This is a genomic window from Micromonospora sp. NPDC049903 (genome assembly GCF_044460945.1).
Lineage (GTDB): Bacteria > Actinomycetota > Actinomycetes > Mycobacteriales > Micromonosporaceae > Micromonospora.
This window is the reverse complement of record NZ_JBITKL010000009.1, coordinates 181,631-239,301: the sequence shown is the minus strand read 5'-3', so window position 1 is coordinate 239,301 and position 57,671 is coordinate 181,631. Positions and strand designations below refer to the sequence as shown.

The following is a 57,671-nucleotide window of genomic DNA, read 5'->3' as shown; positions in this document are numbered from 1 at the left end:
TGACGAGCCGCGACGGTACGCCCGCCGCCCGCGCCGCGACCATGTGCGCGGCCTCGTGGATCGCGACCCCGACCAGGGTGAGGATGAACGTCGCCCAGGTCAGCGCCGCGAAGTGGATCGGGAACAGCAGCGTCTCGCCGGGCGTCGGCAGCAGGTCGGGATCGTCCGCGGCGAGGTACACGCCACCCGCGATGATCAGGACGCAGAGCAGCAGCACGGGGAGGCTGACCATGCGGCGGGCCACCGTCGGGCTGAGCCAGTTCAGGCTCCAGCTGCGCCGGGGGCGGGACGTCGCGGCCGGGGCGGGGGCCGGGGCGGGGCCGGGTGTGGCGGCCTCGCCGTCGACCTCGACGAAGCCCTCGTCGCCCAGGGCGTCGAGGAAGTCGGTGATGTCGGGCGTCTCGGAGTACTTCTGTTCGTACTGGCGGACCGCCTCGCCCACCGAGTTGCCGGCGGCCAGCGAGTGGAGCAGATCCAGCCCTTCGGCGGGAATCGACAGGAACACCTGTCGCTCGACGTCGCCGATGATGACGGTGTCGCCCTCCGCTCGGTGGTCGAACGGGCGCACTCGGACAAGTGTGTCTGGTGGGTAGCCGGCCATGGTCAGTCGTCCTTTTCGCTCATCTCATCCGGGTCGTTGAAGGCCGGCACCCGGAGTTGCCGTCCGGGTGCCGGCCTTCAGGTGTGTCACCGTCAGGAGACGACACACGCAGCGGCGACAGCGCTGGTCTTCACCGACTCCAGCCGGCGAACCGTGAGCTTCTTCATGAGAATCACCTCCCTCGCGACATCGGGCAGCACTACGGTGCCGGTCGCGGGAGAGATCGTCTGCTCACTTATGTGCATACGCCGATAGCGTGTGTGTGGCATTGAGGGAGTCGAACCGAACATACTTCACAAGCGACGCCGATCCGGTGGCGTCCTGGTCGTGCCGACCCGCGAGCTACGCGTCGGCCCAGCCGGCCGGATTCATGCACGACTCCCGGCTGATCCCCGAGCCGGTGTCCGGCCAGTCGCCGAACCGCTCGTGATGCAGGTGGGAGAAGAGGTAGCAGAAGCCCTCGCAGCCGGCGTCGGGCACCGCCGTCACCGGATTCGCCTTGACCGCCTCATAGAACTCCCGACCCAGCGCCACGATGTACCCACGCGCGTACAGGAAGCCGTCGTCGGAACCGTCGGTGATCTCGTGGATGTCGGCGCGGTCGATGTCGTACAGCTTGCGCTCCACGACCCGGTCGAGGGCGACCAGCTCGGTGCGGGACAGGTCGGCGGAGAGTCGGCGCAGCTCGGCGACGAACGGGTCGAGCCACCGGTCGATGGCGTACCCGTCGTCGTGCGCGGGGTCGCGGCCGACCAGGGCGCGGCGTAGGGCCGCCGGCTCCGGCCCCAGCGCGGCCCACGCCTGCTCCACCAGCGCCCAGAAACGGTCCTCCTCCTCGGCCGTCGGCAGCGTCGGGGGAACCTCAAGATCACTATTCGTCATGGCCGGACGATAGCCCCGAGCACCGACATCGGGAGCGGACGTGACGCACGGCGTGCGAGCCGTCGCACATTGACAGCGACGGTGGGGGTCGACAGACTGGCCCGACAATTCCACATCCGCGGTCACGTGTGGGGGAAGTCCGGTCGAAGTCCGGCGCTGGCCCGCAACGGTAGGCCGCCGGGGGATACCCCGGTGGCGAGCCCGAATACCCGACGTGCCCGCGAGTCCCTGCTCCTCACCCGTCGTGGCCCACGGGTCGGAGGCCGGCCAGCCACGTTCTGACGGGCGGGCCGGGTTCCTGACGACCGCCGGGCCGGAAAGGCGCGCCCCGATGGTCGTCCGCCTGAGCCGGTACCGCCTGCTCACCCTCCTCTGCGGCGTACTCGCCGCCCTCACCCTCACCCTGACACTCACCGGCCCGGCGATCGCCGCCCCCGCCCAGGTGGGCAGCGTCCGCTCCGACGCGGCCGCCGGTTGGCTGGCCCGCCAACTGGTCGACGGGGAACGATTCGAGACCGTCTTCGACGGCGTCGCGTACCCGGACCAGGGGTTGACCCTCGACGCGGTCTTCGCCTTCGCCGCCGCCGGTGTCGCCGACGACTTCGGCGCGTCGGCGCTGGCCTGGGTCACCCGGCCGGACGTCCGCGACGGCTACGTCGGCAACGGCACCACCGAGGCGTACGCGGGCGCGACCGCCAAGCTCGCCCTCGCCGTCGCGGTACGCGGCGGCGACCCGACCGACGTCGGCGGGGTGGACCTGGTCGCCCGGCTGCGCGGGTTGCAGGCGCCCGACGGCCGGTTCACCGACCGGTCGGCGTGGGGCGACTACAGCAACACGTTCAGCCAGTCCTTCGCGATTCTCGCGTTGCGTCGGACCGCAGCGGGGGTGCCGCCGTCGGCCGCCGGGTGGCTGGCCGGCACCCGGTGCCCGGACGGTGGTTACCCGGTGCTGCCGGCGCAGTCGGTCTGTAGCTCCGACGTGGACGCCACCGCCCTCACGGCGCAGGCGTTGCGGGCCGCCGGTCGGCACTCCGATGCCGCCGGGGCACTGCGCTGGCTGGTGTCGGTGCAGCGGGTCGACGGCGGGTTCGCCAACGCCGACGGGATCGCCAACGCCAACAGCACCGGCCTGGCGGCGCAGGCGCTGCGCGACGGCGGTCGGCCGGTGGCCTGGCTGCGGGCCCGGGTCTTCCTGACCGGGTTGCAGGTCGGCTGCGCCGGGCCGGCGGCCGACCGGGGTGCCGTGGACTTCGACGGCGGCGTCTTCGACCCGGGCACCGCCACCCGCGCCACCGCCCAGGCCGTCCTCGGTATCACCGGCACCGGGTACGCGCGGCTCTCCGCCGCCACCGCCGACCCCGGCGCACCCACCCTGCCCTGCCGTTGATCCGCACACCGATCCCCGTTCCCCGAGCCGAAGGAGTGCCCATGTCCCATGTCCAGAGTCCCGTCCGCCGGTGGTTCGCCGGCCTGTTGGCAGCGGCCGTCGTCGCGCTCGGCCTGATCGCCGTCGAACCGTCGCCGCGCGCCGCCCACGCCGCCGCCTGCACCGGCACGACGGGGGTCACCGTCGTGGTCGACTACGGACCGCTCGGCGGCGGCGTCCAGGTGGCGTGCGCGCTCGGCGACCCGGCCACCGGGCTGGCCGCCCTCCAGGGCGCGGGCTTCGCGGTGACCGGCACCCAACGATGGGGCCTGGCGTTCATCTGCCGGATCAACGGCCAGCCGACCGCCGCCACCGAGCCCTGCGTGAACACCCCGCCGGCCAGCGCGTACTGGTCCTACTGGCACGCCTCCGGCAGCGGTGCGGCCTGGACCTACAGCACGCTGGGCGCGACCAGCTACAACCCGGCACCGGGAACGGTCGAGGGATGGTCCTTCGGCACCGGCACGGCACCCAGCATCACCGCCCCCTGACCTGCGGATAGCCTGACGGGTCGCGCGCCCGCCGGGTGTCGACGCCGTCTGGCGCCGTAGGGCGACCGGGCGGTACGGTGTCGACACCCGGCGTGCCGGGCCACAACTGAATGCGTCCCGTTCGGGGGGAAGCCGGTCGAAGCCGGCGCTGACCCGCAACCGTGAGCGAGCTCTGTCTCGCGAGCCGGAATGCCCCGAATCGGACGAGCGGCTTCCACTGTCGAGGTCTACAGGGTGGAGTCCGGCCAGCCGACTTTCGGCACCTCGTCGCGACCACGCGTACGGGATGCCGCCGGTGCCTTCCGGAGCTTTCACCGACCGCTCTGCGAAAGGCACCCCTCATGCTCTCCTGCTCGCTCCGGCGCGTCGGCGCCGGACTCGGCGCCGCCACCGCCACCGCGCTCGCCGTCGTCGTCGCCACACCGCTGGGCGGGGTGGCCGCACCGACCGCGCCCCACACCGCCGCCGCCGGGGACGCCGCGCGCTGGCTCGCCGGTGAGTACGCCGACGGTGTCCTGCCCGGGCCGTTCGGCGGCGCCGACTGGGGCCTCACCGTCGACGGCGTGCTCGCCCTCGCCGCCACCGGCGTCGACCCGTCGACCCGGCAGGCGGCGACCGCACAGATCGCCGCGAACGTGCGCTCCTACAACAGCTACGACGACTGGGGCATCGAGGGCTTCACCGACGGCGGGGCCACCGCCAAGCTGCTCTACGCCGCCTCCGCCGCCGGTGGCGACCCGACCGACTTCGGCGGCTGGAACCTGCGCGCGGAGGCCCTGTCGCTGGTCTCCGGCGCGGACACCGGCCACCAGCACGGCCGGATCACCAGCCGCACCACCGAGGCGTCCGGTCAGGACCCGTCCAACACCTTCGACCAGAGCTTCGCCGTCCTCGGGCTGGCCCGCAGCGGCGGCGCACCGCAGGAGACGGTCGACTTCCTGGTCCGCCAGCAGTGCGCGGCCGGCGGCTTCCGGCTCTATCCCGACGCGGACGGCGCACCGTCGGCGAGCTGCGACGCGCAGAGCAACGCCACGCTCGACGTCGACTCCACCTCGATGGCCGTCCAGGCGCTGCTGGCCAGCGGGGCCGACGGCGCGGACGACGCCGCCCAGCGCGGAGCCCAGTGGCTGGCGGCACAGCAACGCGCCGACGGGTCGTTCGGCGGCTCGGGGCCGACCAGCGGCGCCAACTCCAACAGCACCGGCCTCGCCGGGCAGGCCCTGGCCGCAGCGGGTCGGGACAGCGAGGCGACCCGGGCCGCCGAGGCGTTGGCGGCACTCCAGATCACCTCCGGCAACGGCGGTGCCGCCGCGACCGAGGCCGGTGCCATCGCCTACAACACCGACGCGCTGACCGAGGCGGTCGACGCGGGCATCACCGACAACCTCCGGGACCAGTGGCGTCGCGCCACCGCCCAGGCGCTGCTCGGCCTGGCCCAGGTGCCGCTCGGCCGGATCGGTCTCGATCCGCCGCCCACCGGAGGCCCCACCCCGTCGGCCAGCGCGTCGCCCACGCCCACCGGCTCGCCCACACCGACCGCGTCACCGACGCCGAGCACGCCATCGACGCCGACCGACCCGCCGACCGTCGACCCGAGCGCCTCCCCGAGTGACACGCCGTCCACGCCGGTCGCCACGCCGACCGTGAGCACCAGCCCGGTCGCGGGCGGGCCGGGACGCCTGCCCACCACCGGCGTGGCCATCGGCGGGTACGTGCTCACCGCGCTGCTGCTCGTCGGCGGGGGAGCGGTGCTGCTGGTGCTGGGCCGTCGGCGGGCCACATGAGCGGCCGGACGGTCCGCGCGGCACTGGTGCTCGCGGTGACCGCCGCGAGCACGGCCCTCGGCGCGGCTCCCGCACAGGCCGCCGGTCGCGCCGGCCACTGCCCGGACGCCAACGGCGTGACCGTGGTGGTCGACTTCAAGGAACTCGGCGGTGGGGTGGTGGTCCGCTGCGCCCCGGGCGACCAGGCCACCGGTCTGGCCGCGTTGAAGAACGCCGGGTTCCAGATCGCCGGCACCCTGCGCTGGGGCGAGGGCTTCATCTGCCGGATCGAGGGCAAACCCTCGACCGCCACGGAGAAGTGCGTCGACACGCCACCGGCCAGCGCCTACTGGTCGTACTGGCACGCGCCGGACGGCGGTTCGTGGACGTACAGCGACCGGGGCGTGCTCAACCGCAAGCCACCGGCGGGCAGCTTCGACGGCTGGTCGTTCTCGCTGAACCGCAGCGCCGACAACGCGCCCCGGCCTGCGGTGGCACCGAACCGGCCGGCACCACCGCCGCGCACCACACCACCGGCACCGCCGCCGCCCCGCACCTCGGCACCGGCACCGCCGCCACCCGCACCCGCCCCGCCACCGCCGGGTGCCCCGCCGCCCGCCGCCCCGCCGCCGGCCGCAGGCGCACCCGTGGCGCCCGGCGTCGGCGTCCCGACCGGTGCGGCCGGTACGCCCGCCGCCTCGGCCCCGGTCGCGCCGACCGGGGACGCGTCCGCTCCGCCGCCGGAGGTGCCGCCGTCGGCGAGCGCCGTCCCGCCCCTGGGTGCCGCGCCCGCGCCGCCGACCGACCCGACGGGATCGCTCCCGCCGGTCGAGGTCACCGGAGCCCGGGACGGCGACGGTCTGCCGCTGGGCACCCTGGCCGGGCTGTTCCTGCTGGTCGCACTGGTCGGCGGTGGTGTCCTCGCGGCGCGTCGTCGGCGTACCGCCGCACCGGATGAGTGACCGGGCCGTCGTCGACAGCGGCCCGTCCGCTCGGCTGTCGGTGCGGTCCGGGGCTCGGACCGCCGGGACCTCTCGGCTGCCGCGCGGCCTGCATCCGGGCGCCTGGTGGTGTTGGGCGCTCGGGCTGGCGACGGCGGCCAGCCACACCACGAACCCGCTGCCGCTGGCGCTGATCGTCGCCGCGGCGGCGCTGGTGGTGGTCCGTCGTCGCGGCGACGCACCCTGGGCGTTGGCGTTCCGGATGTACCTGGTGCTCGGTGCGGTGATCGTGGCGATGCGGGTGCTGTTCCGCCTGGTCTTCGGCGGTGGCCAGGGCGACCATGTCCTGTTCCACCTGCCGGAGATCCCGTTGCCCGCCTGGGCGGCCGGTATCCGGCTGTTCGGGCCGGTCGCCGCCGAACAGCTCCTCGGTGGCTTCTACGACGGGCTGCGGCTGGCCACGATGCTGATCTGTCTCGGTGCCGCCAACGCCCTGGCCAACCCGAAGCGGCTGCTCAAGGCCGTGCCGGGCGCCCTCTACGCGGTCAGCACGGCGGTGGTGGTCGCCCTGTCGGTCGCCCCGCAACTGGTCGAGAGCGTGCTGCGGGTACGCCGTGCCCGCCGACTGCGCGGTGCGCCCGGGCACGGCCTGCGCGCCCTGCGCGGCATCGCCCTGCCGGTGCTGGCCGACGCCCTGGACCGGTCCCTCGCCCTGGCGGCGGCGATGGACTCGCGGGGTTACGGGCGCACCGCCGCCGTACCGGCCGGTCGGCGTGCTCTCACCGGTGCCCTGGTGCTCACCGGGCTGGTCGGTGTCTGCGTCGGCACGTACGGTCTGCTCGACGCGACCGTGCCCGGCTATCTCGGTCTGCCGATGCTGCTCGCCGGGCTGGCCACGGCGGTGGCCGGAATGCTGCTGGCCGGGCGTCAGGTGCGGCGTAGTCGCTACCGCCCCGACCGGTGGCGGCTGGCCGAGCTGGCCGTCGCCGGGTGCGGCCTGGCCACCGCCGCGGTGATGATGCTGGCCGGCACGGTGGACCCGGAGCGGCTCTACCCGCCGGTCAGCCCGCTCACCTGGCCGGAGTTGACGCCCCTGGTGGTGCTCGCGGTGCTGGTGGCCGTGGCGCCGGGCTGGCTGGCCCCACCGGCGCCGACGGCGAACCCCGCCCCGCGACCGCTGCCCGTGCCACCGTCGGCGACCGGTCGCACCGACCACACGTCGCGCCGCGACACCGCCCAGCCGGAGGCGCACCGATGATCGACTTCGACCGGGTCACCGTCCGGTACGCCGAGAGCCGCGAGCCGATGCTGCGCGACGTCCGCCTGCACATCCCGGAGGGCGAGCTGTGCCTGGTCGCCGGCCGCACCGGAGCCGGCAAGTCGACGCTGCTGCGGGCGATCAACGGGCTGGTGCCGCACTTCACCGGCGGCACCCTGTACGGCACCGTCACCGTGCACGGCCGGGACACCCGGGCACATCCGCCGCGCGATCTCGCCGACGTCGTCGGCGTGGTCGGTCAGGACCCGCTCGCCGGCTTCGTGACCGACACCGTCGAGGAGGAACTCGCCTACGGCATGGAGCAACTCGCGCTGTCCGCGCCGGTCATGCGCAAGCGCGTCGAGGAGACCCTCGACCTGCTCGGCATCGCCGAGCTGCGGGACCGCCCGCTGCGGACACTCTCCGGCGGGCAGCAGCAGCGGGTCGCCATCGGCGCGGTCCTCACCAGCCATCCGCAGGTGCTGGTGCTCGACGAACCGACCTCGGCGCTGGACCCGACGGCCGCCGAGGACGTGCTGGCCGCCGTCACCCGCCTGGTCCACGACCTCGGCGTCACCGTGGTGGTGGCCGAGCACCGGCTCGAACGCGTCGTGCAGTACGCCGACCGGCTGCTCTATCTGCCCGGTGACGGCACCGTCGTCGACGGGCCACCGGACGCCGTGCTCGCCGGCATCGAGCTGGCCCCGCCGTTGATCGAGTTGGGCCGCGTCGCCGGCTGGACACCCCTGCCGCTCTCCGTCCGCGACGCCCGGCGTCGTGCGGGCGACCTCCGGCAGCGGCTCGCCGACGCGTCGCCCCCACCGGCGGCACCGGCACCGGAGGGCGTCCCGGCGCTGACCGCGCGGGCCGTCGTGGTGCGGTACCCGGGCACGGTGGCGGTGCGCGGCGTCGACCTCGACCTGCATCCGGGCCAGGTCGTCGCGCTGATGGGCCGCAACGGCTCCGGGAAGTCGAGCCTGCTCTGGGCGGTGCAGGGCAGCGGCCCACGCCAGGGCGGCACGGTGACCGTGCCCGGCCCGGACGGCGACACCGATCCGAAGGCCCTGTCCGCCGCGCGGGCCCGCCGCCGGGTCGGTCTGGTCCCGCAGACCCCGGGCGACCTGCTCTATCTGGAGACGGTGGCCGCCGAGTGCGCCCAGGCCGACCGGGAGTCCGAGGTGCCCGAGGGGACCTGCCGGGAGTTGCTGGACCACCTCACCCCGGGGCTGCCGGACGACCGGCACCCACGGGACCTGTCGGAGGGGCAGCGGCTGGCCCTCGCGCTCGCGGTCCAGCTCACCGCCGCTCCGCCGGTGGTCCTGCTCGACGAGCCCACCCGGGGGCTGGACTACCGGGCCAAGCGGCAGTTCGCCACCGTGGTCCGCCGACTGGCCGCGCAGGGCCGGGCGGTCGTGGTCGCCACCCACGACGTGGAACTCGTCGCCACCCTCGCCGACCGGGTGGTGGTGATGGCCCAGGGCGAGATCGTCGCCGACGGCACCGCCGCCGAGGTCATGCTCGCCTCACCGGCGTTCGCGCCCCAGGTCGCCAAGGTCCTGGCCCCGCAGCCCTGGCTGACGGTGGACCAGGTCACCTCGGCACTGGCCCGTGCTGAAGTGACGCGATGAGCGTGCTGCGGGTCGCTCCGCGTACGGCTGTCATCCTGACCCTCGCCTCGGTCGCCGCGTTCGCCACCTTCACCTGGCCGTTCTTCGTGCCCGCCCAGCCGGAGGCGACGGCGCGGACCACCGAGGCGCCGCTGGTCTTCATCGTCGTCCTGCCGGTCCTGCTCGCCCTCGTCCTGGCCGAACTCAGCTCGGGCGGCATCGACAGCAAGGCGCTGGCGATGCTCGGCGTGCTCGCCGCCGTCAACGCCGCGTTACGCCCGCTGGGCGCCGGCACCGCCGGGATCGAGACGGTGTTCTTCCTGCTGGTGCTGGCCGGTCGGGTGTTCGGGCCCGGTTTCGGCTTCCTGCTGGGTGCCATCTCGCTGTTCGCCTCCGCGCTGCTCACCGCCGGGGTCGGACCCTGGCTGCCGTTCCAGATGCTGGCCGCCGCCTGGCTGGGGCTCGGCGCGGGTCTGCTGCCGTCCCGGTTGCGGGGCCGGGCCGAGATCGCCGTGCTGGCCGGGTACGGCGCGGTCGCCGCCTACGCGTACGGGCTGCTGATGAACCTCTGGTTCTGGCCGTTCAGCGTCGGCGCGGACACCCAGCTCTCGTACGTCGCCGGTGCGCCGGTGCTGGAGAACCTGCACCGCTTCGCGGTCTTCACCGCCGTCACCTCCACCTTCGGCTGGGACACCGGCCGGGCGGTCACCACCGCCGTCGCGATCGTCCTGGTCGGTCCGGCGGTCCTGGCCGCGTTGCGCCGGGCCGCCCGCCGGGCCGCGTTCGACGCCCCGGTGACCTTCGCCCCGCCGGCTGCGCCGACGGCCGGCCTCGGGTCGGGTACGCCCACCGGTGCGCCTATCGACGGGCCGGACGCGGTGCCGACCGCCCCGCCGGGACGAACCGGGGACGGTACGCCACCCGAACGATGAGCGGGTGTGTCCGGACGGTGTGGGGGTGTGCCCGGACGCGTTCTGGGACTGGCGGCCCGGCGTCCGCACCGTCCTGACGCCTCGTCGCCGTGCGGACGACGACGGCCGCTGGCACGCGTGGTGCCCGCGACGTCGCTCTGCGTGGCGGCGGGTGGTGGGCGTCCGCCCGGATCGGGGTATCCGCAGGTGGGCGCGGGTTACAAGGTCGTAAATCGTGATCTGAGGGCGGCTCCGAACCGTTGACGTGGCCTCGCTCACGCTCCTATGGTGAACCACCAGTTCACTGAGTGATCCGATCCGGGCGGGGGAAGCCGGCGGATCCCACGCCAGACGACGCTTCCGAGGGATTCGGAGAGTGCCTGCATGACCGTGACAAGAACGACCACCGCCGCGGTGGCCGCCCAGGGCGGACCTGCCGGTCAGGTGGACCCGCCGACACCACGCCGCCGAAACGCCCGACTGGCCGCCGCGAGCAGGAGCGGTCGCAACGCGGCCGGAGCCGTCCTGGTGGTGGCGGCGCTCGCCGGCCTCTGGGAGGGCTACAAGGCGTTGGGCCGGGCCGTCGGCGACGTCGTGCCCGGCACCCGGATCGCCTTCCCCGTCGCCACCGACGACCTGTCGATGCCGCACGTGTGGACGATCCTCGGCGCACTCGTCGAACCGGCCCGGCGCGGCGACGCGACCACACTCGGCGTCTATCTGCTCGGCGAGACCAGCGTGACGTTGCGCGAGGCGTTCTACGGCCTGGTGGCCGGCGCGTCGCTCGGACTGCTGCTCGCCGTCCTCTTCCTGAACGTGGTGCCGCTGAGCAAGGGGCTGATGCCCTGGCTGGTGGCGTCGCAGACGGTCCCCCTGGTGGCCATCGCACCGATGATCGTGATCTGGGGCGGCAAGGCCGGCGCACCGCCCTGGGTGGCGGTCACCGGTATCGCCGCCTACCTCGCGTTCTTTCCGGTCACCATCAACACCCTGCGCGGTCTCAAGTCGCCGCCGAAGGTCCAACTGGAGTTCATGCGCAGCGTCGGTGCCGGCCGGTGGCAGGTACTCGGGTGGCTGCGGATGCCCGCGGCGCTGCCCTTCGTCTTCGCCGGCCTGCGCCTCGCGGCGACGGCGAGCGTGGTGGGCGCGATCGTCGGCGAACTCTCCGCCGGCACCGGCCGGGGCATCGGCCGGGCCATCCTCACCTTCGCCTACTACTACTCCAACGGCCCCGAGAAGTTGTACGCCGCCGTCCTGGTCGCGGCGGCGGCCGGCATCGTCTTCGTGCAGTCCCTGGCACTCATCGAGCGCGTCGCGCTCCGGAACCGGCAGACCCGGTGACCACCCCTTCCGCCTCCACAACACCTGGAGAGACGCTGATGTCTGAGGCCGCGATCATTTCCGTGCGAGGAGTCACCAAGCAGTTCACCGGCGGAGACCGTACGGTGACGGCGCTTGAGGACATCGACCTGTCGATCGAGCGGGGCGAGTTCGTGTCCCTGCTGGGGCCCAGCGGCTGCGGCAAGAGCACCCTGCTGCGGATCCTGGCGGACCTCACCGAGCCGACCGACGGCACGGTGTCGCTCAACGGCAAGACGCCGGCCGCGTCCCGGTTGGACCGGGACTACGGCATGGTCTTCCAGCAGGCCGGCCTCTTCGAGTGGCGGACCGTGCAGCGCAACGTCGAACTGCCGTTGCAGGTGGCCGGAGTGGACAAGGCGACCCGGCGGGCCAAGGCCCACGAGATGCTGGACCTGGTCCGCCTCTCCGACTTCTCCCGCCACTTCCCCTGGCAGCTCTCCGGCGGCATGCAGCAGCGGGTGGCGATCGCCCGCGCGCTGTCGGCGGACCCGGAGATCCTGTTCATGGACGAGCCGCTGGGCGCGCTCGACGAGATGAACCGTGAACGCCTACAGGGCGAGTTGCTGCGGATCTGGTCGGACACCCGGACCACCGTCGTCTTCGTCACGCACAGCATCTCCGAGGCGGTCTTCCTCTCCTCCCGGATCGTCGTGATGTCCGCCCGTCCCGGTCGGATCGCCGCCAGCATCGACGTCGACCTGCCGTACCCGCGCACCGCGGCGACCCGGACCACCGACGCGTTCTTCGCCAAGGTCACCGAGGTGCGCGCGGCGCTGCACGGCGTCCCGTCCGAGCAGGCGGCCCGATGAGCACCACGCCGCTGACCCGGACCGCCCCGTCCGCCGCCGGGCTCCGGACGGCCGTCGGCCGGTTCCTGCCGGTCGTGCTCACCGCCGTGGTGATCCTCGGCTCGTGGCAACTGGTCGTCACGATCTTCGACGTCCCGTCGTTCATCGTGCCGGCGCCGGTGGAGATCTCGTCCGCGTTCCGCTCCGAGTTCGGCACGATCATGTCGGCCTCGGTGATCACCGTGCGGGCGGTGCTCCTCGGCCTGCTCCTGGGCGCGGTCGCCGGGGTCTCGGTGGCCCTGGCGCTCAGCCGCTTCCCGGGCGTGTCCGGCCCGGTGCTGACCGCCGCCGTCATCATCAACTGCGCCCCGATCGTGGCTCTCGCCCCGATCTTCAACAACTGGTTCGGGGTCACCAACCCGATGTCCAAAGCGGGTGTGGCCGCGGTGATGGTCTTCTTCCCGGTCCTGGTCAACACCACCAGAGGTCTCCTCCAGGTCTCACCCCTGCACCTGGAGATCATGCAGTCGCTCGCGGCACAGCCTCGACAGGTGGCGCTCATGCTGCGGCTGCCCAACGCGTTGCCGTACCTGTTCAACGCGCTCAAACTCGGCAGCACGCTCGCCGTGATCGGCGTGATCGTGACCGAGTACTTCGGTGGACCGAGCAACGCGCTCGGGGTGTACATCGCCTACCAGGCGGCCCTGCCCCGCTTCGAGTACGCCTGGGCCGGGATCGCCGTGGCCAGTGCCCTCGGTCTGCTGCTGTTCGGTGCCACGTCCCTCTTGGAACGCCTCCTGATGCCCTGGCACGAGTCCCTGCACGACAGCGACTCCTAAAGCCCGGATCCCCCACGAAATGTTGGAGTCAGATATGGCCCTGCACCTACGGCGGACCTCGCGGAGGAACCGCCCGATCACGATCGCCGCCAGCCTCACCGCCGTCCTGCTCGCCGCCTCGGCCTGCGGCGGCATGTCCGACGGCCCGAGCGAGTCCGCGGCCGAGGCCGCCAAGAACTGCGAGTCGACCACCAAGGTCCGGGTGGTGCTCCAGTGGGTCGCCCAGGCCCAGTTCGCCGGCTACTACGCGGCGAAGGAGAAGGGGTACTACGCCGAGGAGTGCCTCGACGTGACCATCCAGGAGGGTGGCGTCAACATCGTCCCCCAGCAGGTGCTCTCCGCCGGCAACGCCGAGTTCGCGGTCAGCCACGTCACCAAGACGATGGTCACCCGGGAACAGGGCGCGGACCTGGTCAACATCGGCCAGGTGTTCCAGCGCGGCGCGTACCTCCAGGTCGCCTGGGCCGACTCCGGCATCAAGGAGCTGACCGACCTCAAGGGCAAGAAGGTCGGGAGCTGGGGTTACGGCAACGAACTCGTGCTGTTCGCCGCGATGAAGGACGCCGGTGTCGACCCGACCAAGGATGCCGAGATCATCCAGCAGCCGTTCGACATGTCGCTGCTGCTGCGCAAGGAGGTCGACGCCGCCCAGGCCAAGACCTACAACGAGTACGCCCAGTTGCTGGAGACCAAGAACCCGGACACCGGTGAGCTCTACCAGCCGTCGGACTTCTCCGTGATCAACCTTCAGGACGCCGGCTACACCAGCCTCGAGGACGGCGTCTACGCCCGGGGTGACTGGCTCAACGAGCAGGCCAACCAGGACACGGCGGTGAAGTTCCTGAAGGCGTCCTACCGGGGCTGGGGCTTCTGCCGCGACGAGCTGGACGACTGTGTGGACATCGTGCTCAACGCCGGCAGCGCGCTGGGCAAGGGACACCAGACCTGGATGCTCAACGAGATCAACAAGCTGATCTGGCCGGCCGCCAACGGCGTCGGGATGATGGACCAGGCGGCCTGGGACCAGACCATCAAGATCGCGATGGGCGGCGGCGTGCTCAAGGGCGTGCCGGACTCCGACGCGTTCCGCACCGACCTGTCCAAGCGCGCCAACGACGAACTCTCGGCCGACGGCTTCGACGCCAACGGGAACTCCTACACACCGGAGACCGTGACGATCACGGAAGGCGGTAGGTAGGCGGGCGGGGGGGGGGGGGGGGGGGGCCGCCCCCCCCCCCCCCCCCCCCCCCCCCGCAGCCGATGGCTTCTGCCAAGATGTGGGCCGTATCCCACGGCTGACGGCGATTGATGGAGGTAGCGATGGCGCCCAGTGAGGCGGGCCTGGTGCGACGCACGATCTGGCTCCTGCGGGCGGTGGCGGCGCACCCGGAAGGTGTCGGGCTCAGCGAGGTCGCCCGCGAGGCGGGCATCCCCAAGGCCACCTGCTACCGGGTGCTCACCGTGCTGGAGCGGGAGAGCTGGCTGACCCTGGACCCGATCACCCGCCGCTACCGGGTGTCCCTCGGTCTGCTCTCCATCGTGGGCGGACTGCTCGACGGCGGTGGCGCCTACGGCCACATGCGGGAGGTGCTGCGCAACCTCGCCGAGGAGACCCGGGAGACCGCCGGCTTCGACGTGCTGCTGCCGCCGCAGGTGATGGTCGTGGCGCAGGTGCCGGGTCCGTCGCTGATCGGGCAGACGCTCAAGCCGGTACCCCGTACCCAGCCGGTCTGGGCCACCTCCACCGGCAAGGTGTTGCTGGCGGCGCTGAGCGCGGAGTCGGTGTGGGAGGACTTCACCGAGGAGTTCGCCGAGCACGCCCCGCCGGAGGTGGGCGACCTGGAGTCCTTCGTGGCCTCGCTGGACGCGGTCCGGGAACGCGGGTTCGCCTTCGCGTACGACGAGCTGGAGGTCGGGGCGGCGTCGGTCGCGGCGCCGGTGCGGCTGCGCGGCAACACGCCGTACGCGGTCTGGATCGGCGGGCCCACCTACCGGATCACCCGCGAGCGCATCGACACCATGGCGGAGTCGGTGATCAAGGCCGCTCGGCAGCTCACCGACCTGCTCAGTAACGCAGACATCGACATTCCGAGTGCCTTCGCCAGACGCTAGGGCACCCGCCGACCGCACGGCTCGTCCACGCGTGCGGTGAAGGAGGAGACAATGGCCGTACCAGCCGAGGTGTTGGCGGCGGCACTGACGGTGGTCGACGAGACCCCCAAGGGGCTGTACGTCGACGGCGAGTGGCGCGCGGGTCGGGACGGTGCCGTCCTGCCCGTGGAGGACCCGGCGACCGGCACCACCATCGCCGAGGTGGCGGACGCCTCGGTCGAGGACGGGCGGGACGCGTTGGCCGCCGCCGCCCAGGCCCAGGCCGGGTGGGCCGCGACCCCGCCCCGGGAGCGGGGCGAGGTGTTGCGCCGGGCGTTCGACCTGATCATGGAGCGCCGCGACGACCTGGCCCGGATGATGACCCTGGAGATGGGTAAGGCGTTCGCCGAGTCCCAGGCCGAGGTGGCTTACGCCGCCGAGTTCCTGCGCTGGTTCGCCGAGGAGGCGGTCCGCATCGACGGCGGCTACCTGCCGGCGCCGGGCGGCAACTCGCGGGTCGTGGTGATGCGTCAACCGGTCGGCCCCTGCCTGCTGGTGACCCCGTGGAACTTCCCGATGGCGATGGGCACCCGCAAGATCGGTCCCGCCCTGGCGGCCGGGTGCACCGTCGTGGTCAAGCCGGCCAAGCAGACCCCGCTGTCCATGCTGGCGCTGGTGCGGATCCTGGAGGAGGCCGGCCTGCCCCGGGGCGTGGTCAACGTGATCACCACCTCGCAGTCCGGCCGGGTCACCTCGGCCCTGCTCACCGACGAGCGACTGCGCAAGCTGTCGTTCACCGGTTCGACCCCGGTCGGCCGGACCCTGCTGGCCCAGTCCGCCGAGCGGGTGCTGCGCACCTCGATGGAGCTGGGCGGGAACGCGCCGTTCCTGGTCTTCGGCGACGCCGACCTCGACCTGGCCGTCGAGGGGGCGGTCCAGGCCAAGATGCGTAACGTCGGCGAGGCGTGCACCGCCGCGAACCGCTTCTACGTGCACCGTTCGGTGGCGCCGCGCTTCGTCGAGGCGCTCGCCGAACGGCTCGGCGGGCTGCGCGTCGGGCACGGCCTGGACCCGTCGACCGACGTCGGGCCGCTGATCGACGGCGGCGCGGTGACCTCGGTCGCCGAGCTGGTCGCCGACGCCACGCAGGCGGGTGCGGCGGTCGTCACCGGTGGCGGGCCGGTCGAGGGAGCCGGGCACTTCTTCGCGCCGACCGTGCTCTCCGGCGTGCCGGAGCGCGCCCGGTGCGTCCGCGAGGAGATCTTCGGCCCGGTCGCCCCGGTGGTGGTCTTCGACGACGAGGACGAGGCGGTCGGCCTGGCCAACGACTCCGAGTACGGTCTGGCCGCGTACGTCTTCACCGAGAACCTGGGCCGGGGCCTGCGGGTGACCGAGCGGCTGGAGAGCGGGATGGTGGGGCTCAACCAGGGCGTCATCTCCAACCCGGCGGCCCCCTTCGGCGGCGTCAAGCAGTCCGGGACGGGCCGCGAGGGCGGCGCGGTCGGCATCGACGAGTACCTGTTCGTCAAGTACGCGGCGGTGCGGGCGCAATGGTGACCCGCTTCCTGCTCGCCGGGGTGCAGATGGCGCCGGTCTTCGGCGACGTCGCGGCGAACATCGCCGGCACCTCCGCCTGGATCCGGGCGGCGGCCGACCAGGGAGCCCGACTCGTGGTGCTGCCCGAGGCGGCCTCGGCCGGGTACGTCTTCGCCGACCGGGCGGAGGCCGCCCGGTACGCCCAGCCGGTGCCGGACGGGCCGACGGTCACCGCGTGGTCGCGGCTCGCCGCCGAGCTGGACGTCTGGATCGTCGGCGGGGTGACCGAGCGCGACGGCGACGCGGTCTTCAACTCGGCGGTGCTGCTCGGTCCGACCGGGCACCTCGGCACGTTCCGCAAGGCCCACCTGTGGAACGACGAGAAGGAGATCTACGACCGCAACGCCGACGGCTTCCCGGTCTACGACACGCCACTGGGCCGCATCGGCATCGGGATCTGTTACGACGCCTGGTTCCCCGAGACGTTCCGCAGCGCCGCGTTGCAGGGCGCCGACCTGGTGGTGCTGCCGTCGAACTGGGTGCCGGTGCCGGGACAGCCGACGACGGCGCCCGCGATGGCGAACCTGATGTGCATGACCGGGGCGCACTCCAACCAGTGCTACGTGGCCGGGATCAGCCGGATCGGGGTGGAGAACGGCCAACCCTTCGTCGGCCGGTCCGTCCTGGTCGGACCGGACGGCTGGCCGATCGCCGGCCCGGCCAGCGGGGACCGCGAGGAACTCGTGCTGGCCGAGGTGGACCTGATCGGTACGCGGGCGCAACGGTGGCACAACCCGTTCAACCAACCGCTGGCCGACCGGCGGACCGATCTCTATGTGACCGGCGACGTCGACCGTGCCGGCGGTGCTGCCGTCACCGCGCTGACCTGCGTGGACGGCGACAGGTGAACCTCGCCGGATAGCCGGATACGTCCCTGAGGGCTATTGACTCGCACCCTCTGCAACGCCAGGATATGAACCAATGGTTCATCCAATGAACCACTAAGGAGTGATCGTGAGCATCCGGGTTCGCAAGCTGATCCGTCACCTCGAAGAGACGCGGCTGGAGAACGGCAGAGCGGTGCAGCCGGTGCACCGGGTTGCCTTCGCCGGCGTGGTCATCGAGAATCCCTACCCCAGCGAGTACGTGCAGGACCTGGTCACCCTCGCCGACGAGATCGGCCAGGAGATCGGCGAGCTGGTCGGCCCCGCCTGCGTGGAGCTGCTCGGCGCCGAGGTCGAGGCGTTCGGCAAGGCCGCGCTCGTCGGCATCGACGGCGAGGTCGAGCACGGCTCGGCGCTGATCCACAACCTGCGCTTCGGCAACGTCTTCCGCACCGCGGCCGGCGGCACCGAACTGCTGCCCGCCGCCGAGAAGGTCGGCGTGCCCGGCAGCCCGATCGACATCCCGCTCAAGCACAAGCTGGACTCCAAGACCCGCTCGCACCACCAGACGGTGACCCTCCAGGTGGCCGACGTGCCCCGACCCCGGGAGATCCTCGTGGTCTGCGCCGCGTCGAACACCGGACGTCCGCTGGCCCGCCTCGCCGCCTTCGGCGCCGAGCTCAAGAGCAACTGACCTGAGCGCCCGACGGGACGGAGCCAGCCGATGACCATCACCGACACCGACACCACCACCTGGACCAGCGAGCGGCTCAAGGAGACCGACAAGGAGTACGTTATCCACTCCTGGTCGGTGCAGGGCAAGCTCGACCCCATCCCCGTGGCCGGCGGATCCGGGTCGTGGTTCTGGGACTACGACGGCCGCCGGTACCTCGACTTCCAGTCCCAACTGGTCAACCTGAACCTGGGCCACCAGCACCCCCGACTGGTCGAGGCGATCCGCGCCCAGGCCGAACAGCTCTGCTACATCGGACCCGGCTTCGCCGAGCGGTCCCGGGCGGAGCTGGCCGAGATGATGGCCGGGATCACCCCCGGTGACCTCAAGATGAGCTTCTTCACCACCGGCGGCGCGGCGGCCAACGAGAACGCCGTCCGGCTGGCCCGGCACGTCACCGGCCGACAGAAGGTCATCGCGCGGTACCGGTCGTACCACGGCGCGACGGCGGGGGCGATGTCGCTGACCGGCGACCCGCGTCGGTGGGCGGCCGAGCCGGGGATGAGCGGTGTGGTGCGGATGCTCGACCCGTACACCTACCGCTGCCCGGCCGGGCACCCCGACCCGTGCCCGGTCTGCTCCGGCGGCCCGCACCTGGAGGAGATCCTCCGCTACGAGAACCCGGAGACCGTCGCCGCCGTGATCGTCGAGCCGGTCACCGGCACGAACGGGCTGCTCTACCCGCCGGACGGCTACCTGCGCTCGCTGCGGGAGGTCTGCGACCGGTACGGCATCCTGCTCATCTTCGACGAGGTGATGGCCGGGTTCGGGCGTACCGGCGAGTGGTTCGCCTGCGACCACTGGGACGTGGTGCCGGACATCCTGACCACCGCCAAGGGGCTGAACTCCGGGTACGTGCCGCTCGGCGCGATGACGGTCTCCACCCGGATCTCCGAGTGGCTGCGCGACAACATGTTCTGGGGCGGCCTGACGTACGCCGGGCACCCGCTCGCCTGCGCCTCCGGCGTGGCGTCCCTGCGGATCATGCAGGACGAGGGCGTGGTGGAGAACGCGCGGGCGATGGGGGAGCGGCTCGGTGCCGGTCTGGCCACGCTGGCCCAGCGCCACCCGAGCATCGGCGAGATCCGGGGCCGGGGGCTGTTCTACGGCGTGGAGCTGGTCCGCGACCGCGACACCCGGGAACCCCTCGTGCCGTTCAACGCCAAGGGACCCGCCGCCGCGCCGGTCGGCCGGCTGCTCAAGGCCGCGATGCAGCGGGGCGTCTACCTGACCGCCAACTTCAACGTGCTGCGGCTGACCCCGCCCCTGGTCATCACCGCCGAGGAGATCGACCTGGCGCTCGGCGTCCTGGACGAGGTGCTCGACCTCGCCGACGAGCACTACCAGAACTGAGCGACGGCGGCGGGTGACGGACCCGCCGGGGAGAGGAGAGGCACGATGCCGACGACGCTGATCACCAACGGTACGGTCGTCAACGCCGACGCCGCGGTCCGCGCCGACGTGCTGGTACGCGACGGCCGGATCGTCGCCCTCGGCACCGGCACGGACTGGACCGCCGACCACGTGGTGGACGCGACGGGCAAGCTGGTCATGCCCGGTGGCATCGACGCGCACACCCACCTGGAGTACCCGGTCGACGGCTTCAGCACCCACACCGCCGACGACTTCCACAGCGGCACGGTCGCGGCGGCGTGCGGCGGCACCACCACGGTCATCGACTTCGTCAAGAAGGAACCCGACCGGACGCTGTACGACACGTACCTGCGGCGGCGGGACACGGCGGCGGCCAAGGCCGTGGTGGACGTCGGTCTGCACGCCATCGTCCCGCCCCGCGCCGCCCAGCCGGACGTCCTCGACGACCTGCGCCGGCTGGTCGGCGAGGGCGCGACGAGCTGGAAGTTCTTCATGGCCTACCCGGGCCAGATGGTCGACGACGACGAGCTGCTCGACGGCTTCGAGCTGGCCCGCGACCTCGACGTGCTGCCGATGGTGCACGCCGAGAACGGGCACATGGTGGCCCGCGAGGTGCGGCGCCTGGTGGACAGCGGCCGGACCGCCGAGAACTTCCACATGCGGGCGCACGGGCACGACTCCGAGGCCGAGGCGGTGCACCGTGCCGTCGTGCTCGCCGAGAGCATCGGCACACCGCTGTACGTGGTGCACGTCTCCAGCGCGGAGGCGGCCGACGAGATCAGCCGGGCCCGGGCCGCCGGGTCACGGGTCTACGGCGAGACCTGCCCGCAGTACCTCGTGGTGGCCTACGAGGACTACGCCGACCTGGGGGAGCGGGCCGCCGCGTACGTCTGCTCCCCGCCGATCCGGGAACGCAGCAACCAGGACGGTCTCTGGCGGATGCTCGCCACCGGCGCCCTGTCCACCGTCGCCACCGACCATGCCGGCTTCTGCCTGCACCAACCCGCGGACCTGCCGCCGCAGAAGCTGCGCAGCCCCGGTTACTTCCCGAAGGTGCCCAACGGCGTTCCCGGCGTCGAGGACCGGCTGATGGTCCTCTGGCAGTCCGGCGTGGTGAGCGGGGTGATCGACCCGTGCCGCTTCGTGGACCTGGTCGCCGCCCGACCGGCCAAGCTGTTCGGCCTGTTCCCCCGCAAGGGCGTCGTCGCGGTCGGGGCGGACGCCGACCTGGTGATCTGGGACCCGGCCGCCGACCACGTGATCACGGCGGCGGGCTCGCACACGCGCACCGACTACAACATCTACGAGGGCATGCGCGTGACCGGTCGACCCGTGCACGTCTTCTCCCGGGGCGAGCACCTGGTCGACCCGGACGGCCTGCGGATCGACACCCCCGGCCGGGGCGCCTTCCTGACCCGCGACGCGCCGCGTCTCCTCTGACCCACCGAATCCCCTGCACCACGTACGAGCGGAGCTGGACAGATGACACTTCCCCTGGGTATCCACGTCGGTGAGCGACTCAGCCTGGAACAGACCTACTGGCAGGCCGAGTTCGCCGACCAGAACGGGTTCGAGTCCGTCTGGGTCGCCGAGGGACGACTCGCCCGCGACGGCATCGTCCCGGCGGCGATCATCGCGAGCAAGACGCGGAACGTGAAGATCGGCACCGGTGTGGTCAACAACAAGAGCCGCAACGCGGCCCTGATGGCGGTCACCTTCAAGACGCTGGACGAGGTCGCGCCGGGCCGGGCCATCCTGGGCATCGGCGCCTGGTGGGAGCCGCTGGCGACCAAGGTCGGCCAGCCGCTGTCCAAGCCGCTCAAGTCGATGCGCGAGTACATCGGCGTGCTCCAGGCGTTCTTCCGCAACGAGGTCGTCAACTTCGACGGCGAGTTCGTGCAGATGCAGGACGTGCGCTTCGACAGCATGTACCGGGAGAACAAGCCGGTCGACATCCCGATCTACATCGGCGCGGTCGGTCCCCGGATGCTCGAACTCGCCGGGGAGATCAGCGACGGCGTGCACATGGACTTCCTGCTCCCGCCGTCGTACATGGTGGGTGCCCGGCAGGCGATCGACCGTGGCCTGGCCAAGCGGACCGACGGCCGCGACGCCATCGACCTGACCCAGATCGTCTCGTGCAGCGTCAACGACGACGACCCGCAGGAGGCCATCGACGCCTGCAAGGCGTTCCTCACCCTTTATCTGTGCCAGCAGCCGCACATCGCGGAGCACTGCGGCGTGGAGCGGGAACTCGTCGACCGGTTGCAGGAGATCGCCGGCTGGCCCGCCACCCCGGAGGACATCAAGCGGGCGATGCACCTGGTCCCCAACAGCCTGGTGCAGAACGTCACCGCCTGCGGCACCACCGACGACGCCTTCCAGAAGCTCCAGGCGTACCAGGAGGCGGGCGTGCGCTGCCCGATCATCTCCACGCTCGGTGACAAGGAGCAGACCCTGACCCGGCTCGCCCAGGCCGCGAAGGCGTGACCCGGTGAGCACCCACCCCTCCTGCCGCGTCGCCGTGGTCGGCGGCACCGGCCCGCAGGGCCGTGGGCTGGGCTACCGCCTGGCCCGCGCCGGACACCGGGTCGTCCTCGGCTCCCGCGACGCCGGACGCGCCGAGGCCGCCGCCGAGGAGTTGTCCCGTCAGGTCGGCTCTGCCCGCGTCACCGGCGCGACGAACCTGGCGGCGGCGACCGACGCCGACGTCGTCCTGCTCGCCGTGCCCTACGACGGGCACGCCGACCTGGTCACCGGACTGGCCCCGGCGCTTGCCGACACGCTGGTGGTGAGCTGCGTCAACCCGCTCGGCTTCGACCGCCACGGCCCGTACGGCGTCGCCGTGCTGGCCGGCAGCGCCGCCGAGGAGGCCGCCGCGCTGGTTCCCTCGGCCACCGTGGTCGGCGCGTTCCACCACCTGGCCGCCCCCCTCCTGCTCGACCCGGACGCCGACCTGAGCCACGAGGACGTCCTGGTCTGCGGGGACGACGTCGCCGCCAAGGAGCGGGTGATGGCCCTCGCCGTCGACGTGACCGGTGGCCGTGCCCTCGACGCCGGCCGGTTGCGGCTGGCCCGTCAACTGGAACCCCTGACCGCAGTCCTGATCAGCGTCAACAAGCGGTACAAGACCCGTTCGGGGCTGGCTCTGACCGGCCTCGCCCCGACGGTCGGAAAGGTCCCCGCGTGAAACTCGCCGCCCTGCAACTCCGCGCCACCGACGACCGGACCGAGACGATCGGCCGTGCCGCCGACCTGATCGACGCCGCCGCCGACCAGGGCACCCGCATCCTGCTGCTGCCGGAACTGTTCGCGGTGCCGTTCGTCCAGCCCGAACCCGACCTGGACTACTTCCGGTACGCCGAGGGCCTCGACGGTCCGTCGAACCGGATGGCGGCCGAGCGGTCGAAGCGGCACCGGATGACGGTCGTCTCGTCGATCTTCGAGGCGGGCCAGGTCCCCGGGGTCTACCACAACACCGCCTGCACCTACGTCGACGGTGAACTGAAGTCGGTGTACCGCAAGTCGCACCTGCCGTTCTCCAACGGCTTCCCGGAGAAGTTCTACTTCCAGCCGGGCGGCACCGAGCCCGACGTGGTGCAGACCGGGGAGACCGGGGTCGGCACCATCATCTGCTACGAGCGGCACTTCCCCGAACTGAGCCGCGTGGTGGCCCTGCGCGGCGGGTCGGTGCTCTGCGTACCGGTCGCCTCGGCGAGCGCCCCGATGCGCGAGGTGTTCCAGTTGGAGCTGCGCGCCCACGCCGTGTTCAACGGGCTCTTCGTCATCTGCGCGAACCGGGTCGGCACCGAGGGCACCAAGGAGTACTTCGGGCTCAGCGCGGTCTACGGCCCCAACGGCGACGTCCTCGCCCAGGCCGCCGACGACCGCGACGACATCGCGGTGGCCGAGGTCGACCTGGACCTGGTCGACCTGTCCCGTCGCCGTCGCCCGTTCCTGCGCGACCGCCGGCCCGAGCTGTACGGCCGGTTGACCCGGATGGAGCCGGAGACGTGACCCCGGGCTCGTGGGTGGTGGTCGTACCCGCCAAGTCCTTCGCGGCGGCCAAGACCAGGTGTGTGGGCCTGACCGCCGCCGACCGTGCCGCGTTGGCCCGGGCGATGCTGACCGACGTGGTCGGTGGGCTGACCCGGGCCCGGCGGGTCCGCGCCGTGGTCGTCGCCACCACCGACGCGCAGGTCACCGCCACGGCGTTGGCCTGCGGCGCCGTGGTCGCCGGCCGGATCGGCCCACCCGATCTGAACCGGGAGGTCGACGCGGCGCTGCGGCTCGCCGGCGAGGCGTACGGCGACGCGCGCCTGGCCGTGGTGATGGCCGATCTCGCCGCGGCCCGTCCGGCGGAGTTCGACGCGGCGCTGGCGGCGGCCGGACCGTACCCACGTGCCGTGGTCTCCGACGCCGACGGCACCGGCACCACCCTGCTGGCGTTGAGCGAGGCCGCCGACTTCCGTCCCTACCTCGGGCCCGGCTCGCGTCGCCGCTTCCTCGCCGACGGCTACCACGACCTGCCGGTGCTCGCCCCCGGGCTGCGCCGGGACGTGGACACCGTGGCCCACCTGTTGGACCTGCGGGCCGGTCACCTCGGGGCCAGCACCCGCGCGTGGGCCGCGACACCGCCGTCCGTCGGTCCGCCTCGCGTCACTCGGCCCGTTCGCCCGGCCCACCCGCACGCCGTCCGGCACCCGGCCTGAGGCCGCCTCGGCCCGGACGGTCGAGAATGGTTCACTGATCATGAGGTCGGCACCCACCGGGAGGACACGATGAGCCCGCTCACCAGCCGGGCCACCGGCGATCGCACCTGGCTGGTCGCGGTGGCCGCCAGTCTCTGGGGCTTCTCCAGCCTGCTCCGCGAACCGCTGGCCCGCGAGCTTCCCGCGCTGAGCGTGGTGCTGGCCGAACACGTCGTGCTGGTGCTGCTGGTGTCACCGTGGCTGATCCCGGCCGTACGCGCGCTGGCCCGGTCCTCGGTGCGGACCAAGTTGGCCGTGCTGGTGATCGGCGCCGGCTCCTCGGCACTGGCCACCACGCTCTTCACCGCCGCCTTTCGCCTGGGCGACCCGATCACCCCGCAGGTGTTGCAGAAGCTCCAGCCGGTGCTCGCCCTGGTCCTGGCCGCCATGCTGCTGGGGGAGCGGGTCGGCCCCCGGTTCCCGCTCTTCGCGGTGCCCGCGCTGGTCGGCGCCTGGCTGCTGGCCTTCCCCGATCCACTGTCGGCGCAGCCGCGCGGTCTTGCCGCGGCCGGACTCGCGCTCGGCGCGGCGGCGCTCTGGGCGGCCGGGACCGTCCTCGGCCGGATGGTCAGCGCCGAACTCTCCTTCCTGCACGTCACCACGCTGCGGTTCAGCGTCGGCCTGGTCACGCTGGCCACCTTCGCGGCGGCCACCGGCACCCCGGTCAGCGTGCCGATCGAGCTGGTGCCCCGGCTGGTGCTGCTCGCCGCCATCCCCGGCCTGCTCGCGCTGACGCTGTACTACCACGCCCTGCGCCGCACGCCCGCGTCCAACGCGACCCTCGCCGAACTGGCCTTCCCGCTGACCGCCGCCCTGGTCGGGCTCACCCTGCTCGACGGACGACTCGGCACCAGCCAGTGGGTCGGCCTGACGCTGGTGCTGGCCTCGGTGGTCCTGCTCGCGCTGCACGAGAACCGCAGCTCCCGGCCGGCGGTGCGGCACCCGCAGCAGCGGGTGCCTCAGGTCGCCGGCACCTCCGGCAGCGCCGCCGGGAGGTCCGGCTCGACGCGGTGACGCAGCAGGTGCAGTGGCCCGGCGGTGATCCCCGCCCCGGCCAGCGCCGCCGCGTACGCCGTCGCCGTCGACTCGTCCACCAGACCGTGCACCAGCGGCAGGGTGGGCGTACCGGCACGCAACAGCGACTCCAGCTGGCAGGAGGCGATGGTGCCGGGCAACCCGAGCGCCGCCGCGTGACCGGCGATCGCCGCCGACGGCAGGTCCACCGGCACGCTACGGCTGGTCGGTCCGACGTGCAGCAGTCCGCCTCCGACCACCAGCACGTCGCGGTCCCGCCGCATCCGGGCCAGCGCCCGGGCGGGATCCAGCGCGTGCGGGAAGGAGTCGTCCACCACGATCGTGCCGGGGCGCAGCCGGTCGACGTCCAGCGGTTCGGTGGCGGCGCTGGTGGCCCCGATGATCAGGTCGGCGGCGTACGCGGGGTCGGGCACCGCCGGGGTGGTGGGGCAGATCTCGACGGCGGCGGTGAGTCCGTCGGCGCGCAGGCGCTCCACCTGGTCGGCCAGCCGGGGCGCGGTCGCCGGCAGGTCGCAGAGCAGCAGCCGCGCCGGTGGACGGGGTGCGCGGGCCAGCAGCAGCCGCAGCGAGGAGAACCCGATCGAGCCGAGACCGACCACGGCGACGGTCCGTCCGGCCAGGCTCCGCCCGGCTGCGGTCAGGGCCGCCTCGACGGTGAGGACCACCGAGACGACCGTGGCCGCGTGACCCGTGGTGACCGCCGTGGCGGTACGCGTGTGCCGCAGCACCCCGACGCCGTACCCGGTGTGGGCGGGGATCAGGCCGGCGAGGGAGACACAGGTCGCCCCGAGGCCGGCGGCGAGGTCGACCGCGGCGGCGGCCTCGGTGGCGAGCCGGTCCCCGGCGGCGGTCAACTCGTCGGCGAAGCGCGGCAGGCAGACGAAGCCGGAGGTGCCCAGCGGAGTGGACAACTCCTCCAACAGCCGGGGCCGACCACCGGGGAAGAGCAGCTCACGGAGCTGTTCCCGGGGCAGGCTCCCGGCCGGCAGACCGGCGATCACGGCGAGCTGCGCGGGGGAGGGCAGGTACCCGACGATGGCGGCGCTCAGCGCGGCCGACGTCCCGGCGCGCGTCGTCGGTCGGTCGACCGTCGCCACGCCCGTGTGCGGCTGAGTCGGCGCGGCCGCGACCTCGTACGGCTCGGTCGGCGCGGCCACGCCCGCGTGCTGCTCGGTCGGCTCTGCGGTCGGCTCGGTCGCCGCCGTGCTCAGATCGGTGCGGAGCCGGTCGGCGAGGTGGTCCAGATCGGCGGCGCTCACCGCCGTCGGGGAGCCGCGCAGGGTGACCCGCAGGCCGTCGGCCACCGGCCGGGCGGTCAGGAACAGGTCGGTGCCCAGCGGCGGCGGGGCGAGTTCGGTGTCGTCGTCCCAGGAGAGGTCGAGCCGGTCCGGTCCGGCCGTCCCCGTCGGCGGGGCGGCGGGTCGGAGCGCGTCGAAGTCCAGGAAACTGAAGAAGAACTGGGCGCCGGTCGGTGCGCCGTCGGGACGTCCGGCGGGTACGGCCGCCGCGATCGACGGCGGGTCGGCGTGCTGCCGGGCGGCGCTGACCTCGGCCGCGACCCGGGCCAGGTGAGTCGGGAAGGGCTCGGTGCCGGTCAGGCGCAGCGGCAGCATCGCCGCACAGGGACCGAAGATCCGGTGCAGGTCCGGCAGCGGGTGGTCGCGTCCGGTCACGGCCAGCCCGAGGACCAGGTCGTCCTGGCCGGTGAGCCGGGCCAGCACCCGGTGGTACGCGGTCAGCACCGGCGCGTACAGGGTGGTCGACGCCTCGGCGGCCAGCTGGCGGAGTCCGGCCACCACCGTGGCGTCCAGCGTGAACGCGCGGACCGCGGTGCCCGTGTCGGTGGTGCCGTCGGGGTGCCGCCGGTCGGTGTCCGCCCGCAGCACCGGCGGCCGGTACACGGACCCGAACCGCTGCGACCACCAGGCGTACGCCTCCGGCTCCGGTGCGGCGACGGTCCGCTCCGACATCAGCCGGACGTAGTCCCGGAAACCGGCCCGCAGCGGCGGCAGCGGACCGGCCGCCCCGTCGGCGTGGTAGGCGGCCAGCAGTTCGTGGCCCAGCAGCGCGGCACTGTAGCCGTCACCGATCAGGTGGTGTGCGTGCACCAGCAGGACGTGGTCGTCCGGCGCGACCCGCAGCAGGCGCAGCCGCAGCAGAGGCCAGGCCCACGGCTCGAACCGTCGACGGCGTTCCTCGGCCACCCGGGCGGCCAGGTCGGCCGGTCCGGTCGTGTTCTCGTACTTCACCGGCAGCCGCATCGCGACGGGCAGTTCCTGCTGCACCGGTGGTCGGGCACCGGCCGGGAAGACGGTCCGCAGCATCGGGTGCCGGGCGACCAGCACGTCCACCGCACGCTGGAAGGCGTCCCGGCGCAGCGGACCGCGCAGCCGCAGCCGGGCCAGCCAGGCGGTGCCGGCGCCGGGCGTGACGGCGTCGGCGAGCAGGAAGCCACGCTGCGCGGCGGTCACCGGAAACGGCGCGGTGGAGTCCGGCTGCGGTACGGCGTCGGTCGACGGTCCAGTGTGGACGATCGCCGGGTCCGGCCCGTCGTCGTCGGCCGCACCGGCGTCGAGGGCGGCGGCCAGGGCGGCCGGGGTCCGGTGCTCGTAGATGAGCGTCGGGCTCGCCGTGACCGCGCGGCGCTCCTGGAGTTGGGCGAAGACCTCCAGGGCCAGGATGGAGTCGCCACCGAGGGCAAAGAAGTCGTCGTCCGGGCCGACCACCGGCAGGTCCAGCAGACCGGCCCAGATCCGGGCCAACTCCGCCTCGGTGCCGGTCGACGTGCCGGTGATGGTTGACGTGCCGATGCCGCCCGCCGGTGCGCGGCGGTCTGCCAGGACGGCGTCGTCCCGGCCTGGAGCCGTCGCGTCGATGGTCGTCGAGGCGGCGGCTCGCGAGGACGCCGGAGCGGGTGCGTGGCTGTCGGTGGGCGGGGCGGCCAGTGCCGCCAGCGACTCGCGGTCGACCTTGCCGGTGGCGGTCAACGGCAGGCTGTCCAGCAGGTGCAGACGCGCGGGCACCATGTGCGCCGGCAGGTGAGCGGCCAGGTGGGCACGCAGCGCGGCCGTGGTCGGGGCGGTCTGCGGTGCGGGCAGCACGAAGGCGTGCAGCCGGGGATGCGGATCGGCCCGGTGCAGCACGGTCGCGGAGGCGACCTCCGGATGGGTGCGCAGCACCGCCTCGATCTCGCCAGGCTCCACCCGGTGACCATGGATCTTGATCTGGTCGTCGAGGCGGCCCAGGAACTCCAGTGCACCGTCCGGCGCGAGCCGAGCCCGGTCGCCGCTGCGATAGAACCGCTCGCCGTCGTGGACCACGAACGCCGCCCCGGTCAGCTCCGGCTCGCCGAGGTAGCCGGTGGTGAGGCCGACGCCGCCGAGATACAGCTCACCGGCCACGCCGGGCGGGCAGACCCGACCATCCGGGTCGACGACGCGGACCACCGCCCCGCCGACCGGGCGGCCGATCGGCAGCCGACGGACCGCGTCGTCGGGCCGGGAGTCGATCAGGTGCCAGGTGGCGTTGATGGTGGCCTCGGTCGGGCCGTACAGGTTGGTGATCCGGGCATCGCCGAACAGGTCGAACCACCGCCGGACCGCCACCGGGGACAACTCCTCGCCGCCCACGTGCACCCACCGCAACGCGGCCAGGTCGGGTGCCTCGCCGTGGCGGCGGACGTGCTCCTCGGCGGCGCGCAGGATCCGCTCCCACAGGGTGGGGACCGAACTCCACACCGTGATCCGGGCTGCGGCGATCCGGGCCAGCAACGCCTGCGGATCGCGGAGCTGCGCGCGCGTGAAGGTGACCACGGTAGCCCCGACCAGCAGCGGGGCCAGGATCTGCCGGACCGAGGCGTCGAAGCAGCTCGAGGCCGTCTGGGCGAGCCGGTCCCCGGGCCGGTAACCGAAGGTGGCCACGGCCCAGTCGAGATAGGTACGCATCGACCGGTGGTTGACCGGTACGCCCTTGGGCCGCCCGGTCGATCCCGACGTGAAGATCACGTACGCGGTCTGGTCCGGCGTCGCCTCGGGCACCGACGGGACGTCGTGCTCCGCGACGGTGTCGGCGGTGCTCGGGTCGAAGGAGACCGGTCGTGCGGCAGCGTCGAGGCGGGTCGCGACGGCGGCCGATTCGTCGTCGTGCAGCAGCACTCCGGCTCCGGCCCGGACCAGATGGTCGGCGAGGCGGGCTGGTGGGTGGGTCGCGTCCAGCGGCACCCAGGCGGCACCGGCCCGCAGGATGCCGACCACTCCGACCACGGTCTGCGGACCGGGCGCGGTGAGCAGGCCGACCCGGTCGCCGGGGCGTACCCCATGCCGGGCGAGCAGTGCGGCCAACCGGTCGGCGTTGCGGTCCAGGGTCCGGTAGGTCAGGGTCCGCTCGCCGGTCGTCACCGCCACCGCATCCGGGGTACGCCGGCAGACCGCCCGGATCCGGGCGGTCACGTCGGAGGACAGTGGCGGTCGGCCGGTGGCGATCGCGACGAGGTCGTCCCGGTGTTCGGCGGCGAGCCGGGCCACGGTCGCCGGGGTGAACAGGCGGCGCGGGAAGTTCCAGGACAGGCCGAGGCCGTCGCCGGACTCCCAGCAGAGCAGGCTCAACCGGGTGGCGGCGGAGCCGGAACCGGCCGCCGTGGGCCTCACGGCGACGGGACAGTCCGGGTCGAGCGTGACCGGGAACCGGGCGAAACTGAACCCGGCCGGGCTGACGGTACGTGGCCCGGCGCCGGGACGGTCGAGCATTCGGGCCAGGTCGAGACTGGTCACCGAGCCGTGCCGCTGCGCCGCCGACCAGGTCACCCGGAGCCGGTCGGCGAGCTGTCCGACCGGCTCGTCGGGGTCCACGTCGAGGACCAGGGGCAGGGTGTCGGCGAACGGCCCGACGATCCGGTCGATGTCGGCCAGCCGGGCGTCCCGACCGGCCCGCGCCACCGCCACCGGCACGCGTCGCCGGCCGCCCCAGCGGGCCAGGCAGCGCACATACCCGGCCAGCAGCAGGTGGAACAGCGACACACCGGCCTCGGCGGCCCGGTCCCGCAACGCCGCCACCAGCTCCGGCTCCAGCTCACTCTGCGTGGTCAGCAGGGGTGGGTCGGGGCGTGCGTCCGGGTCACCGTCGAACGGCAGCCGCAGCGTCGTGCCGTCGGCCAGCAGGTCCCGCCAGTACGCCAGGTCCTCCGGCGCGGGTCCGGTCACCTGACGCGCGTACGTGTCGAATCCGGGAGCCGGCGGTCGGGCCACCGGCGTGCGGCCGTGGGCCAGGGCGGTGTAGTCGGCCCACAGTTCCTCGCTGAGCAGGTTCAGGCTGAACCCGTCCCCGGCGGCGTGGTGCAGCACCAGCAGCAGGTGGGCCCGGTCGGGTGCCTCCCGGACGAGGACCGCTCGCAGCGGCGGCTGCCGGGTCAGGTCGACCGGGGTGTTGCACAGCCGCTCCCGTACCTTGCCGAGCGGCTCGGTGAGCGACCGCACCGCGTACCAGTCCGGGGTCGGAGCCGGGTGGGCCGGCACGGGCGGGACCACCTGGCGAGGCGTACCCGGACCGGGCGTGAACCGCACCCGCAGCATCGGGTGGCGCGACTCCAGGCGGGCCAGCGCCTGCCCGAGCAGTCCGGCGTCCAGGGGACCGGTGACGGTCTGCTGGACGAAGGCGAAGCTGGCCACGGTGGGGTGGAGCCGTTCGTTGACGTGGAAGGCCCGCTGCACGGCGGTCAGCGGGAACGGCTCGCCCTCGACCGGAGTCCGCTCCCCGGCCGCCGGCGTCTGCGTCACCGGCGGAACCGCCTCGGCGGCGCGTACCCCGGTGAGGTGGGCGGCCAGGTCGGCGACGGTGGTGTACTCGAAGAACAGCGTGACCGGTAGCTCCCGGCCGAGTTCCTCCTCCAGCCGCTTGACCAGGTCCACTGCGGCCAGTGAGTCCAGGCCGAGAGCGAGGAACGAGGTGTCGTCGGCGATCTCGTCGGGCTGCCGGTGCAGCGGTTCGGCGAGCAGCCGCCGCAGCACCCGGGCCACCTCGTCCCGACCCGGCCCACCGTCCACACCGTCCGGCCCGCGCGGCAGGTCGACGGTGGTGGTCTCGACAGCGACGGCTGCCCCGGCCGGGACGGTGACCGCCGGGACGCTGGCCGTCGGCGCGGTCGCCGGATTCTCCGGCCGGGCCGCGACGACGACGTGCGCGGCGTCGACACGACGGGCGACCGCCAGGGCGCGCAGTGCCTCGTCGACCGGCATCCCCCCGCCGACACCGCCGGTCCGGGCGGCCATGCCGGCGTCGCTGATCGCGGCGAAGCCGACCGCCTGGACGCGCCGGCCGGCGGCCCGGTGCGCGGAGGCGAACGCGTCGAGGAACCGGTTGGCGGCGGCGTAGTCGCCGATCGCGCCGGCCAGCCCGGGCCGTACCGCGCTGACCGACGAGAACCCGACCAGCGCGGCCCGATCGTGGCCGTGTCGCCGCAGCGCCTCGGCGAGCAGGTGGGTGCCGCGTACCTTCGGGGCCAGCACGGCGAGCACGTCCGGGACGGACTTGGCGCGCAGGGTGCCGACCCGGACGATGCCGGCGGCGTGGAACACGGTGTCCACCCGGGGCGCGGCGGCGAGCAGGGCGTCCACGTCGGCGGCCACGGTCACGTCACACCGGTGGTAGGTCGCCGTCGCGCCCAGCGCGGTCAGTTCGGCCAGCAACGCTGCCGGTGCGTGGTCCGACCGACCGGCCAGCAGCAGTGTCGGTTGCTCCCGGCGGGCCAGGGACCGGGCCAACTCCGCGCCCACACCACCGGCACCACCGACGATCAGGTGCACGGCGCCCGCTGCGACGGATCCGCCACCGGCAGGGGCACCGGTCGGGTCGCCCGCCGACGGCACCGGGTCGAGGAACCGGCCCGCGTCCGACGGCAGCGGGTCGAGGAACCGGCCCAGCCGGCGTCCGCCCCGCCAGGCCACGCCGGTCGCCGCGTACGGGTCGGGTGAGGTGTGCCCGTCGACGGCTGCCGGGTCTGCGGCGACGGCGGACACCTCGTGCCGGACGGCGTCGACCCGCGCTGTCGTACCGTCCGAGGAGGACAGGTCCACGGTGTGCACGAGCAGGCCGGGACGCTCGTCGGCGAGCGCGGCGGCCAGTCCGGCCAACACCGCCTGCACCGGCCGCCCACGCTCCTCGGCCACACCGGTGACGTGCACGTCCTCGGTGACCACCAGCAGCCGGCCCGGCCGGTCGACCCCCTCGTCGATCAGGGCGCGGACGGTGCGTACCTGGGCGGTGACGGCGGCGTCGAGCGCGGCCACGTCCGGCGTGTCCACCGCCGCCCCGGCCAGCAGCACGGTGATGTCGCCGTCCGCACCGACCGCCGGGCCGGTGCGGACCTCGATCCCGTCGGCGGTGAACGCGGCGGCCAGGTCGTCGGCGAACGGACCCCCCACCCCCGGGCCGCGCAGCCACACCCGCCGGGCCGGTACGCCGACCGCCGCCGGCACCTCCCGCCAGGCCACGACGTGCAGCGGTACGGCGTGCGCCGCCCCCGGGGGCGGAAAGGCGCGACGCTCGAACGGGTAGGTCGGCACCGGCACCCGCTGCCGCCCGCCGTACAGGGCGGGCCGGTCGAGCGGACCGCCCCGCGCCCAGAGCCGTCCGGCCGTGGCCAGCAACGACGCGGAACCGGTAGGGACCGCACCGGTCGGCCCGCACTGCACCGCGATCATCCGGACCAGGCCGTCGGCCGGCCCGACGTCGACCTGTCCGCCGCCGTGCTCCGCCGCCTCCGCGACGCCCAACTCGACCACGGTGTCGTACCCGTCGTCGTGCAGCCGCCGCCACGCCGCGCGCAGCTCCGCTCCGCTCGCCGTGTCGGTGGCCCACCGGACCGGCTCCGGCGGATCCCACCGCCCGGCCGCCGCGCTGAACACCGGCACGCCCCGCAGCGCCGCGAGGGCGTACCCGTCGTCGTCCCGGTCGGCGGGACCGTTCTCGACGTGGGCCGGGTCGGCGAGCGCGACGGCGCGCCGGATCGCGTCGGCGATGCCCAGCGCGCCCCCGGCGGCGGCTGCCGCCAGCTCACCGACCCCGTGTCCGAGCAGCGCGTCGGGCCGCACCCCCCAGGCGGCGAGCTGTCCGGCCAGGGCCAGGGCCACCACCACGCGCACCGGGGCGGTGATCCGCCGGTCCGACCGGTCCGGCCCGTCGTCCAGGCACCAGGACAGCAACGGCCGTCCCGCCACCGGCCCGGCGGCGGCGCAGAACCGGGTAAGCAGGTCACGGAAGACCGGGAGCCGGTCGTGCAGGTCGCGGACCGCAGCCAGGGCCGGCGGGGAACCGTCGCCCGCGAAGACGAAGACGATCCGGGGTCGACGGCGGACCGGCCCGTCCCGGTACGCGGTCGCGGCAGCCGCCAACCGGTCGGCCAGCCCGGTGCCGTCGGCGACGAGCGCCAACCGGTACGGCGCGTCGTCGCGGGCCGTCCCGGCGCTGGCGACCACGTCGGCCACGTCCAGGTCACCCCGGTCGCGTAGGTGCGCCGCGAGGTCGTGGGCACTGCGCCGTAGCGCGGACGCCGACCGCGCGGTGAGCGCCACCAGGTGCGCGCCGGTGCCGGCCGGCGGCGGTACGGGCTCGCGGGGCGGTGCCTCGCGCAGCACAGCGTGGGCGTTGGTGCCCCCGAAGCCGAACGCGTTCACGCCGGCGACCAGCGGTCCAGGTGCGGTCCACGGGCGTGCCTCGGTGACCACCGTGAAGCCGGCGGCGTCCAGGTCGTACCGGGTGGACGGTCGGACGCGGTGCAGCGACGGCGGCAACTGCCGGTGCCGCAGGGCCAGCACCACCTTCAGCAGCGCCGGCATGCCGGCGGAGTTGAGCAGGTGTCCCAGGTTGGTCTTGACCGACCCCAACCAGCGGGGCGTGCCGTCGGGGCGGCGCGGATACGCGGCGGCCAGCGACCGTGCCTCCACCGGGTCACCGAGGCCGGTGCCGGTGCCGTGCGCCTCGACGTACGAGACGGCAGCCGGGTCGAGCCCGGCGTCCGCGTACGCGCGCGCGATGACCTCCCACTGCCGCTGCGGATTCGGGGCGAGCAGGCTCAGCGACCGGCCGTCGTTACCCACGGCGGTGCCGGCGACCAGGGCCAGCACCCGGTCCCCGGCGGCGTACGCGTCGTCGGGGCGGCACAGGACGAGCGCCGCGCCGCCCTCGCCGGGCACGAAGCCGTCGGCGTCGGCGTCGAAGGCGCGACACCGCCCGGTCGGCGACAGCGCCTCGGCGGCGTCCAGCAGCCGGTAGGCGGTCTCGGTGAGATTCAGGTTCACCCCGCCGACCACCGCGATGTCGCACTCGCCGGTGGCCAGGCTGCGCGCGGCCAGGTGCAGCGCGACCAGCGCCGAGGAACAGGCCGTGTCCACCACGATCGCCGGACCGGCCAGGTCCAGCGCCTGCGACAGCCGGGCCGCCACGAGGTTGCGCAGGTTGCCGACCAGCGCCGCCGGTGCGGCGACCGGACCGGTGGCGGCCAGCAGCTCCGGGAAGGCGCTCTCGCCGACGGCGGCGAAGACCCCGACGCGACGGCCCTGCCGACGCGGCCCGGCGTACCCGGCGCGTTCGAGCGCCTCGTACCCGATCTCCAGGAACAGTCGGGCGTGCGGGTCGGTGAGCCGGGCCTCCTCGTCGGAGAGCCCGAAGAAGTCCGCGTCGAGCTGCATCGGATCGTCCAGGAAGGACCCCCAGCGGGGCCGACCGTCCTGCGGCGTCCACCGGTGCTCCGGGACCGGCCGCACCGCGTCGACGCCACCGACAAGCCCGCGCCAGAACTCGTCGGGGTCGTCGGCACCCGGGAAGCGGCAGGCCATCCCGATGACCGCGAGCGGCGTCGCGCCGGAGCGGGCGTCCTGCGACGTCGGGGCGCGCCCGTCGGGCGGTGCCGGTCGGGTCGTGGGCGGCCCGGCCAGGATGCGGTCGGTCAACGTGGCGACGGTGGGGCAGTCCCGCAGGTCCGCCGGATCGAACGTGGTGCCGAGGGCGTCCTCCAGCCCGGCCAGCACCTCCATCGCCTTGAGCGACGAACCGCCGATGGCCAGGAAACGGTCGTCCGCCGCGATGGTGTCGGCGGGCCGCTCCAGCACCCGGGCCCAGACCGCCCGGACGACCTGCTCGACCCGTCGCCGGGACAGCGGCCCCGAGGGCACTGGCTCGGCCACCCGGTGCGCCGCACTCGGCCCCGTCGGGTGCCAGCGGCGTTCCCGGTCGGCGAAGTCGCCGGCCAGGTAGCGTTCGCGCATCCGGCGCCGCCGCAGCTTTCCGCTGGTGGTCCGGGCGAACGCGCCGGGCGGCAGCGGCAGCACCCGTACGTCGTCGTGCCCGGCCGCCTCGGCGACCCGGGCCCGCGTGGCGTCGAGCACCACGGCCGCCCCGGCCGGCGGTCGCGCCCAGGCCACGAACACCACGATCCGCTCGCCGCCGCTGTCCGGGTCGGTGCAGCCGACCACCGCCGTGACCGTGGCCGGCAACCCGACGGTCGCGGCGGCCACCGCCTCCAGGTCGGGGGCGTGGAACGTCCGACCGTTGACGAAGATCACGTCCTTCGCCCGGCCGGTCACGCAGAGCCGACCGGCGCGCTGGAAACCCAGGTCACCGGTGTGCAGCCAACCGTCCACGAAGGTCTCCCGGCTGGCCTGCGGGTCCCGGTGGTAGCCGCGCGCCACGTTCGGGCCGCGTACCTCGATCAGGCCCACTCGGTCCTCGGGCAGTGGCCGGTGCCGCTCGTCGACGACGCGGACCTCACAGCCGGGCACCGGGTGCCCCAGGTCCATCAGCTCCACGGCGTCCGGGCCCGGCCCGGTGGTCACCGCGCGGCCCTGGCTCAGCGCGGCCCGGTCCAGCACCAGCGGCGCGGCGACCTCTCCGGGCGGCGGGAAGGTCACCGCGAGGGTCGCCTCCGCCAGGCCGTACACCGGTCGCAGGGCGGACGGGGCGAGCCCGGCCGGGCGGACGTGCGCCAGGAAGGCCCGCCACACGGTGGGGGAGATGGGCTCCGCGCCCACCACCACGCACCGGACCCGGCTCAGGTCCAGCGTGGCGAGGAGGTCCGTCGGGACCCGGCGGACGGCCAGGGCCAGCGCGAAGTTCGCCGCCGACAGCAGGGTCGCGCGGTGCCGGTGGGCGGCGGTGAACCACAGCGCCGGGCGCTTGGCGAACGCCATCGGGGGTACGCGGACCTGGGTGCACCCGATGGCGAGCGGGGTCAGGTGGGTGCCGATCAACCCCATGTCGTGGAAGTACGGCATCCAGGTGACCAGGACGTCGTCCGGCCCGGCGCCACTGGCCAGCCGGGACTGCTCCACATTGGCCAGCACGTTGGAGTGGGTCAACTCCACCCCGCGCGGCGTGCCGGTGCTGCCGGAGGAGAACTGGAGGAACGCCACGTCGCCGGGGTCGGCCGCGAACAGGGCCTCCGGTGGGGTGCCGGTCCGCAGGTCGGCCAGCCGCAGCACCGGACCGGCCAGCCCGTCGGCGAGCGCCTCGGTGGCGTCGTCCAGCACGGTCACCGCGTCGGTGAGCAGCTCGCGGACGGCCCGTACCCGGGTCGGCTCGGGTGGCAGCGGCACCGGGACCAACCCGGCGGCGAGCGCCCCCCAGAACAGCGGCTGGAAGTCGTCCCCGGCGTCGGCGACCAGGATCACCGGGGTGCCCGGGGCCACTCCGGCGGCACGGTAGCCGCCCGCCACCCGCAGCGCCTCGTCCCGCAACTCTCGGACGGTGACGGTGCGTTCGGTGCCGTCCTCGCGCACGTGCACGATCTTCTGGTCGGGGGTCCGATCCGCGGCGTGGACGAGGATGTCGAGCAGTGCCCGTCGGTCGCCGGGTCCGGCCGCTGTCTGCACGCGACGATGCTAGTGGGCATGATCGAGTACCCGGCCGTCGGTCGGCGGGATGCCCGGCATCTGGCACGCGACACGCCCGGCACAGCATCTGGTGTTGCCATCTTCGCACCGCACCCATATATGGTGTGCCCCGTAGCTGGTTCGGCCGCCACTGAAACGGCGGTCGAGGCAAGAGGGAACCCGGTGGGAATCCGGGACTGCCCCGCAGCGGTGAGTGGGAACGACCGCCGTCATCACGCACTGGACCCGCCAGGTCTGGGAAGCGACGGCCAGTAGGCGCGAGCACCAGGCCCACGAGTCCGAAGACCTGCCAGCGCGCCGCACGCGACGTGTGCGGCGGTCGAAGGCCGCGTGGGACGGCCGACGCCATGAGCTGGTCAGTCACGGCAGCAGTGCCGTCGGTGACCGGCGGCGTCCTCCCGCGCGGACCCGACGATCTCGGGGACAGGCGTGAGGAGGGGGAACATGACGGTGACCCAGGAGCAGGCGGGGCCGGAGCAACGCCGGCACGTCATGCAGGTCCGTAAGCGGAACGGCGACACCGAGCCGGTGGACGTCAACAAGATCGTCAAGGCGGTGGAGCGGTGGGTCGCCGACCTGGACGAGATCGACCCGTTGCGGGTGGCCACCAAGACCATCAGCGGGCTCTACGACGGCGCGACCACGGCCGAGATGGACAAGCTGTCCATCCAGACCGCAGCCGAGCTGATCGGTGAGGAGCCGCAGTACTCGAAGCTGGCGGCCCGACTGCTGGCCGCGTACGTGGACAAGGAGGTCCGCGGGCAGCAGGTGGCCAGCTTCAGCCAGTCCATCCGGTACGCACACGGCCTGGGCCTGATCGGCGACGACACCGCCGCGTTCGTGGCCCGCAACGCGCGCAAGCTGGACGACGCCGTCGACCCGGCCGGGGACCTGCGTTTCGAGTACTTCGGCCTGCGCACGGTCGCCGACCGGTACCTGCTGCGGCACCCGCAGACCCGACTGGTGGTGGAGACGCCGCAGTACTGGCTGCTGCGGGTCGCCTGCGGCCTGTCCCAGACGCCCGGCGAGGCGATCGGCTTCTACCGGCTGATGTCCAGCCTGGCCTACCTGCCCAGCTCGCCGACGCTGTTCAACTCCGGCACCCGGCACACCCAGATGTCCTCGTGCTTCCTGGTCGACTCGCCGCGCGACGAACTCGACTCCATCTACGAGCGTTACCACCAGGTCGCGAAGCTGTCCAAGTTCTCCGGTGGCATCGGCATCTCCTGGTCCCGGGTGCGCGGTCGGGGCGCCCTGATCCGGGGCACCAACGGCAGGTCGAACGGCATCGTGCCGTTCCTCAAGACGCTGGACGCCGGGGTGGCCGCGGTCAACCAGGGCGGCCGTCGCAAGGGCGCGGCCTGCGTCTACCTCGAACCGTGGCACCCGGACGTGGAGGAGTTCCTCGAACTGCGGGACAACACCGGCGAGGAGTCCCGGCGGACGCACAACCTGAACCTCGCCAACTGGATCCCGGACGAGTTCATGCGGCGCGTCGAGGCGGACGGCGACTGGTCGCTCGTCGACCCGTCGGACGCCCCCGAGCTGCCCGACCTGTTCGGCGAGGCGTTCGACGAGGCGTACCGGGCGGCGGAGAAGAAGGCGGTCAAGACCGTCAAGGCCCGCGACCTGTACGGGCGGATGATGCGGACGCTCGCGCAGACCGGCAACGGGTGGATGACGTTCAAGGACGCCTCGAACCGGCTGTCCAACCAGACCGGCGCCCCGGGCAACACCATCCACCTGTCGAACCTCTGCACCGAGATCCTGGAGGTCAACGACGACGCCGAGACGGCGGTCTGCAACCTCGGCTCGGTCAACCTGGGCGCGCACGTCACGGCGGACGGTGTCGACTGGGAACGGCTGCGCGCCACGGTGCGTACCGCCGTGGTGTTCCTGGACCGGGTGATCGACATCAACTACTACCCGGCCGCGCAGGCGGCGGCGTCGAACCCGCGCTGGCGCCCCGTCGGGCTCGGGCTGATGGGTTTGCAGGACGCGTTCTTCACGCTGCGCCTGCCGTTCGACTCACCGGCCGCCAGGGAGCTGTCGACGCGGGTGCAGGAGGAGATCTTCCTGACCGCGTTGGAGACCTCCGCCGGGCTCGCCGAGCGGTTCGGCCCGCATCCCGCGTACGCCGAGACCCGCGCCGCCCGGGGTGAGCTGCACCCGGACCTGTGGGGCGCCGAGGTCGGCCAGCCCGAGCGGTGGACCGCGCTGCGCGAGACGATCGGCCGGCACGGCCTGCGGAACTCGTTGCTGGTGGCGATCGCGCCGACCGCCACCATCGCCTCGATCGCCGGCTGCTACGAGTGCATCGAGCCGCAGGTGTCCAACCTGTTCAAGCGCGAGACGATGTCCGGCGAGTTCCTCCAGATCAACACCTACCTGGTCCGCGAGCTGAAGGCGCGCGGACTGTGGACGGCCGCGATCCGGGAGCAGATCAAGCGCGCCGAGGGTTCCGTGCAGGGCGTCGTCGAGCTGCCCGCCGACGTACGCGAACTGTTCCGGACCGCGTGGGAGCTGCCGCAACGGGCGCTGATCGACCTGGCGGCGGCCCGCGCCCCCTTCATCGACCAGTCGCAGTCGCTGAACCTGTTCCTGAGCGCGCCGACCATCGGCAAGCTCTCCTCGATGTACCTGTACGCCTGGAAGTCCGGGCTGAAGACCACCTACTACCTGCGGTCGCGTCCGGCGACCCGGATCCAGCAGGCCACCGTCGCCGTCACCCCGAGCGTCACGCCGGTCGTGGCGGTCAGCGACGACGAGGCGTTGGCCTGCTCCCTGGAGAACCCCGAGAGCTGCGAGGCATGCCAGTGACCACCGTCTCCGAGACCAGCACCAGCACCGGCGTGGGGGAGCGGCACCTGCTGCTCGACCCCGGTATGGACCTGACCCTGCGGCCGATGCGGTACCCGCACTTCTTCGACCGCTTCAAGGACGCCATCAAGAACACCTGGACGGTGGAGGAGGTCGACCTGCATTCCGACCTCGCCGACCTGGCCAAGCTCTCCCCGGCCGAGCAGCACCTGGTGTCTCGGCTCGTGGCGTTCTTCGCCACCGGCGACACCATCGTCGCCAACAACCTCGTGCTCAACCTCTATCAGCACGTCAACTCGCCGGAGGGGCGGTTGTACCTCTCCCGGCAGTTGTTCGAGGAGGCGGTGCACGTCCAGTTCTATCTGAACCTGCTGGACACCTACGTCCCGGACGAGAAGGAACGGTTCGCGGCGTTCGCGGCGGTGGAGAACATCCCGTCGATCGCCCGCAAGGCCGAGTTCTGCTTCAAGTGGATCGACTCCATCTTCGCCCTGCGTGAGCTGCGGACCCGGGAGGACCGGCGGGCCTTCCTGCTGAACCTGATCTGCTTCGCCGCCTGCATCGAGGGCCTGTTCTTCTACGGTGCCTTCGCGTACGTCTACTACCTGCGCTCCCGGGGGCTGCTGCACGGCCTCGCCTCGGGCACCAACTGGGTGTTCCGCGACGAGTCCATGCACATGGCGTTCGCCTTCGACGTGGTCGACACCGTCCGCGCCGAGGAGCCGGACCTCTTCGACGCCGAGATGGAGCAGCAGGTCAAGGACATGCTGGCCGAGGCGGTCGAGTGCGAGGTCCAGTTCGCCGCAGACCTGCTGGAGCAGGGCGTCTCCGGGATGTCGCTGGCCGACATGCGGGAGTACCTCCAGCACGTGGCCGACCGGCGCCTGGCCGTGCTCGGCATCGCACCCATGTACGGCAGCGGCAACCCGTTCGCGTTCATGGAGTTGCAGGACGTCCAGGAGCTGTCCAACTTCTTCGAGCGGCGGGTCTCCGCCTACCAGGTCGGGGTGACCGGCTCGGTCAGCTTCGACGACGACTTCTGACCGGCTGAGACGGACCGCTGTCCCGGGTGGCGTGACGCCGCCCGGGACCAGCGGCGTTCCGGCCCGGGCTCCGGCCGATGCCTGGCCCAATGGTCGTGTCGGCGGCCCCTGTCGAGCTGAACCGTATGCGCTATCGGCCCTCTCGACTGCGAGAGCGGCCAGCGGGCCGACGACTCGGCGATGTGGCGGGCCGGGCGGTCTCGGTCGCTGCCGATCGCCCCTACCCGCCCGTCCGGGGAGACGAACCCGGACACTCCGACCGTGGAGGCCATCAACGCGGGCCGACCGTGCTCGAACGGTGAGTTGCGGTCAGTCCCGGCGAGCGGCGGGGCGGCTCGGCTCGGCTTGCACGGCCACTCCCGGCCGGCGCAGAGCAGGTAGGCGCTTACCGCGATCCGTCGCTGCCGTCAGCTCGACAGTGCCCGTACCCGACATGGCAGTCAGCCGCCCCGGCCCCTGGCCCCGGCCCCCGGCCCTGGCCGACGTCTCCGACCCTCGGCCGACGCCGACGCCGACGCCTGCGCCGAGCTTCCACTCGTGCCGGCGAGCTGGCCGAGCGACTCGTGCGACTGCGGGGAAAGGCCGCTCGTCGTGGGCGGACCGGAACCGGTCGCGCCCGTACCCTGTCGCAATGTCTCTGCTGATCCGGCGTGACCTCGGGTCCACCGACGTGCGGTCGCGGGATCGCCGGTGGGGTCGGGCCCCTGGTGTGTCGGCAGCGACCACAGTGCGGGAACCGGTGGCCGGGTACGGCCCCGCCGTCCGCTGAGCGGGCCCGTGGCGGCCGTCGTGTTCCCGGCTACGCGCCTCATCCGGCCCGCTGTCGCCGCCGCCGCCAGTCGTCGCGGCGGCGTCCCCTCGTCCCGTCCGGGGCATCCACCAGGCGAAATGTCGGCAGGAAACATCGAGAAACTCGTTCGTCATCTTCCGTTGACCGTGGGATGAGTCGAGTGTTAACTGTTAACAGTTATCAGGAGGACAACGTGTTGGACGTCAGGCCGATCAGGGCGGAGTCCCTCGGCGAGAAGCTGGCCGGCGAGCTGCGCCGTCGCATCATCGTGGGCGACGTGCCGTCGGGCACCCGTCTCGTCGAGGAGGAGCTGGCCGATTCCTTCCAGGTCAGCAGGGGTCCGGTCCGCGACGCGATCCGCATCCTGCGGTCGGAGGGACTGGTCACCGGCTCCGGCCGCAACGCCGTCACCCGCTCGTTGAACGACGCCGACATCGAGGAGCTGATGGCCCTGCGGGAGTCGTTCGAGCTGCTGGCGGTGGAGCGGGCCATCACCGTCCGGCGCGACGTCCTCGCCCGTCAGTTGCGTACCGCGCTGGTCGACATGGACGCGGCCGTCACCGACCGTGACCCGGTCGCCTTCACGACCGCGGACATCCGGTTCCACAGCGCGTTCTTCGCCACCGCCGGGATGACCCGGCTCAGCGTCCTGTGGGACCAGTTCCGCCCCACCATCGAAGGTCTGCTGCACGCCTCCGGCAAGCGGCTGGCCGATCTCGCGCCCTCGGCGCGGGAGCACCACGACCTGGCCGGGCTGATCACTGCCGGCAAGGTCGCCGAGGTCAAGGCCGAGCTGCACCGACACCTGCAGACGACCTGCTCGCGGCTGCGTTCCGCGATCCCCCCGACCCCCGTCCAGAGAGAGAACGACCTATGAGATCACGCATGCTGCGCCTCGCCGCGTTGGCCGTCGCCGGCACCCTCGTGGTGACCGGCTGCGCCAACCGCGGCGGGAGCGAGACCGCCTCCGGCGAGAACTTCCCGGAGAAGGACCTCACCCTCGTCGTGCACGCCGCCGCCGGTGGCGGCTCCGACCTCACCGCCCGCACGCTGGCCAAGGAACTGGAAGCGGACCTCGGGCGGTCGATCGTGGTGGAGAACCGGACCGGTGGCGGGGGACGGGTGGGCCTGACCTACCTCAAGGGCCGTCCCGCCGACGGGTACTCGATCGGCTTCATCCCGGTCGAGGTGGCGATGCTCGGGCACCAGGGCGCCGACATCACCCCGGAGCAGTTCACCGTCCTCGGGCAGGTGATGAACGCGCCGGCCACGCTGTCGGTGCCGACGAACAGCCCGTACCAGAGCCTCGACGACCTGCTGGCTGCGGCGAAGCGCGAGCCGGGCACGATCACCGTGTCGAACTCCGGTGCCGGCGCCATCTGGGAGGCCGCCACCCTCGCCCTGGGCGAGGCGGCCGGTGCGACCTTCAAGCCGGTGCCGTACGACGGCGGCGCGCCGGCCGTGGCCGCCGGGGTCTCCGGCGAGGTCCAGGCCGTGATGGCCGGCGTGAGCGAGTCTGCCGCCGCGGCCGGAAACAACCAGCTGCGCATCCTTGCGGTGCTGGCCCCGGAGCGGGTCTCCTCGCTGCCGGAGGTGCCCACCGCCACGGAGCAGGGCGTCGACGTGGTCATCGGTGGCTGGGGCCTGATGGGCGCCCCCGCCGGCCTGCCCGACGAGGTCCGGCAGCGCCTCGCCGACGCCGTCCGCAAGGCCGCTTCCTCGGAGGCGTTCAAGGACGTGATGACCAAGGCCGGCAACACGCCGCTGGCGACCTCGCCGGACGAGGCCAGCCAGTTCGCCAAGACCGAGTACGACCGCTTCGGCCAGATCTACGGCTGATGGCTATCCACCACCCGCCGATCCAGGGTGATCACGGTGCCGCCGCGCGTTGGCGCGCGGCGGCACCGGGGATGGTCTTCCTGGTGCTGGGCGCCGTGTTCCTGTGGCTGGCCCGCTCGATCGAGCTGCCCGCCCGGGCCCTGGCGGTGAGTCCCCGCATCTGGCCGGAGACGCTCGCCATCGGGATCATCGGCCTGTCGGCCCTGCAGATCGTCCTCGCCTTCGTCACCACGCCCGCCGTGGCCGACGACGAGGACGAGGACGGGCCGGCCACCCGCTCGGGGATCGTCCGGGTGGTCGGCTTCGTCGCGGCCACGCTCGCCTTCGGGGTGCTCTGGTACTACCTGCACTTCCTCGTCTCCGGACTGATCTTCGTCGCCGCGCTCACCTGGATCGCCGGGGGCCGGGGGATCAAGGACCTGCTGTTCTTCCCCGCCGGGGTGACCGTGGTGATCTACGGCCTGTTCGGCCTGCTGCTGAGGGTGCCGCTGTGAACGCGCTCGTCGAGGGCTTCGGTGCCCTCCTCTCCGTCCAGATGCTGCTCTGCGTCCTGGCGGGCGCCGCGATCGGCATGCTCGTCGGCGCGTTCCCGGGCATCACCGCCACCATGGCGGTCGCCCTGGCCAGCGCCTTCACCCTGACCATGGATCCGCTGCCCGGCCTGGCCGTGCTGCTGACCATCCTGATCGGCGCGCAGTTCGGCGACCGGGTCCCGGCCATCCTGATCAACACTCCGGGCACTCCGGCGTCGATCGCCACCACCTTCGACGGCTACGCCATGGCCAAGCAGGGCAAGGCCGGCCTGGCGCTGACCTCGTCGGCCTTCGCCTCGGCGGTCGGCGGTTTCGTCGGCATCGCGGTGCTGATGGTCGCCGCGATCCCGCTGAGCACGGTGGCCATGCGCTTCGGCTCGCCGGAGATGTTCGCGCTGGTGGTCTTCGGTCTCACCATGATGATCGAGGTCTCCGGCCGTCAGCTCGTCAAGGGCCTCATCGCCGGTCTGTTCGGCCTGGCGCTGGGCACCGTCGGCCGGGACCCGATGGACGGCTCGGACCGGCTGACCTTCGGCATCCCGCAACTGGTCGAGGGGATCCCGTTCATCGCGGTGATCATCGGTCTGTTCGGCATCGCCGAGGTGTTCAGCCAGATGATCTCGCGTCGTCACAGCAAGCAGAAGGCGATCACCAGCTTCGGCCGCTGGTGGCCGACCAAGCAGGAGACCCGGCAGATGGTCAAGCCGATCGCGGTCGGCTCCTCCGTCGGCACGGTGGTCGGCGTGCTGCCCGCCGTCGGCGGGGACATCGGCGGGATCGTCGCCTGGAACCAGGCCAAGCGGGTCTCCAAGGAGCCGGAGAAGTTCGGCAAGGGCTCCCTGGAAGGGCTCACCGCCGCCGACGGCTCCTCCAACGCCGGTGTCGGCGGGTCCGTGCTCACCACGCTGGCCCTCGGCGTACCGGGCGACTCGGTGATGGCGGTGATGCTCGGCTCGATGATCATCTGGGGCATCCAGCCCGGCCCGGGCCTGTTCACCTCGCAACCGGACCTGGTCTACTCGATCGCCGGCATCATGTTCTTCGCCACCGTGCTGACGCTGGGGCTGAGCCTGCTGCGCATGCGCGGCGTCGCCAAGCTGCTGGAGCTGCCCAGCCGGTTCCTGTGGACGGTGATCCTGGCCTTCTGCATCGTCGGCACGTACGCGGTGAACAACAGCGTCTTCGACGTCGGCGTCATGGTCCTGTTCGGCGTACTCGGACTGCTGCTGCGCCGGTACGGCTTCCCGGCCGGCCCGATCGTGCTCGGCCTGATCCTCGGCCCGCTGGCCGAACGCAACTTCCGCCGGTCGATGGAGCTGGGCGGGCTGGAGACCATCTACACCAGCCCGATCGCGGTGGGCCTGCTCGTGCTGGCCGTGCTGGCCGTGGCGGTGCCCCGCATCCGCAGCCGGATGAAGGCGCGCCGGCAGGACCCCACCGACCGCGACACCCCGACCGATCCGCCGGTCCCCGCCGGAGCGAGCCGGTGACGGCACGACACTTCGTGGTCCGGGACGTCCCCGGCCAGTGCCACGGCAGCACCGTCTGCGTCACCGAGGACACCTTCGTGGTCGCCTGGTTCCAGGGCGACCACGAAGGAGCCGCCGACTCGCGGATCTGGCTCAGCCGGGGGACCGACGACCGGTGGAGCGCCCCGACGGTGGTCAGCGGCGACCTGGCGCCCTGCTGGAACCCGGTGCTGCACCGGCGTACCGGCGGGGACCTGGTCTGCTGGTTCAAGGTCGGCGCGACCATCTCGACCTGGGTGACCCACCAGGTCGTCTCCACCGACGGCGGCCGGACCTGGTCGACGCCCCGACCGCTCGGCGACGCCGAGCCCGGCGGCCGGGGACCGGTCCGCACCCCGCCGCTGCGCCTGCGCTCCGGTCGACTGCTCGCCGGGGCCTCCACCGAAACGTGGGGCGAGCGCCCCCGATGGGACTGCTTCGTCGAGCGCAGCGACGACGACGGCTACACCTGGCAGCGCTCCCCGGACATCCGGCTCGACCACGCCACCTTCCCCGGCGCGGGCGCCATCCAGCCCGCGCTCTGGCAGACCCCGACCGGCGAGGTACGCCTGCTGGCCCGCAGCACCGCCGGTCGGCTCGTCACCGCCACCAGCGTCGACGACGGCCGCACCTGGTCGCCCGGCTCGCTGTCCACCGTGCCGAACAACAACTCCGGCATCGCGGTGACCCGCCTCGGCGACCACGTCCACCTGGCCCACAACCCCACCACCGGGGACTGGGCCAGCCGGGCGCCCCTGACCGTCTCCGTCTCCACCGACGAGGGGCAGACCTTCCGGCCCTGGCTGACCCTGGAGAAGTCGCTCGGCGAGACGGCGGACGAGGGCTACCGGCCCGCCGACTCGGGAGTGCGGACCACCGGAAGCAACGAGTTCTCGTACCCCTGCCTGATCCCCGTCGGGGACCGGCTCGCTGTGACGTACACCTGGCAGCGGCGCGGCATCGTGCTCGCCCTGCTCGATCCCTCGGAGCACATCTCATGACCACCGCCAACCTGATCAGCGCCGTACCGACCCTGTTCGCCCCCGACGGCGCGGTCGACCTGACGGCCACCCGGGCGGCCTACGACCAACTCGCCGCGCACCCCGTCGACGGGGTGTTCGTGGCCGGCACCACCGGTGAGTTCACCACCCTCACGGACGACGAGCGGCTGGAGGTCGCCGCCGCCGCCAACGACGCCTTCGGGCCCGAGCGCACCTACTGGCACGTCGGGCACGCCAGCACCCACCAGGCGGTACGCCTCACCCGCGCGGCCGTCGACCGGGGAGCGGCCCGGCTCGCGGCGCTCACCCCGCACTACTTCCCGGCCACCGAGCGCGCTCTGCTCGACTACTACGAGGCGGTGGTGGCCGCCGCCGCCGGACGGCCGGTGTACGCGTACCTCTTCACCGCCCGGACCACCACGACGGTCTCGCCACGGTCGCTGGCCCGGCTCGCCGAGACCGGACTGGCGGGCGTGAAGATCAGCGGCGAGCCGACCCGGGTGCTGGCCGAGTACCTCGCCGCGCTCGGCGACCGGGACCTGCCGGCGTACTCCGGTGCCGACGCGGAGTTCACCGAGGTCGTCGCGGCCGGCGGCGCCGGAGTGGTCTCCGGGGTCAGCTCGGCGCTGCCGGCACCCTTCCTGGCGGTCCGGGACGCCCTGCGCAGCGGGGACGCCGACGCGCTCGCGGTGGCCCGGGAACGGTCGCTGCGGGCGGTGGCCGCCACCCGGCAGGGCAACCTCGCCCACCTCAAGGCCGTCCTCGAACTGCGCGGGCTGCCGGCCGGCGGAATGCGTGCCCCGCTCGACCCGATCTCGGCCGACGACCGTCGCGCGCTCGAAGCCGACGTCGCCGACCTGCTCTGACCCCCGACACCGCCGCCTCACTCCAAGGAGCCCCGCGTGAGCAGCTACGCCTTTCCCGAGTTGACCGACCAGCCCGTGGCCGAGCCCGGCGTGGTCTGGACCGTCGCCAGCGGCGACCTGCGGCCCAGTGCCAACGTCACCTGCTGGCCGGTGCAGCGGCAGTTCGAGGCCGACCTGGAGCGGGCGGTCACCGCCCTGGGCCACCGGGTGCAGCGGGCACACCCGGTCGACGACACCGCCGGGCACGGCTTCATCGCCAGCCAGCGCCAGGGCATCGAGGTGTTCAAGTCGATCCCGCCGGACGCGCCGCTGATCGTCGCCGAGGCGGTCTGGCAGTACAGCCACCACGTGCTGGCCGGGCTGCGCACCCACCGGGGCCCGATCCTGGTGGTGGCGAACTGGAGCGGTGAGTTCCCCGGCCTGGTCGGCCTGCTCGGCCTGACCGCCAGCCTCACCAAGGCGGGCGTGGCGCACTCCATCCTGTGGAGCGAGAAGTTCACCGACGACTGGGCGGTGTCGCGGCTGCGTACCTGGCTGGAGACCGGGAAGCTGGAGCACGACCAGAGCCACGTACGGGACCTGCCGGAGCTGCCGGCCACCGAGGAGGTACGGCTCGGTCGGGCGCTCGCGGCGCAGCTCGTCCGGGACAAGGCCATCATCGGCGTCTTCGACGAGGGCTGCATGGGCATGTACAACGCCATCATCGACGACGAGCTGCTCAACCCGCTCGGCGTCTACAAGGAACGGCTGTCGCAGAGCGCCCTGGTCGCCGAGATGGCGACGGTCACCGACGCCGAGGCGCAGGCCGTACGGGACTGGCTGGACGCGGCCGGGTTCACCTTCCACACCGGCACCAACGAGGCCACCGAGCTGACCGACGCCCAACTGCACAGCCAGTTCACGATGTACGTGGCCGTGCTGCGCATCGCCGACGACTTCGGCCTGGACGCGGTCGGCATCCAGTACCAGCAGGGGCTCAAGGACGTCGTACCCGCCAGCGACCTGGTCGAGGGGCTGCTGAACAACGTCTCCCGCCCGCCGGTGACCAGCCGCGACGGTGCCCGGGAACTCTACGCCGACGCGCCGTTGCCGCACTTCAACGAGGTCGACGAGGGTGTCGCGGTGGACTCCCTGGTGACCAACCGGATCTGGACCGCGATGGGGCTGGACCCGGCGACCACCCTGCACGACATCCGTTGGGGCGAGGAGTACGACGGCCGGTTCGTCTGGGTCATGGAGATCTCCGGCTCGGTCCCGGCCTCGCACAACGGCGGCTACGACAAGAGCTGGAGCATGCGGCAGCCGCCGATGTACTTCCCGCTCGGCGGCGGCACCCTCAGCGGCGTGTCCAAGCCGGGGGAGATCGTCTGGTCCCGGGTCTTCATCGCCGACGGCGTCCTCCACGTCGACCTGGGTCGGGGCAGCGCGGTGGAGTTGCCGGCCGAGGAGACCCAGCGACGCCTCGACGCCACCACCCCGCAGTGGCCGATCATGCACGCCGTGCTGCACGGCGTCGACCGTGACCAGTTGATGGCCCGTCACAAGGCCAACCACCTCAACGTGGTGTACGCCCCGGACGCCGCCACCGCCGACCGGGCGCTCGCCGCCAAGGCCGCCATGTTCGCCGAACTGGGCCTGGCGGTGCACCTCTGCGGTGAGGTGAACCTGTAGATGGCACCGTTGCTGATCGGCATCGACCTGGGCACCGGGAGCAGCAAGGGTGTGCTCACCGACGCCGCTGGGCAGGTGCTGGCCACCGCCGTCCGCCCCCGGCCCCGGTCGATGTCGCTGCCCCGGCCGGGCTGGGCGGAGGTCGACGCCGAGGCGGTCTGGTGGGCCGACGTGGTGTCCATCGCCGCCGAGCTGACCGCCGCCGCCCAGGGCGCGCGGATCGCGGCGGTCTGCGTCAGCGGTGTCGGCCCCTGCCTGGTGCTTTGCGACGAGCGGGACCAGCCGGTCCGGCCGGCGATCCTCTACGGCATCGACATGCGGGCCACCGCCGAGATCGCCGAGTTGACCGAGCGCTTCGGCGCCGAGGAGGTGCTGCACCGGTCGGCCACCCCGATCACCACCCAGGCGGTCGGCCCCAAGGCGCTCTGGGTACGCCGCCACGAACCCCAGGTGTGGGAGCGGGCCACCCGGTGGTACAACTCCAGTTCGTACGTGGTGCGGAAGCTGACCGGCGAGTACGTCCTCGACCACCACACCGCCAGCCAGTCCGTGCCGCTGTACGACATCGAGGCCCGGCAGTGGCACCGGCCCTGGTACGACGAGATCATGGGTGACCTGCCCGCGCCCCGACTGGCCTGGTCCGCGGAGATCGTCGGCGAGGTGACCCCGGAGGCGGCCGAGGCGACCGGGCTGCCGGTGGGCACGCCGGTCTGCGCCGGCACCGTGGACGCCTGGGCCGAGTCGGTCAGCGTCGGCGTCCGCCGCCCCGGCGACCTGATGCTGATGTACGGCTCCACCATGTTCTTCGTCCAGCAACTCCGGGGCGTGGCCCGGCATCCGCAGCTCTGGAACACCGTCGGGGTGGCTCCGGACTCGTACTGCCTCGCGGCCGGCATGGCCACCTCCGGCAGCCTCACCACCTGGCTGCGCGACCTGGTGGGCGAGGTGCCGTTCGAGACGCTGGTCGAGGAGGCGGCGGCGGTGCCGCCGGGCGCGGACGGCCTGCTGTTGCTGCCGTACTTCGCCGGGGAACGGACCCCGATCTTCGACCCGGACGCCCGGGGCGTGATCGCCGGACTGACCCTGCGGCACGGGCGGGGACACCTGTTCCGCGCCGGGTACGAGGGGATCGCCTTCGGCATCCGGCAGATCCTGGAACTGCTGGACACTCCGGAGAACCCGGTCGCGCGGCTGGTCGCGGTGGGCGGCGGCACCCAGGGCGGACTCTGGACCCGGATCGTCAGCGATGTCACCGGCCGGGAGCAGGAGGTGCCGGAGGTGACCATCGGGGCCAGCTACGGTGACGCCCTGCTGGCCGCGATCGGTGCCGGTCTGGCCGCCCCGGACACCGACTGGACCCGGCCCGGGCAGATCGTGCGCCCCGATCCCTCGGTGGCCGCCACCTACGACGGCCTCTACGCCGGCTACACCTCGCTGTACCGCAACACCCGGGCCGAGGTGCACGCCCTCGCGCGGTTGCAGGGCGGTGGCGGGTAGGCGGCCGGGTCGGTCAGGCGCCGGCCGGGCAGCACCTGCCCTCGGGTGACGGCGTCCGCAGGTCGACGCGGATCGCCTCCAGGAGCACTCCGGTCGCCTGCTCGACCACGACGGGGGAGCGGGCCCGCAGCGGGTCGGCCGGGCCGGGCGTGGCCGGCGGCAGCGGGACCAGGGTGCAGTCCGTGACCACCACGTCGCGGTACTCCAGCACCCGCACCGAGTGGTCGATCTCGCTGCGGCCCCAGCCCGCGATCCGCACCGCGTACAACGGTCCGTTCCAGGCGACGTGGGCACGCGACACCCGGATGCGCTCGCCGATCGAAGCGCCGTGCGCCCGGTGGAAGCGGTCGGTGTTGTCGCCGGGCAGCAGCCGGAAACCGATCTCCACCTCCGACAGGCAGGCCCGGTCCACCTCGACGTCGTGCACGGAGCTGAGGTAGAAGCCCTCGAAGGCGTCGGAGACCCGCAGGTCGGAGATGGTGACGTGGTGGGGGTGGTAGGAGGGTCCGCTGATCGAGTCGACCCCCGTGCCGACCGCTCCCCAGTGCACGGCGACGCCGGTGCAGCCGCCTACGATCGTCACGTCGGAGACGACGACGTCGCGGACCGCGCCGACCAGGGCGACGCAGTTGGCCGACCGGGTGCCGGGGCGCTCCACCCGGACACCCTCGATCCGGACGTCGGAGATCCACTCCGTCTCGGCCGGATAGAGGTACCTGCCGACGGTGACCGCGGTGCCCCGGTCGCCGCCGTGCGCTCCGGGGGCACACGGCGGCGGGCGCAGACCGATGTCCCGCACGGTGACCCGCGAGCCGAGTACGTGGATCAGCGGCTCACCGTCCGACGCGGACGAGGTCAGCCAGGTCCGGACGGTCCGGTCCGTACGCGGCGCGCCGGCCAGGGTCCAGCCGTCGCCGACGACCAGTCCCCGGTCGAGCGGGTAGGTGCCGGCCGGCAACCGCAGCGTGCCGCCGGATCCGGACGCCAGGGTCCGTTCCACGGCGACCCGGTTGGCCGTCGCGTCGTCGGTGAGCACCAGGTCGTGGCCGGGGGAGTCGGTCACGTCCACTCCAGTTCGACGACCCGGCAGACGACCTCGCAGACCCGTCGGCGCACCGCGGTGGCGGCGGGCTCGTCCACCCCGATCAGCACCGGGCCGGGCGTCGTCCGGGTGACCACCACGTCGAGCGTGTCGGCGCCGTCGGCGGTCACCGCCACCCGGCAGTCGCCGCCGTCGAGCAGGTTCACGGCGCGTACGCGGAGCTGCTCCAGGCGCGGTGGCCCGGTGAACGGCGACGCCTCGAACAACGCGTACCCGGCCCCGCGCTGCGCCACCCGGACCGCCTTCAACACCGTCTGCGCCCTGCCACGACGCATCCACGCCCGGCGGGGGTCACGGATCGCGGACGGGGCCACCGAGGCGGTGGTCACCCGGAGCCGACACCGCACCGTGGTGGCGTCCGCGTTGACCACGACGTATCCGGTCCGGGCGTGGCCCTCGCCGCGCCCGCGCGCCCCCACCAGACCACCGGCGCTGGCGAGCCCGGCGTGCTGGGCGGCCTGCCCGGTCACCCGACCCGTGGGGCCGGGCGGCTCGACGTCGTCGATCGCGGCGACCTCCACCTGGTTGATCCGCACACCGACCGCCGCCAGCGCGCTGAGCGACGGGGACGCCCACGCCGGCAGCGTCGCGTCCGCCACCTCGACGATCAGCAGCTCGTCCGCGCCGACCTCGTCCGCGCCCAGGTCGAACTCGACCCAGGCGTGCGCCTCGACCATCCGCAACCGGCCGCGCTGGCGGCTGATCAGGGCCGCGACCCGGTCGGTGCCCTGCGCCCGGACCATCACCAGGCGGGGCAGCTCACGGACGCCCCGGGACGGTGCGGCCACCCGGGACCAGGACGTCTGCGAGGCGCCGTCGACGTGCAGGTCGACGCGGACGCGGACCGGCCGACCGTCGGTGCGGACCTTGAGCACGACCGCGCCGGACGCGCCCTGGACCCGCCCCAGGATCGCGACGCCCCGGGCCATCCGGTCGGCGACCAGCACCTCGGAGTCCGCGCCAGAGGCGAACAGCGCGGGCAGCCCGCGCGGTGCGGCCGGCTCGTCGAACTCGGTGGCGAACCACGTGCCGACGGCCACTACCGGACTCCTTCCGGCACCCGCAGGTCCGTCCGGGTCAACACCGGCTCGCGTCGGGTCCACATCCGCTCGACCGCGTCGAACAGTGGATCCGCGTCGCTCTCGATGTGCCGGAACGCGGTCTGCACCGCCTTGAGCAGGTATCCGGCGGGCCACACCTCCCAGTGCGGCACCTGCGGGGTGACCAGGTCGGTGGCGCTGCGATAGAACCACAACCAGAGCCGCGCCCGGTCGACCTGCTCGACCGAGATCAGCTCCTGCCCACCGCAGAGACCGGTGATCGCCGCGTCGAGCGCCTTCGCGTACGCCTCCGGGTCCTCCACCACAGTGGACAGACCGCACTCGCTCCACTCGGACCAGCCCGCCTGGATCACCGGGATCCCGTACGCGGGCAACTCGTTGCTCACGCTGCCGCGAACGGTGACGCCCAGGTCGACCAGACTCCAGAGGCCGTTCTTGCTCAGCTCGCTGCTGGGCTGGAACACCATGTGCTTGTGCCGGCCGTAGCGGGCGGCCACCGAGTCGAAGAAGCCGGTGCTGTCGTAGCGGAACTGACTCGGGTGGTCCTGGAACAGCCACTGCACCTCGGTGCTGGTGCTCGCGTACCGCGCGGTCTGCTCGAACCAGTCGGCCAGGGTGGGGAAGGACTGGTGGTTGGTGCCGGGGGCGTCGGAGACCGCGTGGTTGAACACCGCCACCACCGGCCGGGCCGGGTCGAAGCCCAGCCGCGCCGCGAAGTGCGTCCGTAACCGGGCGCGTTCCGCGCTGTTGCTGATGTCGACGGAGGCGCTCGCGCCGCCGCGCCACCAGCTCGGCCGACCCAGGTTGACCTTCGACCGCCAGGCCACCAGCTCCGCGTTGCGTCGTACCTCGCCGCGCCGCGTCCAGACCCGTTCGGCGAAGAAGCTGCCGATCTGGTGGGTGAGTTCACCCCGGAAGGTGTACCGGCCGGTGTCCGCCTCCGGGAACAGCGCGTACGCCTTGAGGCATCCGGTCTGCTGGGTGTGCACCACCGGTACGCCGGCCCGCCGCGCCGAGTCCACCGCGAGACCCCAGTGGTCGTAGTCGACGTGGCTGGTCACCAGCGCCACCACCGAACCGCTGCCGAGCAGGGCGTCGTAGCTGGACGAGATGGCCCGGGCCAACGCCTCCCGCCGCCGGTAGCGCGGGTCGGCGCCGGGGTCCTCGGGCGGGCGGGGCCGCTTGGTCACCCGGCAGTAGGTGGCGCTGACGAACTCGGCCAGCGTGTCCGCGCCGATCGACGGGCCGGGCGTCAACCGCCTGCCGAACAGCTCCACCGGCACCTGCTCGGGCGTGCCCGACCGGGCCGGCCCCTCGACGAGCCGATAGAGGTCCACCACCTCGGTCGCGCCGTACGCCCGGGCGAGACGCTCGACGAGCTTCACGTCGAACTCGGTCCACAGCGCCTCGTGCCACATCTGCTCGACGCCGGTGACGACGACGAGCTGGGCGGGCACGATCCGGCGGATCGCGTTGGCGACCGCCAGGTTGCGCATCGCCACCCGGATGTCCTGGTGGAACACCTCGACGACGAGGTACCGCTCCGACGACGCGGCGCCGACGTTCTTGCGCCAGTAGACAGCGGCGGAGTCGAGGAACGCCTCGAACTCCTTCTTGTCAGCCCCGAGCCACACCCGAAACCCGTCCTTCTCCCGATACGTGAGTCGGCGTCGGACGCTACGGCCACGGTACGCACGGGAGCCGAACGGACGGTAGCCGGCCGGTGAAGAACCCCGATCCGGCGCGGCGGGCGCCGGGCGGGCGTGCGGGACCCCGTCGCTCAGTCGGACGGCCCCGCCACCGCGAGCACCACACCGCTCACCGGCCGGGTCGGGATGCGGTGCAGCGGGATGTCCAGGTCCTGATCCGGGACCCGGTAGTCGAGGCGGGCCAGCCGGACGGCGAGCGCACCCAGCAGCGCGACGGTGATCTGCTCACCCGGGCAGCGGTGGCCGGTGCGGGGATCGCCGCCGCCCTGCGGGACCAGGTCGAACGGGCCGATCTCCCGGTCGACGAAGCGGTCCGGGTCGAACCGGTACGGGTCCTTCCACAGCCGGGCGTCGTGGTTCTGGCCGTACAGGTCGAGCAGCACGATGGCGCCGCTCGGGATGTCGGTGCCCCGCCAGCTCAGGTCGGTCGCCGCGCGCCCGCCGACGAAGGGCGCGAACGGGTAGAAGCGGCGGACCTCGTGGGCGAACGCCTCGACGAAGGCGGGCTCCGCCGCGCGCAGCCGGTCCCGGTGCGCGGGCCACCGGTGCAGGGCGTGCCCGGCGAAGGCCACGAACCAGGTGATCGCCACCGTCGGCCGGATGATGTTGAGCAACTCCACTGCGGCGGTCTTCGGATCGAGCAGCCGCCCGTCGCTGTCCTCGTGCGCGGCCACCGCCGCCAGCGCCGAGCCCTCCGGCACGGCGGCTTCGCCCCGGCGTACCCGGTCGACGAGATCGCCGAACAGGCGTTCGAGGCGTCCCCGGGAGCGACGGGCCCGCCAGTGCCGTGGCCCGGCGGTGGCGAAGCCGTCCACCTCGGCGACCAGGTTCGCGGCGAGTTCCGGCACGTCCCGGTCGTCCACCGGGACCCCGGTCCAGTCGCAGACCGCGCGGGTCAACACCTCGGCGGTCTCCGTGAACAGCACCACCCGCCGACCCGCCCAGGACCGCGCGGCCTCGTCCCAGGCCACCTCGGTCCGGGTCACCAGCCCGTCGAACCCGCCGCTCATCAGCAGCGAGGTGAACATCGCCTTACGCACCCGGTGCGGCTCACCGTCGAGGGTGTGCACCGCCCCCTTGCCGAACAGCGTGCCGCGGATCGGTTCCGGGATCGCCCCGTGCCGCCGGATGTGGCGCTCGTCGTAGAAGAAGCGGGCCGCGTCGGGGCCGTGCAGCGCCACGGCGGTCTGGCCCATCAGACGGGTACGCACCACGTCCGTCTGATCCGCACGCAGGCGGTTCGGCAGCCACCCGTAGCCCTGGATCGCGAGTGTCAGGGTGTCGTCCACGCGGTGCAGCAGGTCAGTCGGCATACCGGTGGTCCTGCCCGTTCACCCGATGGTCAAACCGGCCCCGCCCGACACGAACGGGGCGGCCGGCACCGGCACGGCGCACGCGTCGGTGGACCGATCCGCCCGGCTGACCCGGTTTGGTGCGGGGGAGAGCGGGTAGGGCCGCGGACACGGGGCGGTGCAGGCGCACCTGCTTGCGATCGCCCTCGTCCCGGGACGGTCAGGTCGACGCGACGACGGTGGTCCACGCTCCGGCACCGGAGCGTGGACCACCGCCGGGTCAGCGATCGCGTCGAAGATCAGAACTCACACTGCTGGGGGAACTTGGCGCAGGTGGAGATCGAGGCACCCCGGGCCGGGATGTCGCTCCACCGGTCGGCGTCCACGCCGGCCAGCGAGCCGTCGCTGAACGAGTTGACGATGGCCCAGAGCCCGTCGACGTTCTGCTTGATGAGGTAGCCGCTGCTCTTGTGGCCGATGCCGCCGCGCGACTCGAAGAACATCGCGTTGCTGCGCCAGTTGGCGTACTCGCCGCGCGGCCCGGGGGCGTTGAGCATGGCGGCGGAGGTGACGCCCTCCGGGATGTTGATGTACGGGTAGCGGGTCACGTTGACCACACCGCTGCGACCCGCCGCGTCCGCGGCCACCACACCCATCCGACGGACGGTGTCCCACTGCTGCGAGGTCAGCATGCCGGGGTCGAGGGAGATGCCGACCGAGAACGTGGTCATCTCGTCGGTGTCACCGACGACGTACGTGCCCTGGTGGTGCAGGTCGATGATGTGGTGCGGCTTGAAGTCGGCCCAGACGTACCAGAACGCCTGCGACTCGACGGCACGGTGCCGGGTGTAGTTGGCGTAGGTCTGCTCGGACAGCGGCGCCTGACCGAGACCGGCCCGGACCGCGTTGAGCCGGTCGAAGATCGGCCGGTCCACACCCCAATCGCGGTTGAGGTCGACGTTCTGGACGCTGTCCTGCCGCCGGTACGCCTCGGAACCGTCCGGGTTGTAGATCGGGACGACCGCGAAGCTGACCTGCTGCAACACCTCCCGCGCGTGCTTACCGCCGGAGACGAGCGTCTTCAGGAAGTCCAGCGAGGCCTCGGCGCCGTACGGCTCGTTGCCGTGGATTCGGCCCTGGATCCAGATCCGGGTGCTTCCGGTGCCGATGAAGGCGACCTCGAGCGGGCGGCCCTGGCCGCTGCGGCCGACCTCCTGCACCCTTAGGGCGCCCTTGCTGCGGGCCTGCAACGCGTGCAGCTCGGCCGAGACCTCGGCGGCGCTGAGCATCGAGGAGCGGTTGACGGTCTCCTGGTTCGGCGGTACGAACGGCCCGTTCGCCTGGGCGACCCCGGGCACGACCATCGGGGCGAGGAGGAGCGCGGCGGCGAGGAGGACATGCCGGCGACGTGGTCTGGACACTGGGTGACGTCCCTTCTGAGGTGGTCGCGGTAGCGTCCAGCAAGACGATCGTGTGCGACTCCGCGCGCCTGTTCGCGCCGCTGTGCTGGCTGGGCTGCGACCTTCCTGGTCGGAAGGCTCCGCGGTGCGCCCATTCAACAAGGGGGCGTTTTCGCAGGTCAAGGGTGGTGGGCAAGTTCCGTCGTCTGTTCAGGGTCGGGCGCCCGCGGCTCCGTCGAATGTCCTACGAGGCCGGAGCTGCGGCACCTGCCGACGGGTACGCCGGTGGCGGGCCCCCCCCGGCCGGGGGGGGCCCCCCCGCCCCCCCCCCCCGCCCCCCCCCCCCCCCCGGGCGGGGGGAAAAAATTGGGGCCCGTTAGCCCCCCG

40 protein-coding genes and 3 riboswitches (1 of these 43 cut by a window edge) are annotated in these 57,671 nt (G+C 73.0%); of the genes, 32 read left to right on the top strand and 8 right to left on the bottom strand.

Translation table 11 applies throughout. The annotated features are described in order from the left end of the window. Positions 1-568: the 5' portion of a hypothetical protein gene (locus ACIBO1_RS17135; RefSeq protein WP_396747253.1), read on the bottom strand. 740 nt of this gene lie to the left of the window's left edge; only the first 568 of its 1,308 coding nucleotides appear in the window; it begins with the start codon at positions 566-568; its stop codon lies off the left edge, out of view. Between the two features lie 375 nt (positions 569-943). After that, positions 944-1,483 (bottom strand): DUF4240 domain-containing protein, encoded by a 540-nt coding sequence (locus tag ACIBO1_RS17130; RefSeq protein WP_396747250.1) that lies wholly within the window; start codon positions 1,481-1,483, stop codon positions 944-946. A gap of 102 nt (positions 1,484-1,585) precedes the next feature. Continuing rightward, positions 1,586-1,715, top strand: a riboswitch (cobalamin riboswitch). 99 nt (positions 1,716-1,814) lie between these two features. Between ACIBO1_RS17130 and ACIBO1_RS17125 the strand changes: the two genes are divergently transcribed. The 22 genes from ACIBO1_RS17125 (at position 1,815) to ACIBO1_RS17020 (ending at position 25,252) form a co-directional block, all read left to right on the top strand. Beyond that, positions 1,815-2,870, top strand: a complete 1,056-nt coding sequence (locus ACIBO1_RS17125) for a peptidase (protein ID WP_396747247.1) — start codon at positions 1,815-1,817, stop codon at positions 2,868-2,870. A gap of 35 nt (positions 2,871-2,905) precedes the next feature. Next, the gene (locus tag ACIBO1_RS17120) at positions 2,906-3,400 is read left to right on the top strand and encodes a hypothetical protein (RefSeq protein WP_396747244.1); all 495 of its coding nucleotides are present in this window, start codon (positions 2,906-2,908) and stop codon (positions 3,398-3,400) included. 125 nt (positions 3,401-3,525) lie between these two features. Beyond that, positions 3,526-3,595, top strand: a riboswitch (cobalamin riboswitch). A gap of 146 nt (positions 3,596-3,741) precedes the next feature. Beyond that, positions 3,742-5,184 carry a prenyltransferase/squalene oxidase repeat-containing protein gene (locus tag ACIBO1_RS17115; RefSeq protein ID WP_396747241.1) on the top strand — a complete coding sequence of 481 codons (1,443 nt, stop codon included), beginning with the start codon at positions 3,742-3,744 and terminating at the stop codon, positions 5,182-5,184. Then, positions 5,181-6,125, top strand: coding sequence for a hypothetical protein (locus ACIBO1_RS17110; protein WP_396747238.1), 945 nt, complete (start codon positions 5,181-5,183; stop codon positions 6,123-6,125). The genes ACIBO1_RS17115 and ACIBO1_RS17110 overlap by 4 nt, the downstream gene beginning before the upstream one ends. Beyond that, positions 6,118-7,362: a CbiQ family ECF transporter T component gene (locus ACIBO1_RS17105; RefSeq protein ID WP_396747235.1), complete on the top strand. Its 1,245-nt coding sequence runs from the start codon at positions 6,118-6,120 to the stop codon at positions 7,360-7,362. The genes ACIBO1_RS17110 and ACIBO1_RS17105 overlap by 8 nt, the downstream gene beginning before the upstream one ends. Beyond that, on the top strand, positions 7,359-8,990 hold the full coding sequence (locus tag ACIBO1_RS17100) for an ABC transporter ATP-binding protein (protein WP_396747232.1): 1,632 nt from the start codon (positions 7,359-7,361) through the stop codon (positions 8,988-8,990). Before ACIBO1_RS17105 ends, ACIBO1_RS17100 begins: the two co-directional genes overlap by 4 nt. Further along, positions 8,987-9,901 carry an ECF transporter S component gene (locus ACIBO1_RS17095; RefSeq protein WP_396747229.1) on the top strand — a complete coding sequence of 305 codons (915 nt, stop codon included), beginning with the start codon at positions 8,987-8,989 and terminating at the stop codon, positions 9,899-9,901. The genes ACIBO1_RS17100 and ACIBO1_RS17095 overlap by 4 nt, the downstream gene beginning before the upstream one ends. Positions 9,902-10,264: 363 nt before the next feature. Continuing rightward, positions 10,265-11,221 (top strand): ABC transporter permease, encoded by a 957-nt coding sequence (locus tag ACIBO1_RS17090; RefSeq protein ID WP_396747226.1) that lies wholly within the window; start codon positions 10,265-10,267, stop codon positions 11,219-11,221. 38 nt (positions 11,222-11,259) lie between these two features. Beyond that, positions 11,260-12,051 (top strand): ABC transporter ATP-binding protein, encoded by a 792-nt coding sequence (locus ACIBO1_RS17085; protein WP_396747223.1) that lies wholly within the window; start codon positions 11,260-11,262, stop codon positions 12,049-12,051. Further along, on the top strand, positions 12,048-12,869 hold the full coding sequence (locus ACIBO1_RS17080; RefSeq protein WP_396747220.1) for an ABC transporter permease: 822 nt from the start codon (positions 12,048-12,050) through the stop codon (positions 12,867-12,869). The genes ACIBO1_RS17085 and ACIBO1_RS17080 overlap by 4 nt, the downstream gene beginning before the upstream one ends. Positions 12,870-12,888: 19 nt before the next feature. Beyond that, positions 12,889-14,067: an ABC transporter substrate-binding protein gene (locus tag ACIBO1_RS17075; protein ID WP_396747217.1), complete on the top strand. Its 1,179-nt coding sequence runs from the start codon at positions 12,889-12,891 to the stop codon at positions 14,065-14,067. Between the two features lie 122 nt (positions 14,068-14,189). Then, a complete protein-coding gene (locus ACIBO1_RS17070; RefSeq protein ID WP_161594958.1) occupies positions 14,190-14,981 on the top strand; it encodes an IclR family transcriptional regulator in 792 nt (263 codons plus the stop codon). 51 nt (positions 14,982-15,032) lie between these two features. Beyond that, positions 15,033-16,517 (top strand): NAD-dependent succinate-semialdehyde dehydrogenase, encoded by a 1,485-nt coding sequence (locus tag ACIBO1_RS17065; protein WP_396747214.1) that lies wholly within the window; start codon positions 15,033-15,035, stop codon positions 16,515-16,517. Further along, positions 16,511-17,404 (top strand): nitrilase family protein, encoded by an 894-nt coding sequence (locus ACIBO1_RS17060; protein WP_396747211.1) that lies wholly within the window; start codon positions 16,511-16,513, stop codon positions 17,402-17,404. Before ACIBO1_RS17065 ends, ACIBO1_RS17060 begins: the two co-directional genes overlap by 7 nt. 106 nt (positions 17,405-17,510) lie before the next feature. After that, a complete protein-coding gene (locus ACIBO1_RS17055) occupies positions 17,511-18,074 on the top strand; it encodes an amino acid synthesis family protein (RefSeq protein WP_199489138.1) in 564 nt (187 codons plus the stop codon). Between the two features lie 30 nt (positions 18,075-18,104). Beyond that, the gene (locus ACIBO1_RS17050) at positions 18,105-19,466 is read left to right on the top strand and encodes an aminotransferase class III-fold pyridoxal phosphate-dependent enzyme (protein ID WP_396747208.1); all 1,362 of its coding nucleotides are present in this window, start codon (positions 18,105-18,107) and stop codon (positions 19,464-19,466) included. A 45-nt stretch (positions 19,467-19,511) separates the two neighbouring features. After that, the gene (gene hydA / locus ACIBO1_RS17045; RefSeq protein ID WP_396747205.1) at positions 19,512-20,927 is read left to right on the top strand and encodes a dihydropyrimidinase; all 1,416 of its coding nucleotides are present in this window, start codon (positions 19,512-19,514) and stop codon (positions 20,925-20,927) included. A 42-nt stretch (positions 20,928-20,969) separates the two neighbouring features. Beyond that, a complete protein-coding gene (locus tag ACIBO1_RS17040; RefSeq protein ID WP_350696990.1) occupies positions 20,970-21,977 on the top strand; it encodes an LLM class flavin-dependent oxidoreductase in 1,008 nt (335 codons plus the stop codon). A 4-nt stretch (positions 21,978-21,981) separates the two neighbouring features. Continuing rightward, positions 21,982-22,677 (top strand): NADPH-dependent F420 reductase, encoded by a 696-nt coding sequence (npdG, locus tag ACIBO1_RS17035; protein ID WP_396747201.1) that lies wholly within the window; start codon positions 21,982-21,984, stop codon positions 22,675-22,677. Beyond that, on the top strand, positions 22,674-23,504 hold the full coding sequence (locus ACIBO1_RS17030) for a nitrilase-related carbon-nitrogen hydrolase (RefSeq protein ID WP_131053162.1): 831 nt from the start codon (positions 22,674-22,676) through the stop codon (positions 23,502-23,504). The genes npdG and ACIBO1_RS17030 overlap by 4 nt, the downstream gene beginning before the upstream one ends. Beyond that, positions 23,501-24,199 (top strand): 2-phospho-L-lactate guanylyltransferase, encoded by a 699-nt coding sequence (gene cofC / locus ACIBO1_RS17025; RefSeq protein ID WP_396747197.1) that lies wholly within the window; start codon positions 23,501-23,503, stop codon positions 24,197-24,199. The genes ACIBO1_RS17030 and cofC overlap by 4 nt, the downstream gene beginning before the upstream one ends. A 69-nt stretch (positions 24,200-24,268) precedes the next feature. Beyond that, the gene (locus ACIBO1_RS17020) at positions 24,269-25,252 is read left to right on the top strand and encodes a DMT family transporter (protein ID WP_396747194.1); all 984 of its coding nucleotides are present in this window, start codon (positions 24,269-24,271) and stop codon (positions 25,250-25,252) included. On the opposite strand, the gene ACIBO1_RS17015 is transcribed toward ACIBO1_RS17020, so the two are convergent. After that, positions 25,198-37,131, bottom strand: coding sequence for an amino acid adenylation domain-containing protein (locus ACIBO1_RS17015; protein ID WP_396747191.1), 11,934 nt, complete (start codon positions 37,129-37,131; stop codon positions 25,198-25,200). The two genes, ACIBO1_RS17020 and ACIBO1_RS17015, sit on opposite strands and share 55 nt — an antisense overlap. A 120-nt stretch (positions 37,132-37,251) precedes the next feature. Next, a riboswitch (cobalamin riboswitch) is annotated at positions 37,252-37,461 on the top strand. A 135-nt stretch (positions 37,462-37,596) separates the two neighbouring features. Between ACIBO1_RS17015 and ACIBO1_RS17010 the strand changes: the two genes are divergently transcribed. The 10 genes from ACIBO1_RS17010 (at position 37,597) to ACIBO1_RS16965 (ending at position 50,720) form a co-directional block, all read left to right on the top strand. After that, positions 37,597-39,972: a ribonucleoside-diphosphate reductase subunit alpha gene (locus ACIBO1_RS17010; protein WP_396747188.1), complete on the top strand. Its 2,376-nt coding sequence runs from the start codon at positions 37,597-37,599 to the stop codon at positions 39,970-39,972. Further along, positions 39,969-41,015, top strand: coding sequence for a ribonucleotide-diphosphate reductase subunit beta (locus tag ACIBO1_RS17005; RefSeq protein WP_396747303.1), 1,047 nt, complete (start codon positions 39,969-39,971; stop codon positions 41,013-41,015). Before ACIBO1_RS17010 ends, ACIBO1_RS17005 begins: the two co-directional genes overlap by 4 nt. 983 nt (positions 41,016-41,998) lie before the next feature. Continuing rightward, complete coding sequence (locus tag ACIBO1_RS17000; protein WP_396747185.1) at positions 41,999-42,682, top strand: GntR family transcriptional regulator; 684 nt, start codon at positions 41,999-42,001, stop codon at positions 42,680-42,682. After that, positions 42,679-43,644, top strand: a complete 966-nt coding sequence (locus tag ACIBO1_RS16995; protein WP_396747182.1) for a tripartite tricarboxylate transporter substrate binding protein — start codon at positions 42,679-42,681, stop codon at positions 43,642-43,644. Before ACIBO1_RS17000 ends, ACIBO1_RS16995 begins: the two co-directional genes overlap by 4 nt. Then, positions 43,644-44,138, top strand: a complete 495-nt coding sequence (locus ACIBO1_RS16990; RefSeq protein WP_396747179.1) for a tripartite tricarboxylate transporter TctB family protein — start codon at positions 43,644-43,646, stop codon at positions 44,136-44,138. The genes ACIBO1_RS16995 and ACIBO1_RS16990 overlap by 1 nt, the downstream gene beginning before the upstream one ends. Beyond that, positions 44,135-45,667, top strand: a complete 1,533-nt coding sequence (locus ACIBO1_RS16985; protein ID WP_396747176.1) for a tripartite tricarboxylate transporter permease — start codon at positions 44,135-44,137, stop codon at positions 45,665-45,667. The genes ACIBO1_RS16990 and ACIBO1_RS16985 overlap by 4 nt, the downstream gene beginning before the upstream one ends. After that, on the top strand, positions 45,664-46,686 hold the full coding sequence (locus ACIBO1_RS16980; protein WP_396747173.1) for an exo-alpha-sialidase: 1,023 nt from the start codon (positions 45,664-45,666) through the stop codon (positions 46,684-46,686). Before ACIBO1_RS16985 ends, ACIBO1_RS16980 begins: the two co-directional genes overlap by 4 nt. Continuing rightward, on the top strand, positions 46,683-47,552 hold the full coding sequence (locus ACIBO1_RS16975; protein WP_396747170.1) for a dihydrodipicolinate synthase family protein: 870 nt from the start codon (positions 46,683-46,685) through the stop codon (positions 47,550-47,552). Before ACIBO1_RS16980 ends, ACIBO1_RS16975 begins: the two co-directional genes overlap by 4 nt. A gap of 36 nt (positions 47,553-47,588) precedes the next feature. Continuing rightward, on the top strand, positions 47,589-49,223 hold the full coding sequence (locus ACIBO1_RS16970; protein WP_396747167.1) for a fucose isomerase: 1,635 nt from the start codon (positions 47,589-47,591) through the stop codon (positions 49,221-49,223). Then, positions 49,224-50,720 (top strand): FGGY-family carbohydrate kinase, encoded by a 1,497-nt coding sequence (locus tag ACIBO1_RS16965; RefSeq protein ID WP_396747164.1) that lies wholly within the window; start codon positions 49,224-49,226, stop codon positions 50,718-50,720. Between the two features lie 13 nt (positions 50,721-50,733). Here the strand turns inward: ACIBO1_RS16965 and ACIBO1_RS16960 are convergent, their stop codons facing one another. The 5 genes from ACIBO1_RS16960 to ACIBO1_RS16940 form a co-directional block, all read right to left on the bottom strand. After that, a complete protein-coding gene (locus ACIBO1_RS16960) occupies positions 50,734-51,783 on the bottom strand; it encodes a hypothetical protein (protein WP_396747161.1) in 1,050 nt (349 codons plus the stop codon). Further along, positions 51,780-52,862 (bottom strand): hypothetical protein, encoded by a 1,083-nt coding sequence (locus ACIBO1_RS16955; RefSeq protein ID WP_396747159.1) that lies wholly within the window; start codon positions 52,860-52,862, stop codon positions 51,780-51,782. Before ACIBO1_RS16955 ends, ACIBO1_RS16960 begins: the two co-directional genes overlap by 4 nt. Then, a complete protein-coding gene (locus tag ACIBO1_RS16950; protein WP_396747157.1) occupies positions 52,862-54,517 on the bottom strand; it encodes a hypothetical protein in 1,656 nt (551 codons plus the stop codon). Before ACIBO1_RS16950 ends, ACIBO1_RS16955 begins: the two co-directional genes overlap by 1 nt. A 146-nt stretch (positions 54,518-54,663) precedes the next feature. Continuing rightward, positions 54,664-55,905, bottom strand: a complete 1,242-nt coding sequence (locus ACIBO1_RS16945; protein WP_396747154.1) for a cytochrome P450 — start codon at positions 55,903-55,905, stop codon at positions 54,664-54,666. A gap of 278 nt (positions 55,906-56,183) precedes the next feature. Beyond that, positions 56,184-57,305: a M14 family zinc carboxypeptidase gene (locus ACIBO1_RS16940; protein ID WP_396747151.1), complete on the bottom strand. Its 1,122-nt coding sequence runs from the start codon at positions 57,303-57,305 to the stop codon at positions 56,184-56,186. Positions 57,306-57,671: the final 366 nt, after the last annotated feature.

Excerpts from the sequence above, each read along its gene's own strand:
- ACIBO1_RS17130 (WP_396747250.1), bottom strand. The coding sequence starts at position 1,483 with ATGACGAATAGTGATCTTGAGGTTCCCCCGACGCTGCCGACGGCCGAG.
- ACIBO1_RS17125 (WP_396747247.1), top strand. The coding sequence starts at position 1,815 with ATGGTCGTCCGCCTGAGCCGGTACCGCCTGCTCACCCTCCTCTGCGGC.
- ACIBO1_RS17115 (WP_396747241.1), top strand. The coding sequence starts at position 3,742 with ATGCTCTCCTGCTCGCTCCGGCGCGTCGGCGCCGGACTCGGCGCCGCC.
- ACIBO1_RS17110 (WP_396747238.1), top strand. The coding sequence starts at position 5,181 with ATGAGCGGCCGGACGGTCCGCGCGGCACTGGTGCTCGCGGTGACCGCC.
- ACIBO1_RS17105 (WP_396747235.1), top strand. The coding sequence starts at position 6,118 with ATGAGTGACCGGGCCGTCGTCGACAGCGGCCCGTCCGCTCGGCTGTCG.
- ACIBO1_RS17100 (WP_396747232.1), top strand. The coding sequence starts at position 7,359 with ATGATCGACTTCGACCGGGTCACCGTCCGGTACGCCGAGAGCCGCGAG.
- ACIBO1_RS17095 (WP_396747229.1), top strand. The coding sequence starts at position 8,987 with ATGAGCGTGCTGCGGGTCGCTCCGCGTACGGCTGTCATCCTGACCCTC.
- ACIBO1_RS17090 (WP_396747226.1), top strand. The coding sequence starts at position 10,265 with ATGACCGTGACAAGAACGACCACCGCCGCGGTGGCCGCCCAGGGCGGA.
- ACIBO1_RS17085 (WP_396747223.1), top strand. The coding sequence starts at position 11,260 with ATGTCTGAGGCCGCGATCATTTCCGTGCGAGGAGTCACCAAGCAGTTC.
- ACIBO1_RS17080 (WP_396747220.1), top strand. The coding sequence starts at position 12,048 with ATGAGCACCACGCCGCTGACCCGGACCGCCCCGTCCGCCGCCGGGCTC.
- ACIBO1_RS17075 (WP_396747217.1), top strand. The coding sequence starts at position 12,889 with ATGTTGGAGTCAGATATGGCCCTGCACCTACGGCGGACCTCGCGGAGG.
- ACIBO1_RS17070 (WP_161594958.1), top strand. The coding sequence starts at position 14,190 with ATGGCGCCCAGTGAGGCGGGCCTGGTGCGACGCACGATCTGGCTCCTG.
- ACIBO1_RS17065 (WP_396747214.1), top strand. The coding sequence starts at position 15,033 with ATGGCCGTACCAGCCGAGGTGTTGGCGGCGGCACTGACGGTGGTCGAC.
- ACIBO1_RS17060 (WP_396747211.1), top strand. The coding sequence starts at position 16,511 with ATGGTGACCCGCTTCCTGCTCGCCGGGGTGCAGATGGCGCCGGTCTTC.
- ACIBO1_RS17050 (WP_396747208.1), top strand. The coding sequence starts at position 18,105 with ATGACCATCACCGACACCGACACCACCACCTGGACCAGCGAGCGGCTC.
- hydA (WP_396747205.1), top strand. The coding sequence starts at position 19,512 with ATGCCGACGACGCTGATCACCAACGGTACGGTCGTCAACGCCGACGCC.
- ACIBO1_RS17040 (WP_350696990.1), top strand. The coding sequence starts at position 20,970 with ATGACACTTCCCCTGGGTATCCACGTCGGTGAGCGACTCAGCCTGGAA.
- ACIBO1_RS17020 (WP_396747194.1), top strand. The coding sequence starts at position 24,269 with ATGAGCCCGCTCACCAGCCGGGCCACCGGCGATCGCACCTGGCTGGTC.
- ACIBO1_RS17010 (WP_396747188.1), top strand. The coding sequence starts at position 37,597 with ATGACGGTGACCCAGGAGCAGGCGGGGCCGGAGCAACGCCGGCACGTC.
- ACIBO1_RS16995 (WP_396747182.1), top strand. The coding sequence starts at position 42,679 with ATGAGATCACGCATGCTGCGCCTCGCCGCGTTGGCCGTCGCCGGCACC.
- ACIBO1_RS16990 (WP_396747179.1), top strand. The coding sequence starts at position 43,644 with ATGGCTATCCACCACCCGCCGATCCAGGGTGATCACGGTGCCGCCGCG.
- ACIBO1_RS16975 (WP_396747170.1), top strand. The coding sequence starts at position 46,683 with ATGACCACCGCCAACCTGATCAGCGCCGTACCGACCCTGTTCGCCCCC.
- ACIBO1_RS16965 (WP_396747164.1), top strand. The coding sequence starts at position 49,224 with ATGGCACCGTTGCTGATCGGCATCGACCTGGGCACCGGGAGCAGCAAG.
- ACIBO1_RS16945 (WP_396747154.1), bottom strand. The coding sequence starts at position 55,905 with ATGCCGACTGACCTGCTGCACCGCGTGGACGACACCCTGACACTCGCG.